General features: G+C 72.7%; 42 protein-coding genes and 3 pseudogenes (1 of these 45 cut by a window edge). 10 read left to right on the top strand and 35 right to left on the bottom strand.

The window, feature by feature from the left end:
* Together ABZT47_RS31865 and ABZT47_RS31860 are read left to right on the top strand one after the other, a co-directional pair.
* Nucleotides 1-114 carry an RICIN domain-containing protein gene (locus ABZT47_RS31865; protein ID WP_354850390.1) on the top strand — a complete coding sequence of 38 codons (114 nt, stop codon included), beginning with the start codon at nucleotides 1-3 and terminating at the stop codon, nucleotides 112-114.
* A 221-nt stretch (nucleotides 115-335) separates the two neighbouring features.
* Complete coding sequence (locus ABZT47_RS31860; RefSeq protein ID WP_354850365.1) at nucleotides 336-1034, top strand: MBL fold metallo-hydrolase; 699 nt, start codon at nucleotides 336-338, stop codon at nucleotides 1032-1034.
* A gap of 50 nt (nucleotides 1035-1084) precedes the next feature.
* Here the strand turns inward: ABZT47_RS31860 and dnaE are convergent, their stop codons facing one another.
* Nucleotides 1085-4606, bottom strand: a complete 3522-nt coding sequence (gene dnaE / locus ABZT47_RS31855) for a DNA polymerase III subunit alpha (RefSeq protein ID WP_354850362.1) — start codon at nucleotides 4604-4606, stop codon at nucleotides 1085-1087.
* Nucleotides 4607-4921: 315 nt separating this feature from the next.
* Nucleotides 4922-5215 (bottom strand): annotated as a pseudogene (locus ABZT47_RS31850) (chorismate mutase); the annotation flags it as partial.
* 930 nt (nucleotides 5216-6145) lie between these two features.
* Between ABZT47_RS31850 and ABZT47_RS31845 the strand changes: the two are divergent.
* The 3 genes from ABZT47_RS31845 (at nucleotide 6146) to ABZT47_RS31835 (ending at nucleotide 12234) form a co-directional block, all read left to right on the top strand.
* Entirely contained in the window at nucleotides 6146-8761 is a 2616-nt protein-coding gene (locus ABZT47_RS31845) for a protein kinase (RefSeq protein WP_354850359.1), read from the top strand.
* A 235-nt stretch (nucleotides 8762-8996) separates the two neighbouring features.
* A complete protein-coding gene (locus ABZT47_RS31840) occupies nucleotides 8997-10679 on the top strand; it encodes a protein kinase (RefSeq protein WP_354850356.1) in 1683 nt (560 codons plus the stop codon).
* A gap of 43 nt (nucleotides 10680-10722) precedes the next feature.
* Nucleotides 10723-12234 (top strand): serine/threonine-protein kinase, encoded by a 1512-nt coding sequence (locus ABZT47_RS31835; RefSeq protein ID WP_354850353.1) that lies wholly within the window; start codon nucleotides 10723-10725, stop codon nucleotides 12232-12234.
* A 114-nt stretch (nucleotides 12235-12348) separates the two neighbouring features.
* Here ABZT47_RS31835 and ABZT47_RS31830 read toward each other — a convergent pair whose 3' ends face one another.
* The 4 genes from ABZT47_RS31830 to ABZT47_RS31815 all read right to left on the bottom strand — a co-directional run bounded on the left by ABZT47_RS31830 (nucleotide 12349) and on the right by ABZT47_RS31815 (nucleotide 14707).
* Complete coding sequence (locus ABZT47_RS31830; RefSeq protein ID WP_354850350.1) at nucleotides 12349-13278, bottom strand: RluA family pseudouridine synthase; 930 nt, start codon at nucleotides 13276-13278, stop codon at nucleotides 12349-12351.
* The gene (gene lspA, locus ABZT47_RS31825) at nucleotides 13271-13978 is read right to left on the bottom strand and encodes a signal peptidase II (protein ID WP_354850348.1); all 708 of its coding nucleotides are present in this window, start codon (nucleotides 13976-13978) and stop codon (nucleotides 13271-13273) included. Before lspA ends, ABZT47_RS31830 begins: the two co-directional genes overlap by 8 nt.
* The gene (locus tag ABZT47_RS31820; RefSeq protein WP_354850388.1) at nucleotides 13942-14352 is read right to left on the bottom strand and encodes a TraR/DksA C4-type zinc finger protein; all 411 of its coding nucleotides are present in this window, start codon (nucleotides 14350-14352) and stop codon (nucleotides 13942-13944) included. Before ABZT47_RS31820 ends, lspA begins: the two co-directional genes overlap by 37 nt.
* Nucleotides 14353-14437: 85 nt before the next feature.
* Complete coding sequence (locus tag ABZT47_RS31815; protein WP_354850345.1) at nucleotides 14438-14707, bottom strand: DUF167 domain-containing protein; 270 nt, start codon at nucleotides 14705-14707, stop codon at nucleotides 14438-14440.
* A gap of 344 nt (nucleotides 14708-15051) precedes the next feature.
* Between ABZT47_RS31815 and ileS the strand changes: the two genes are divergently transcribed.
* Nucleotides 15052-18210, top strand: a complete 3159-nt coding sequence (gene ileS, locus ABZT47_RS31810) for an isoleucine--tRNA ligase (protein WP_354850343.1) — start codon at nucleotides 15052-15054, stop codon at nucleotides 18208-18210.
* Between the two features lie 149 nt (nucleotides 18211-18359).
* Here ileS and ABZT47_RS31805 read toward each other — a convergent pair whose 3' ends face one another.
* The 6 genes and pseudogenes from ABZT47_RS31805 to ABZT47_RS31780 form a co-directional block, all read right to left on the bottom strand.
* Nucleotides 18360-19586, bottom strand: a complete 1227-nt coding sequence (locus tag ABZT47_RS31805; protein WP_354850340.1) for a sigma-70 family RNA polymerase sigma factor — start codon at nucleotides 19584-19586, stop codon at nucleotides 18360-18362.
* Nucleotides 19586-20001, bottom strand: a pseudogene (locus ABZT47_RS31800) (YciI family protein). Before ABZT47_RS31800 ends, ABZT47_RS31805 begins: the two are co-directional and overlap by 1 nt.
* Nucleotides 20002-20228: 227 nt before the next feature.
* On the bottom strand, nucleotides 20229-20687 hold the full coding sequence (locus ABZT47_RS31795; protein ID WP_354850337.1) for an Imm26 family immunity protein: 459 nt from the start codon (nucleotides 20685-20687) through the stop codon (nucleotides 20229-20231).
* A 33-nt stretch (nucleotides 20688-20720) separates the two neighbouring features.
* Nucleotides 20721-21017 carry a hypothetical protein gene (locus ABZT47_RS31790; RefSeq protein ID WP_354850334.1) on the bottom strand — a complete coding sequence of 99 codons (297 nt, stop codon included), beginning with the start codon at nucleotides 21015-21017 and terminating at the stop codon, nucleotides 20721-20723.
* A gap of 262 nt (nucleotides 21018-21279) precedes the next feature.
* Nucleotides 21280-22578, bottom strand: coding sequence for a beta-ketoacyl-[acyl-carrier-protein] synthase family protein (locus ABZT47_RS31785; protein WP_354850331.1), 1299 nt, complete (start codon nucleotides 22576-22578; stop codon nucleotides 21280-21282).
* 282 nt (nucleotides 22579-22860) lie between these two features.
* A complete protein-coding gene (locus ABZT47_RS31780; protein WP_354850328.1) occupies nucleotides 22861-24471 on the bottom strand; it encodes an alpha/beta fold hydrolase in 1611 nt (536 codons plus the stop codon).
* 269 nt (nucleotides 24472-24740) lie between these two features.
* Between ABZT47_RS31780 and ABZT47_RS31775 the strand changes: the two genes are divergently transcribed.
* On the top strand, nucleotides 24741-25544 hold the full coding sequence (locus ABZT47_RS31775; protein WP_354850326.1) for an SAM-dependent methyltransferase: 804 nt from the start codon (nucleotides 24741-24743) through the stop codon (nucleotides 25542-25544).
* A 117-nt stretch (nucleotides 25545-25661) separates the two neighbouring features.
* Here ABZT47_RS31775 and ABZT47_RS31770 read toward each other — a convergent pair whose 3' ends face one another.
* The 23 genes and pseudogenes from ABZT47_RS31770 to mraZ all read right to left on the bottom strand — a co-directional run bounded on the left by ABZT47_RS31770 (nucleotide 25662) and on the right by mraZ (nucleotide 49809).
* Complete coding sequence (locus ABZT47_RS31770; RefSeq protein WP_354850323.1) at nucleotides 25662-26105, bottom strand: hypothetical protein; 444 nt, start codon at nucleotides 26103-26105, stop codon at nucleotides 25662-25664.
* 106 nt (nucleotides 26106-26211) lie between these two features.
* Complete coding sequence (locus tag ABZT47_RS31765; RefSeq protein WP_354850321.1) at nucleotides 26212-26709, bottom strand: hypothetical protein; 498 nt, start codon at nucleotides 26707-26709, stop codon at nucleotides 26212-26214.
* A gap of 2 nt (nucleotides 26710-26711) precedes the next feature.
* Nucleotides 26712-26900 (bottom strand): hypothetical protein, encoded by a 189-nt coding sequence (locus ABZT47_RS31760; RefSeq protein WP_354850319.1) that lies wholly within the window; start codon nucleotides 26898-26900, stop codon nucleotides 26712-26714.
* Nucleotides 26901-26969, bottom strand: a pseudogene (locus tag ABZT47_RS31755) (hypothetical protein); the annotation flags it as partial.
* Between the two features lie 142 nt (nucleotides 26970-27111).
* Nucleotides 27112-28032 carry an NADP-dependent oxidoreductase gene (locus ABZT47_RS31750; RefSeq protein ID WP_354850316.1) on the bottom strand — a complete coding sequence of 307 codons (921 nt, stop codon included), beginning with the start codon at nucleotides 28030-28032 and terminating at the stop codon, nucleotides 27112-27114.
* An 84-nt stretch (nucleotides 28033-28116) separates the two neighbouring features.
* Nucleotides 28117-30435, bottom strand: a complete 2319-nt coding sequence (locus tag ABZT47_RS31745) for a hypothetical protein (protein ID WP_354850314.1) — start codon at nucleotides 30433-30435, stop codon at nucleotides 28117-28119.
* 44 nt (nucleotides 30436-30479) lie between these two features.
* Nucleotides 30480-31349 carry a DivIVA domain-containing protein gene (locus ABZT47_RS31740; protein ID WP_354850311.1) on the bottom strand — a complete coding sequence of 290 codons (870 nt, stop codon included), beginning with the start codon at nucleotides 31347-31349 and terminating at the stop codon, nucleotides 30480-30482.
* A gap of 48 nt (nucleotides 31350-31397) precedes the next feature.
* Complete coding sequence (locus tag ABZT47_RS31735) at nucleotides 31398-31688, bottom strand: YggT family protein (protein ID WP_354850308.1); 291 nt, start codon at nucleotides 31686-31688, stop codon at nucleotides 31398-31400.
* An 85-nt stretch (nucleotides 31689-31773) separates the two neighbouring features.
* Nucleotides 31774-32283: a cell division protein SepF gene (gene sepF, locus ABZT47_RS31730; protein WP_354850305.1), complete on the bottom strand. Its 510-nt coding sequence runs from the start codon at nucleotides 32281-32283 to the stop codon at nucleotides 31774-31776.
* Nucleotides 32284-32389: 106 nt separating this feature from the next.
* Nucleotides 32390-33100 (bottom strand): YggS family pyridoxal phosphate-dependent enzyme, encoded by a 711-nt coding sequence (locus ABZT47_RS31725; protein WP_354850302.1) that lies wholly within the window; start codon nucleotides 33098-33100, stop codon nucleotides 32390-32392.
* Between the two features lie 205 nt (nucleotides 33101-33305).
* The gene (gene ftsZ / locus ABZT47_RS31720; protein WP_354850299.1) at nucleotides 33306-34733 is read right to left on the bottom strand and encodes a cell division protein FtsZ; all 1428 of its coding nucleotides are present in this window, start codon (nucleotides 34731-34733) and stop codon (nucleotides 33306-33308) included.
* Between the two features lie 236 nt (nucleotides 34734-34969).
* On the bottom strand, nucleotides 34970-35641 hold the full coding sequence (locus ABZT47_RS31715; RefSeq protein WP_354850297.1) for an FtsQ-type POTRA domain-containing protein: 672 nt from the start codon (nucleotides 35639-35641) through the stop codon (nucleotides 34970-34972).
* Nucleotides 35638-37047: a UDP-N-acetylmuramate--L-alanine ligase gene (gene murC / locus ABZT47_RS31710; RefSeq protein WP_354850295.1), complete on the bottom strand. Its 1410-nt coding sequence runs from the start codon at nucleotides 37045-37047 to the stop codon at nucleotides 35638-35640. Before murC ends, ABZT47_RS31715 begins: the two co-directional genes overlap by 4 nt.
* Entirely contained in the window at nucleotides 37044-38135 is a 1092-nt protein-coding gene (gene murG, locus ABZT47_RS31705) for an undecaprenyldiphospho-muramoylpentapeptide beta-N-acetylglucosaminyltransferase (protein ID WP_354850292.1), read from the bottom strand. The genes murC and murG overlap by 4 nt, the downstream gene beginning before the upstream one ends.
* Nucleotides 38132-39490 (bottom strand): putative lipid II flippase FtsW, encoded by a 1359-nt coding sequence (ftsW, locus tag ABZT47_RS31700; protein ID WP_354850289.1) that lies wholly within the window; start codon nucleotides 39488-39490, stop codon nucleotides 38132-38134. Before ftsW ends, murG begins: the two co-directional genes overlap by 4 nt.
* Nucleotides 39487-40887 (bottom strand): UDP-N-acetylmuramoyl-L-alanine--D-glutamate ligase, encoded by a 1401-nt coding sequence (gene murD / locus ABZT47_RS31695; protein WP_354850286.1) that lies wholly within the window; start codon nucleotides 40885-40887, stop codon nucleotides 39487-39489. Before murD ends, ftsW begins: the two co-directional genes overlap by 4 nt.
* Nucleotides 40884-41942: a phospho-N-acetylmuramoyl-pentapeptide-transferase gene (gene mraY / locus ABZT47_RS31690; RefSeq protein WP_354850283.1), complete on the bottom strand. Its 1059-nt coding sequence runs from the start codon at nucleotides 41940-41942 to the stop codon at nucleotides 40884-40886. Before mraY ends, murD begins: the two co-directional genes overlap by 4 nt.
* Nucleotides 41939-43312 carry a UDP-N-acetylmuramoyl-tripeptide--D-alanyl-D-alanine ligase gene (gene murF, locus ABZT47_RS31685; RefSeq protein WP_354850280.1) on the bottom strand — a complete coding sequence of 458 codons (1374 nt, stop codon included), beginning with the start codon at nucleotides 43310-43312 and terminating at the stop codon, nucleotides 41939-41941. The genes mraY and murF overlap by 4 nt, the downstream gene beginning before the upstream one ends.
* A gap of 109 nt (nucleotides 43313-43421) precedes the next feature.
* On the bottom strand, nucleotides 43422-44939 hold the full coding sequence (locus ABZT47_RS31680) for a UDP-N-acetylmuramoyl-L-alanyl-D-glutamate--2,6-diaminopimelate ligase (RefSeq protein WP_354850385.1): 1518 nt from the start codon (nucleotides 44937-44939) through the stop codon (nucleotides 43422-43424).
* Between the two features lie 41 nt (nucleotides 44940-44980).
* Nucleotides 44981-46774 carry a penicillin-binding protein 2 gene (locus ABZT47_RS31675; protein WP_354850278.1) on the bottom strand — a complete coding sequence of 598 codons (1794 nt, stop codon included), beginning with the start codon at nucleotides 46772-46774 and terminating at the stop codon, nucleotides 44981-44983.
* Between the two features lie 755 nt (nucleotides 46775-47529).
* Nucleotides 47530-48117, bottom strand: coding sequence for a hypothetical protein (locus ABZT47_RS31670; protein WP_354850275.1), 588 nt, complete (start codon nucleotides 48115-48117; stop codon nucleotides 47530-47532).
* Nucleotides 48114-49085, bottom strand: coding sequence for a 16S rRNA (cytosine(1402)-N(4))-methyltransferase RsmH (gene rsmH / locus ABZT47_RS31665; RefSeq protein ID WP_354850272.1), 972 nt, complete (start codon nucleotides 49083-49085; stop codon nucleotides 48114-48116). Before rsmH ends, ABZT47_RS31670 begins: the two co-directional genes overlap by 4 nt.
* Nucleotides 49086-49377: 292 nt before the next feature.
* Nucleotides 49378-49809: a division/cell wall cluster transcriptional repressor MraZ gene (gene mraZ / locus ABZT47_RS31660; protein ID WP_248965511.1), complete on the bottom strand. Its 432-nt coding sequence runs from the start codon at nucleotides 49807-49809 to the stop codon at nucleotides 49378-49380.
* A gap of 691 nt (nucleotides 49810-50500) precedes the next feature.
* On the opposite strand from mraZ, the gene ABZT47_RS31655 reads away from it, so the two are divergent.
* The 3 genes in view from ABZT47_RS31655 to ABZT47_RS31645 are tightly spaced (each overlapping or abutting the next) and all read left to right on the top strand, a layout consistent with a single transcriptional unit that may run on beyond the window.
* Nucleotides 50501-51505 carry a MoxR family ATPase gene (locus ABZT47_RS31655; protein ID WP_354850268.1) on the top strand — a complete coding sequence of 335 codons (1005 nt, stop codon included), beginning with the start codon at nucleotides 50501-50503 and terminating at the stop codon, nucleotides 51503-51505.
* A complete protein-coding gene (locus ABZT47_RS31650) occupies nucleotides 51505-52785 on the top strand; it encodes a DUF58 domain-containing protein (protein WP_354850266.1) in 1281 nt (426 codons plus the stop codon). Before ABZT47_RS31655 ends, ABZT47_RS31650 begins: the two co-directional genes overlap by 1 nt.
* Nucleotides 52782-53543, top strand: partial view of a DUF3488 and transglutaminase-like domain-containing protein gene (locus tag ABZT47_RS31645; protein WP_354850263.1) — the beginning only. The gene runs 1791 nt beyond the window's last position; the window shows 762 of its 2553 coding nt (coding positions 1-762); the start codon lies at nucleotides 52782-52784; its stop codon lies off the right edge, out of view. The genes ABZT47_RS31650 and ABZT47_RS31645 overlap by 4 nt, the downstream gene beginning before the upstream one ends.

Here is a 53543-nt window from a genome sequence, read left to right as displayed (position 1 = left end):
GTGCAGTCCGGACTGTGCCTGGACGCCACCGGACAGGGCACCGCCAACGGCACCACCATCCAGCTCTACACCTGCCACGGCGGCACCAACCAGAAATGGACCTGGACCCGCTGAACCCCCCCACGATCACCGGGCCGGCCGTCCCCCCGGGGGCCGGATCGCCCTCGCGCCGGGTGTACCCCTCGTCGCCGGCCATGGTGATCAGGTCGTAGGGGCCGATCGACGCGCCATGCCGCACCCCGGCGATCTTTCCGCTATGAGTGGATTCGCCGTTGGTGGGTGCGCCATGAGCGGATCCGCGACCGTCTCGGACGCGCGCGGCCTACGGTACGGGCATGCCGATCATCCAGCTTCGCCCTGAGCTGCACATGCTCGTCCTGCCGTTCGGACAGGCGTACCTGTGGCGTGACGCCGGCTCGGTGACCCTCGTCGACACGGGGATCGCCGGAAGCGGCTCGCACATCGCGGAGGCGCTCGGGACGCTCGGCCTGCGTGAGAGCGACATCGACCGCGTCGTCCTGACGCACGGCCACAACGACCACTACGGCGCGGCGGCCGAGGTCAGGGCGTGGAACGGTGCCATCGTCATGGCGCACCGCGACGACGCGCCCATCGTGCGCGGCGAGGTCCCGCGGCCGTCGCCCGACCTGACCGGCTGGGAGCGCGACCTGTGGGAACGCCTCGGCGTCGACGACCTGCCTGCCGCCCCGCCCTGCCCGGTGGACCGCGAACTCGTGGACGGCGACGTCCTCGACTTCGGCGGCGGCGCGCGGGTCATCGCGATACCTGGGCACACGGACGGCAGCATCGCCCTCCACCTGCCCGGGCCCGGAGTCCTGTTCACCGGCGACACCGTGGCGAACGTCGGAACCGTGATGCCCGGCGTCTTCAACACCGACCGCGAGCGGGCGATGGAGTCCTTCCGCGCCCTCGCCGGGCTGGAGGCGACCCTCGCCTGCGTCGGTCACGGCGACCCCATCACCGGCGACGTCGGCGCCGCCCTGCGCGCCGCCGCGTCGGCCGCACCCGCCTGACCGGGCCGTCATCCCGGCCTTGATGGGGTCGCGGGGCCACGGGAGAGGGGTCAGACGCCGAGGCAGGCGGGGCCGAGGAGTTGCTTGAGGTCGCCCATCAGGGCGGGCGAGGTGGCCACCCTCAGGCGGTCGTCCAGGCGCATCACGGTGGTCTTGGAGCCGCTGTGCAGTTGCAGGTGGACCTCGGTGGTGCCGCGGTGGGTGGACAGGACCTCCTTGAGGCGGCCGATCACCGGAGGCGTGCACCGGGTCACCGGCATGCTGACGACCAGCGGGCCGCCGGCCTCCTGCGACAGGTCGGGGGCGGTGACCTCCATCGCCACGATCTTGGCGACGTCCTCCCGCTTGTCGAGCCGGCCCTTGACGAAGACGATGGCGTCCTCGGCCAGCACGGTGGCGCACAGCTGGTAGGCCGAGGGGAAGATCATGACCTCGATGGCGCCCTCGAGGTCCTCCAGGGTGGTGAGCACCCAGGTGTCGCCCTTCTTGGTGACCTTGCGCTGCAGGCCGGTGAGGATGCCGCCCACCGTGATGACCTGCCCGTCAGGACGGTCGTCGGACTGCAGCGCCGCCACCGAGCAGTCGGCGCCGGAGGACAGGATGTGCTCGACGCCGAACAGCGGATGGTCGGAGACGTACAGGCCGAGCATCTCGCGCTCGAACACCAGCAGCGTGGACTTGTCCCACTCCCCCGCCGGGATCTGCACGTCGAAGGTCTGGTCCTCGGCCCCGTCGATCGCCCCGAACAGGCTGTCCTGGCCGATGGCCTCGTTCTTCTTGATGTCGATGATGGCGTCGACGGCCTGCTCGTGCACCATGACCAGGCCCTTGCGCACGTGGCCGAGCGAGTCGAACGCCCCCGCCTTGATCAGCGACTCGATGACCCGCTTGTTGCAGACCAGCGCCGGCACCTTGCGCAGGAAGTCCTTGAAGTCGCCGAAGCGGCCCTTCTCCTTGCGCGCGCCGATGATGCCGTCGACGACGTTGCCGCCGACGTTGCGGATGGCCGACAGGCCGAAGCGGATGTCGGTGCCGCGCGGGGTGAAGTCGAAGTCGGAGTCGTTGACGTCCGGCGGCAGCACCTTGATGCCCATGCGGCGGCACTCGTTGAGGTAGAGCGCCGACTTGTCCTTGTCGTCCTTGACCGAGGTGAGCAGCCCGGCCATGTACTCGGCCGGATAGTTCGCCTTGAGGTAGGCGGTCCAGTAGGACACCAGCCCGTAGGCGGCGCTGTGGGCCTTGTTGAAGGCGTAGTCGGAGAAGGGGACCAGGATGTCCCACAGGGTCTTGATGGCCGCGGCGGAGTAGCCGTTGTCCTTCATGCCCTGCTCGAAGGACGCGAACTGCTTGTCCAGCTCGGCCTTCTTCTTCTTGCCCATCGCGCGGCGCAGCAGGTCGGCCTTGCCGAGCGAGAACCCGGCGACCTTCTGCGCGATGGCCATGACCTGCTCCTGGTACACGATCAGGCCGTGGGTCGTGCCGAGGATCTCCGCCAGCGACTCGCGGAACTCCTCGTGGATGGGGGTGATCTCCTGCTGGCCGTTCTTGCGCAGCGCGTAGTTGGTGTGGGAGTTGGCGCCCATCGGCCCCGGCCGGTAGAGCGCGCCGACGGCGGAGATGTCCTCGAAGTTGTCGGGCTTCATCAGCCGCAGCAGTGAGCGCATGCCGCCGCCGTCGAGCTGGAACACCCCGAGGGTGTCGCCCCGGCCGAGCAGTTCGTAGGTCCTGGGATCGTCCAGCGGCAGCTTCAGCAGGTCGATCATGTTGCCGGTGTTGGCCTCGATCATCTTCAGGCAGTCGTCGATGATCGTGAGGTTGCGCAGGCCCAGGAAGTCCATCTTGAGCAGGCCGAGCGTCTCGCAGGTCGGGTAGTCGAACTGCGTGATGATCACGCCGTCGGAGTCGCGGCGCATGATCGGGATGTAGTCGGTGAGCACGTCCGAGGACATGATGACGCCCGCGGCGTGCACGCCGGTCTGCCGGATCAGCCCCTCCAGGCCCCGGCCGAGGTCCATCGCCGCCTTGACGTCGACGTCCTCCTCGTACAGCTTGCGCAGCTCGCCGGCCTCGTTGTAACGCGGGTGATCTTTGTCGAAGATGCCCGACAGCGGGATGTCCTTGCCCATCACCGCGGGCGGGAACGCCTTGGAGACCTTGTCGCCGAGCGCGTAGGGGTAGCCGAGGACGCGGGCGGCGTCCTTGATGGCCGCTTTCGCCTTGATGGTGCCGAAGGTGGCGATCATCGCGACCTTGTCGGCGCCGTACTTCTCGGTGACGTACCGGATGACGTCGGCCCGCCGGCGTTCGTCGAAGTCGATGTCGACGTCGGGCATGGACACGCGGTCGGGGTTGAGGAACCGCTCGAAGATCAGGCCGTGCGGCAGCGGGTCGAGGTCGGTGATGCCGAGCGCGTACGCCGCCAGCGACCCGGCGGCCGAGCCTCGGCCGGGGCCGACCCGGATGCCGTTGTTCTTGGCCCACATGATGAAGTCGGCGACGACGAGGAAGTAGGAGGGGAACCCCATCTGCAGGATGACGCTCATCTCGAACTCGATCTGCCGCTGGTGCTCCTCGTCCACCCCCTCGGGGAACCGGCGCCGCATGCCGCGCTCGATCTCCTCGCGGAACCAGCTCTCCTCGGTGTGGCCTTCGGGGATGGGGAAGGTCGGCATGAGGTTCTTGAAGGTGAACATGCCGGCCGGGTCGACCTTCTCGGCGACCAGCAGCGTGTTGCGGCAGCCCTCGGCCCACAGGTCGGAGGAGTCGACCGCGCGCATCTCGTCGGCGGTCTTGATGTAGTAGCCGCTGCCGTCGAAGCGGAACCGGTCGGGGTCGGACAGCTGCTTGCCGGTCTGGATGCACAGCAGCGCGTCGTGGGAGGTGGAGTCGGACTCGTAGGTGTAGTGGGAGTCGTTGGTCACCAGCGGCGGGATGCCCAGCTCGGCGGAGATCCTGGTGAGCCCGTCGCGGACCCGGCGCTCGATGTCGAGGCCGTGGTCCATGATCTCCAGGTAGTAGTTGTCCTTGCCGAACAGCTCCTGGTAGCGGGCGGCGGCCGCGAGCGCCTCGTCGTACTGGCCCAGGCGCAGGCGGGTCTGCACCTCGCCCGAGGGGCAGCCGGTGGTGGCCATCAGGCCGTCGGCGTGCTCGGCGAGCAGCTCGGCGTCCATGCGGGCCCACTTGCGCACGAAGCCCTCGGTGTAGGCGCGCGAGGAGAGCTTCATCAGGTTGCCCAGGCCCGTGGCGTTGCGCGCCCAGATCGTCATGTGGGTGTAGTAGCCGCCCGCCGACACGTCGTCGCGCTTCTGGTGCGGCTCGCCCCACAGCACGGGCTTCTTCTGGTGGCGGGAGGCGGGGGCGACGTAGGCCTCGATGCCGATGATGGGCTTGATGCCGGCCCCGGTCGCCTGCTTGTAGAAGTCGTAGGCGCCGTGCATGTTGCCGTGGTCGGTGATCGCGATGGCGGGCATCTCGAGATCGCCGACCTGTTTGAACATCTGCTTCAACCGCGCCGCTCCGTCGAGCATGGAGTACTCGGTGTGAACGTGCAGATGCACAAACGATTCAGCCATGCGGGCCGTCCCTCTCCCCTCGATCCGGTGCGGCGGATGAGAGCCTACGCCGTGCCGGGCGCCTCTCGTGGCACACGGGGCCCGCCGGTCTCAATCGTGATCCGGCACCGGAGCGGCCAGGGCCCGCACGGCCGCGCGATCACGCAGGTCGCCCTGGTCGGAGGCGCCTTGGGAGCCGCCCTGGACGCCGTCGGGCGCGTGTTCGCCTCCATTCTCCCGCGTGTCGCCGCCCGGCGCCCCGCCCGTCCGGACCGTCGCCGGCGGCCCTCCGCCCGTCGCGGCCGGCGCCGCGTCCCCGGCGGGCCGAGCCGTCTCGGCCCGCTCTCGCTCGGCCAGGTGCAGCCCGGCCTCGATGACGGCGTTCATGACCGGCGCGAGCAGTTCCTCGCCGAGCCGCGGGGCGCGGCGGGCCATCGCGGCGACCAGGCGGCGCTCGCGGTCCATGTCGCGCCCGGCGAAGCCGCCGACCGGCTTGAGCCGCTGGATGGTGCCCGCCAGGCCGGCGCGGCGCTCCAGCAGGACGGCGAGGGCCGCGTCCACCCGGTCGATGGCCTCGCGCGCCGCCGCCACCGTGGCGGGGTTCTCGTCGCGTACCAGAGCGCCGACCACGGTCACCGCCTCGCGCGCCGCCGCCACCACCGCCGCCGGGGCCTGCGGCCCGAGCCACAGTCCGTCCGCCCCCGCGGCCACGACCGCCGCCGCGAGGCCCGCGTCGCCACCGGGAGCGGCGATCACGGGCAGGCCCGAGCGCTCACCGGCCACGAGCGCCGCGGCCAGGTCGGCGGCGAGGCCGTCGCCGGGGTCGCCGTCCTCGCACAGCACCACGCCGCGCGCCCCCGCCCCGGCGCACCGGCCGGCGGCCTCCAGCCACTCCTCCAGCGGAGTGCCCGCGGTGCGGGTCAGCACGACGGGCAGGGCGAGCGCGCACACGGCCTGGGCGAAGCCGGGGTCGCGCGACCACGACGGAGCGGCGAGCACCGCCCCGTCGGCGTGCGCGGCGAGGGCGGGAAGGTCGTCATGGGACGCCGGCTCGGCGAGCAGCGGCCCGTCCCAGTCGGATCTGGCCCGCGCCAGCGCCTCGGCGGCGCGCCCGGCGCCGGGTCGCACCCAGCGCCCGTCGGCGCCCGTCCCGGAGGCGGGGTCGCCGCCCAGCACCACGGCCGGCCCCGCGCCCACGGTGAGGCTCCCGATCTGTACGGCCTGCGGACCCGGTCGCCCGGTCGATGACATGTCGGCTCCCTGTGGTGGGCGCCGGCCGCGTCACCCGCGAGCCGGCGGGGTCGTTGAATGACGAAAGGACGAAGACCGCTCGTCTCCGCCTCTGCCGGCTCCGGTTGTCGCTAGATCGTGACGGCGACCGGCCCTCCCGGAGCCGGGCCGAAGACCACGAAATAGCAAGTCACGGCCTCAAGGGTAACAGAGATGCGCCATTTGCTGGACGCCGCGTCTCACATGGCGGACTGATCGAGCGGCGCCGCGTTTGCACGTGCGCACCTCTATGGGACGATTCATTCGCCTGAAAGGGGGTAGCGGCGGGTGATGTCGGAAGCACGGCCGGGCGAACGGCGACAGGGACGCCGCGTGGCCGACCGCTACCAGCTACTGGAGCCGATCGGCCGTGGCGGCATGGGCATCGTATGGCGGGCGCACGACGAGCTGCTCGACCGGGCCGTCGCCGTCAAGGAGGTCCGCTATCCCGGTGACCCTCAGGACGACGAGGTCGCCGAGCTCAACCGCCGCACGCTGAGAGAGGCGCGGGCCGCGGGCCGGCTCGCGCATCCGAACGTCGTGGTGGTCCACGACGTCATCGAGGAGAACGGCCGCCCCTGGATCGTCATGCAGCTGGTCGACTCGCGCTCGCTCGGCCAGGTGCTGCGCGACGACGGGCCGCTGCCGGTGCGCATGGTCGCCGAGATCGGCCTGCAGGTGCTGGAGGCGCTGCGCAGCGCGCACGCGGCCGGCGTGCTGCACCGCGACGTCAAGCCCGAGAACGTGCTGCTCACCGACGACGGCCGGGTGGTGCTCACCGACTTCGGCATCGCGCGCATGGAGACCGACACGACGATGACCCGCACGGGTCTGGTCGGCACGCCCGCGTTCATCGCCCCCGAACGCCTGCGCGGCTACCCCGCCCAGCGCGAGTCCGACCTGTGGTCGCTCGGCGCGACGCTGTACGCGGCGGTCGAGGGCCGCCCGCCGCACGACAAGGGCATGGCGATGGCCACGATGCACGCCGTGCTCAACGACGAGCCCGAGCCCGCGCTGCGCGCCGGCCGCCTCGGCGCCGTCCTGTCCGGGCTGCTGGAGAAGGACCCCGACAGCCGCCTGAGCGTCGACCAGGCCGAACGCATGCTGCGCAGCATCGCCGAGGACCGCTCCAGCGTCCCCACCACCTCCCAGCGGACGCTGCCGGCGACGCCGCTGCCCACTCCCCCCACCAGCCCGCCGCGCAAGCAGCCCAAGCCGGCCCGCCGCCCCGCGGGACAGCCCGAGCAGGCCGCGCCGCGGACGGGCGCGGAAGCCGGGTCCGGCGACCGGGCCGGGGCGCTGGAGAAGGTCCAGTCGCTCAAGCAGGCCCCCTCCGCCGAGCCTTCCCCCGGTGAGGCCCCCGGAGGGGCCGAGGCGCCGGCCGCGGGCAAGGCGGCCGGGAAGGCCGCCGCGGCGGCCGGGCTCGCGGCGGCGGGCGCCGCGGGAAAGACCGCACAACCGCGTACGACCGGAGAGCCTCGGACGCCTCGGACGGCCGGAGAGGGCGCGCAGGCCGCGCCGGACGCCGGGTCCGCGGGGGCCGGCGACCAGGAGGCCGGTGTCCCCGCGTCCACGCGGACCGCCGGCACCCCTTCGACCGGCGACGCGGAGCGGGACCGGAGCCTCACGGACGACGACGAGGCCCGGCGACGGGACCTCGAAAGCGGCGAGAACGAAGCCGAGCGTGAAGACCGCCTCGCGGACGCTGGCAGGAGCGCGGCGGAGCGGGAACAGGCCGCCGGGTCCGCGGAGGCCGACCTCCCCGGGCCGGCCGGCCCGCGGTCCACGGCCCCGTCCCGCCCGGAGGGCAGAACCGCCGGGCGGCCGGTCAACGCGCCCGTCCAGCCGGTCAGGCCCGCAAGTCCCGTGGAGCGGTCCGCCGAGCCCGCGGCCTCCGCCGGGGCCGGTGAGCCGCAGCGTCCGACGAACGTCCCGAGACGACCAGGCGCGCGCGGCACCGACGCGCACACCCGGCCCGAGACGCGCAAACGCCCCTACGGCGGCTCGTCCGCCTCCCCCGCCGCGGCCTCCTCCGAGGCCTTGGCCGCCTCCTACGAGGGCCCGGCCCCGTCGGCCTATGACGACATGACCGGCCACGGCGCCACCTCGATCGCCCCGCCGGTGGTCCCCATGGCGCCGGACGAGGACGGCTCCGGCGGCCCCCGGCGGCCGGTGCCGCTCCTGCGCGTCGTCCTGGTCGCCATCCCGGCCCTGCTCATCGTGGCCGGCGTGGCCATGTGGCTGGGCGCGCGCGAGGCCTCCGACCCCCCTTCGGACGGCGCGGCGGCGTCCGGCGGGCACTCCTCGGCCGCTTCGAGCGACCCCACGGGCGCCGGAGGGACGGCCCCGCCGTCCTCCGGGGCGTCCCCGGCGCCGTCCGGGGACGCGTCCTCCTCGCCGTCGTCCTCGCCGAGCGAGACGGCCGAGCCGACGTCCTCCCCCAAACCGACCTCCTCCAGTCCGGCGGGCGTCCCCAAGGGGTGGCACAAGTACAAGCACTCCAGCGGGTTCTCCCTCGCCATCCCCAAGGGGTGGCACGTGGACGGCCGGGGCAACGGGGAGGTGCGTTTCCGCGGGGACTCCCACACCTACCTGGAGGTCCACCACACCGGGAGCCCCGAGTCCGACGCCCTGAAGGTCTGGCGGCGCGACGTGCCGGGCATGAGCCGCAACTTCCCCGGCTACCGGCTGGTCGCCATCAGGGAGGTCAAGGGCTACTGGAAGACCGCGGCCGACTGGGAGTTCACCTTCGGCGACAGCCGCTTCCGGTCACGCGTGATCGACCGCGGCTTCGTCACCGACAAGCACAACGGCTACGCGCTGCTGTTCAAGACCGAGGACAAGGACTGGAAGGCGAAGAAGAAGCTCTTCGACACCCTCGCCGCCACCTTCAAGCCCGCCAAGTAGCCCACCCGAGACACCATCGGGTGGCAGCGGCTCCCCCGCCCGCGGGTCGCCGCTCCGGTGCCCGCCGGACGTCCGGCGGTGGTCGGCCGTCGGCGCCGGGAGAGTGGTCGGCGCCGGGACGGTCGTCGGCCGCCGACCGGGAGCGGTGGTTCGACGTCCGCCGGGCGGCGGTCCGGTGCCCGCACGCGTCCGGTTATGGGACGATGCGGTGGCCGGGAAGGGAGGGCGGGGCGAGGTGACCGCTGAGACGCAACGCCGGGTCGCCGGCAGATACCGTCTGCTGGAGCCGATCGGGCGCGGCGGCATGGGCGTGGTGTGGCGGGCCCACGACGAGCTGCTCGACCGCCCGGTCGCGGTCAAGGAGGTCCTCTACCGCGCGATGAGCGAGGAGGACCGCGCCGCCTTCAACCGGCGCACGATCCGCGAGGCGCGGGCGGCCGGCCGGCTGGACCACCCGTCGGTGGTCGTCGTCCACGACGTCATCGAGGAGGACGGCCGTCCCTGGATCGTCATGCAGCTCGTGCGGTCGCGCTCGCTGGGCGAGGTGCTCAGGTCCGCGGGCCCGCTGGAGCCGCGGACGGTGGCCGACATCGGCGGGCAGGTGCTCGACGCGCTGCGCGCCGCGCACGCCGCAGGGGTGCTCCACCGGGACGTCAAGCCCGAGAACGTCCTGCTCACCGAGGGCGGCAGGGTGGTGCTGACCGACTTCGGCATCGCCACCATGCCCGAGGAGACCGCGCTGACCACGACCGGCGGCCTGTCGGGCACCCCCGCGTTCATCCCGCCCGAGCGGCTGCAGGGCCGGCCCGCCGTGCCCGAGTCCGACCTGTGGTCCCTGGGTGCGACGCTGTACGCCGCCGTGGAGGGCCGCCCGCCGTTCGACCGTGGGGCGCCTGTGCCGACGATGGCGGCGGTGCTGAACGACGAGCCTGAGCCGCCCCGGCTGGCCGGGCCGCTGGTCCCGGTGATCGCCGGGCTGCTCCGCAAGGAGCCGGGCGCGCGCCTGTCCGCCGCCGAGGCCGCCGAAGCCCTGCGCCGCGTCGCCGCCGGACAGGGTGCCGCGTGGCGGGCGGGGCAGGGTCCCGGGTGGCAGACCGGACAGGGTCCCGGGTGGCAGACCGGGCACGGTCCTGGACCGGGGGCCGTGCCGCCGTTCCAGGGCGGGACGATGCCCGGCGCCGCCCATGCCCAGTGGTCCACCTTCGAGGGGCCGGCGGCCGGGACCGGCGGGCCCTCCCGCCGGCCGAGGTCCCGGGCAGCCGTGCTCGTGGGCGTCCCGGTGCTGGCCGTCGCCGTCGGCCTGGGCGGCTGGTACGGCTACCGGCAGGTCGCGGGCTCGGCGGCCGCCTCCTCCCCCACACCGGCGCGGACGTCCTCGGCGGCGGCGCCCTCGTCCTCCCCGTCAAGCCCGAGCGCGACCCCGAGCGCGAGCCCGTCGCGCCCGAGCCCGAGCCCCTCGGAAGCGGGCATCGTCCTGCCGGAGGGCTGGCGTCCGCACACCGACGCGCTGGGCTTCAGCGTCGCCCTCCCCGAGCGCTGGTCGGAGTTCGGCCGGGACAAGACCCGCGTGCACTTCCGCATGCCCGGCTCGCGCGGCTTCCTGCTGGTCGACACGACCCCGTGGACGGCCGCCGACCCGCTGACGGCGCTGCGGGAGGTGGAGGAGCAGGCCGTGGCCAGGAACCGCCTGCCCGGCTACCGCCTGCTGTCGCTGCGCGCCCTGACCTACCGGGGCCGGCCGGCCGCCGACTGGGAGTTCACCTGGACGATGTCGTCCGGGCGGGCGCACGTGCTCGACCGCGCCTTCGCCACGGCGGACGGCCGGCAGTACACGATCTACTGGCACACGACCGACGCGACCTGGAAGAGAGATCGTCCCCTTTTCGAGATGTTCGTGAAAAGTTTCCGGCCGTCCTGACTACGAGTGCATGTGACCGAAATTTTGGGGTAGCCAGCCCAACATGCCGGATTCCTCCCAGGTCACAGACCGAGTCGTGGCAGGCCGATACCGTCTGCTGGAACCCATCGGCCGAGGTGGAATGGGCACCGTCTGGCGGGCCCATGACGAGATTCTCGGCCGCGAAACAGCCGTCAAGGAGCTGATCGCGCCACCGGAGCTCACCGGTCCTGAACGCGAGATCTTCGCGACGAGAACCTTCCGGGAGGCGCGCGCCGCCGGACGGGTCAGCCACCCCGGCGTCGCCACCGTCTACGACGTGTTCGAGGAGAACGGCCACCCCTGGATCGTGCTCCAGCTCGTGGACTCCGACACGCTCGGCGCCGTCGTCCGCGACCAGGGACCGCTCCACCCGGTGCGCGTGGCCGAGATCGGCCTGGAGGTGCTGGCCGCGCTGCGCGCCGCCCACCACGCCGGGGTGCTGCACCGGGACGTCAAGCCCGACAACGTCCTGCTGGCCAAGCACGGCGGCCGGGCAGTGCTCACCGACTTCGGCATCGCGACCCTGGAGGACGACTCCCCGGTCACCCGGACCGGCACGCTCATCGGCACCCCGGCGTTTATCGCGCCCGAACGGGCCGCGGGCGGCCAGGCGACCCGGTCCTCGGACCTGTGGTCCCTCGGCGTCACGCTGTACGTCGCTGTGGAGGGGCGTTCGCCGTTCCAGCGCGGCAATCCGCTGGCCACGCTCGGCGCGGTCATGCACGACCCGCCCGAGCCGATGCGGCTGGCCGGCCCGCTCGGCCCCGTGCTGAACGGCCTGCTGCGCAAGGACCCGGCAGAGCGGCTCACCGCCGCCGAGGCCGAGCACTACCTGCGGATGGTCGCCGCCGGCATCCAGCCCGAGCCGACCACGCCGGCCCTGCCCGTGCAGCCGCCGGCCCCGGTGCCGGCCCAGGCGTCGAGCCCGACCAGGGAACGACTGGCCGCCGCCCCGATCACCGACCCGGCGTCGGTGCCGCCGCAGGCCAGGCCGGGAGGCGGGCGCGGCATCGCGCTCGCCGGGCTCACCTCGCTGATCCTGTCGGTCGGCCTGGTGGCCGGCGGGCTGGCCTGGGTGACCGCCCGCTCGGCGGGCACCTCGACGCCGGAGGTCTCCCCGACCGTGCGGGTCACGGTGTCGGTCACCCCGACCGCCGAGCCGGTCACCCGGCGCTCGGGCCAGGACGGCTACACGCCCTCGCGCGGCGGGCGGCCCAGCGTCCACGCGCCGGTCTCCTCGGCGGCCCGCACCGGCCAGGGGCGGCCGACGCCGGACCGGACCAAGGGCGGCGAGGACAAGCCGACGCCCAAGCCCAAGCCCTCCGCCAAGCCGACCCCGAAGCCCAAGCCCACCAAGACCCAGAGCGACAAGGGCGAGAACGACCCCGTGCCGCCCGGTGAGGGCGGCGACGAACCGCGCGGCGACGGCCAGGACGGCGGGGGCGGCGGCGAGGGCGACGTCACCAACGACCAGGGCCAGACCAGCGGCGACGACGCCTCCTACGTCGACGGAGGCCCCCTGTCGGGCAGGTGAGCCCGGACGGCGGCCCGGCGGCCTGACCGTGATCACCCGGCGGACCGGACGGCGCCCGGCGGCCCGGCCGTGATCACCCGGCGGACCGGACGATGCCCGATGGCCCGGCCGTGGTCAGGACTCGGCGCGGACGGCGTCCAGCGCGCGGGACAGCTCTTCGGGATAGCCGCTGGTGAAGGTCACCCGCTCGCCGCCCGTCGGGTGGTCGAACGACAGCGAGACGGCGTGCAGCCACTGGCGGGTGACGCCCAGCCGCGCCGCCAGCGTGGGATCGGCGCCGTAGGCGAGATCGCCCACGCACGGGTGGCGGGTGGCCGACATGTGCACCCTGATCTGGTGGGTGCGGCCGGTCTCCAGCTTGATGTCGAGCAGCGACGCCGCCCGGAACGCCTCGATCGTGTCGTAGTGGGTGATCGACGGCTTGCCACCGGCGACGACGGCGAACCGGCCGTCCCCGGCCGGGTGCCGGTCGATGGGGGCGTCGATGGTGCCGCGCAGCGGGTCGGGGTGGCCCTGCACCAGCGCGTGGTAGTGCTTCTCGACCGTGCGCTCCTTGAAGGCGCGCTTGAGCCGGGAGTAGGCCACCTCGCTCTTGGCCACCACCATGACGCCGGTGGTGTTGGCGTCCAGGCGGTGGACGATGCCCTGGCGCTCGGCCGCGCCGCTGGTGGCCACCCGGTGCCCGGCGCCGAGCAGGCCGCCGAGGACGGTCGGGCCGGTCCAGCCGACCGTCGGGTGCGCCGCCACCCCGATCGGCTTGTCGATCACCACGATGTCGTCGTCCTCGTACAGGATGCCCATGCCCGGGACGGGCTCGGCCACCGGCACCGGCTGGCCGGGCGGCGGCGGGATCACGACCTCCAGCCACGCGCCGGCGTGCACGCGGTCGGACTTGGCCGCGGCGGCGCCGTCGACCTGCACGTCGCCCGCGGCGATCAGCTCGGCGGCGCGGGTGCGGGAGAAACCGAACAGCCGGGCGAGAGCGGCGTCCAGGCGCTCGCCCTCCAGGCCGTCGGGGACGGGGAGACTGCGCTGCTCACCCACGGGCGCCGCCCTCCGCGTCGCCGCCACCGCCGGCAGTGCCGTCAGCGCCGCCACCGCCGCCGGACGGGGCGGGGCGCTCGTCACCGGCGCGCGATCCGTCGATCTGGTAGCCCCGCCAGGCGAGGAACACCGCCAGGATGCCGCCGCACACGATCGCCGAGTCGGCGATGTTGAACACGGGGAAGCGGGTGACCGGGAAGACCTCGATCCAGTCGACGACGTGCCCCTGGAAGGGCGCGGGGTAGCGGAAGAGGCGGTCGGTGAGGTTGCCCAGGGCCCCGCCGAGCAGCAGGCCCAGGGTGATCGCCCACGGGACGCTGCGCAGTTGCCGGGCCGTGCGCAGGATCGCGACGACGACGACGGCCGCGATGACCGTGAAGATGATCGTCATGCCGGTGCCGATGCTGAAGGCGGCGCCGGAGTTGCGGATCACCCGCAGCTGCAGCACCCCGGCGATCACGCGGACCGGCTCACGACCCTCCAGCACGTCGACCACGATGGTCTTGCTGAGCAGGTCCAGAACGTAGACCAGCACCGCGAGGGCCGCCAGCGCGCCGATGCGCCGCCCGCGCGGCGCATCGCGCCCCTCGGCGCGCTCTGAAGGCTCGGGGGCCTCGGGGGGCTCGGGGGCCTCGGGCGAGGGGGGCACGTCCGGCGAGGCGTTCAGCGGCGTTCCTCCCGCTGCTTGCACGACACGCACAGCGTCGCCCTCGGGAACGCCTGCAGCCGCTCCTTGCCGATCGGCTTGTGGCACGATTCGCACACTCCGTATGTTCCTGCGTCGATGCGGACGATCGCCCGCTCGTTCTGCGCGATTAGATCGCGCGCATTCAGGGTAAGGGCGATCTCGCGTTCCCGCTCATAGGTCTTGGCCCCCGCATCGGCCTGGTCGTCTCCGGCGCTGTCGCTGATGTCGCCCGAGGCGATCTGCGACTCCGACCTCGCCACCTCCGCGTTCAGCTCGTCGATCTCTCCGAGCAGGCGCCCTCGGACCTCGGAGAGTTCCCCCTCGGTCCAGCCGGCCGCCCCGCTCGTCTCCGTGGCGGTCTTCTCCGCCCGCGTCACACCGGCCATCGAGGCCTCCTCGCCGATCCACCTGTTGAGCAGTGCGGGAAGCATAGGTCGGCCATATCCGAAGAACAAACGACGCGCCGACCGTTTACGCCATCCGTAACGCCGCAGCCCTTTCGGTCAATTCCTGGTCGTTACCGGTTATCTCCACGACCTTGTCCCTGCTTGTCGCTCCGGTTACGAGACGTACCTCCGCCCGCCGCACGCCGAAGGCGTCCGCGACCGCGCGCAGCGCCGCCTCGGTGGCCCTGCCGTCCACCGCCTGGGCGTTGACCTTGACCACGACCGCCTCCTCGCCGTAGGCGCCGCCGACGGACTCGCGGGCGGCGCCCGGCCGCACCCTGATGGCCAGCCTCATAAACGTGTCGGCTCCTTCCCCAACGTGGGATATCGTTTCAGTTTGCAAGGCATTGATGGGGACGAGTACCTCCGAGCCCCCTCGCACGAGCGACCCGGGGACGGTGCGAGCCCGGGGCGAGGCCCGGAGGGAAGATCACCCCGGAGCCGCCGGAAGAACGGCCGCGCCCGTACGACGGTCACGGCCCAGTAGACCCGGCAGCGGTGAACAAAGAGAGGGCCTCTTTTCGGCAGATCTTCTTTTGGGAGATCCGCGGGGGAGGTCAAGGAGGGTGGTACCGCGGGGCCCGGCGCCTCGTCCCTCCACGCCATGGAGAAACGCACGCGTGGAGGTCTGGCCCTACGATGTCCGCACCCTACTTCCGCCCGCTCGCCGCCCAGGTGGACCTGCCCGCCCTCGAGGCCGAGGTGCTCGACCGCTGGCGCGACGGCAAGGTCTTCGAGCGCTCGCTCGAGCAGAACGCAGACGGCCCTGCCTGGGTGTTCTACGAGGGCCCGCCCACCGCCAACGGCATGCCCGGCGTCCACCACGTCGAGGCGCGCGTCTTCAAGGACGTCTTCCCCCGCTACAAGTCGATGCGCGGCTACAACGTGGCCCGCCGGGCCGGCTGGGACTGCCACGGCCTGCCGGTCGAGGTCGCGGTGGAGAAGGAGCTCGGGCTGTCCGGCAAGCCCGAGATCGAGGCGTACGGCATCGCCGAGTTCAACGAGCGCTGCCGCGAGTCGGTGCAGCGCCACGTCGACGCCTTCGAAGACATGACCGAGCGCATGGGCTACTGGGTCGACATGTCCCAGGCTTACCTCACCATGGCCCCCTCCTACGTCGAGTCCGTCTGGTGGTCGCTGAAGGTCATCTGGGAGAAGGACCTGCTGTTCCGCGACTTCCGCATCACGCCGTACTGCCCGCGCTGCGGCACCGGCCTGTCCGACCACGAGCTCGGGCAGCCGGGCGGGTACGAGAACGTCACCAGCCCGTCGGTGTACGTCCGCATGCCGGTCACCTCCGGGCGGTTCGTGGGCACCGACCTGCTCATCTGGACCACCACCCCGTGGACGCTGGTGTCCAACACCGCCGTCGCCGTGCACCCCGACGTGACCTACGTGGTCGCCTCCAAGGAGGGCGAGCGGCCGGTCATCGTGGCCGAGCCGCTGCTCGAGGGCGCCCTCGGCGAGGGCTGGACGGCCGGCGACCGCTTCCCGGGCACCGAGCTGGAGCACACCCCCTACTCGCGGCCGTTCGACCTGGTCGACATCCCCGGCGCCCACTTCGTCGTGCTGGGCGACTACGTCACCGTCGAGGACGGCACCGGACTGGTCCACCAGGCCCCGGCGTTCGGCGCCGACGACATGACGGTCTGCAAGCGCTACGGCCTGCCCGTGGTCAACCCGATCGGCCCGGACGGGCGGTTCCTGCCCGACGTGCCGCAGGTCGGCGGGATGTTCTTCAAGGACGCCGACGAGGGCCTGACCGACGACCTGCGGGCCCGCGGCCTGCTGTTCCGCGGCGACCACTTCGAGCACGCCTATCCGCACTGCTGGCGCTGCCACACCCCGCTGCTGTACTACGCGCTCCCGTCCTGGTACATCCGCACCACGCGCATCAAGGACCGCCTGCTCGCCGAGAACGAGCGCACCGCCTGGTACCCCCCCACCATCAAGGAGGGCCGCTACGGCGAGTGGCTGCGCAACAACGTCGACTGGGCCCTGTCCCGGTCGCGTTACTGGGGCACGCCGCTGCCGCTGTGGGTGTGCACGACCGACGAGTCGCACGTCACCTGCGTCGGCTCGCTGAAGGAGCTCGGCGACCTCGCCGGGCGCGACCTGTCGGCGCTGGACCCGCACCGGCCCTACGTCGACGACGTCGCCTTCCCCTGCCCGGTGTGCGGCGACGAGGCCCGGCGCGTTCCCGACGTCATCGACGCCTGGTACGACTCCGGCTCGATGCCGTTCGCCCAGTGGGGCGCCCCGCACCTCAACAAGGAGGCCTTCGAGGCGGCCTACCCCGGCCAGTTCATCTGCGAGGCGCTGGACCAGACGCGCGGCTGGTTCTACTCCATGATGGCCGTCGGCACCCTGGTGTTCGACCGGTCCTCCTACGAGAACGTGCTGTGTCTCGGCCTGATCCTCGCCGAGGACGGCCGCAAGATGAGCAAGCACCTGGGCAACGTGCTGCAGCCGATCCCGCTGATGAACCAGCACGGCGCCGACGCGCTGCGCTGGTTCATGGCGACCTCCGGGTCCCCGTGGTCACCGCGCCGGGTCGGGCACGCCGCGCTGGAGGAGATCGTCCGCAAGGTCCTGCTGACGTACTGGAACACCACCTCCTTCTTCACGCTGTACGCCAACGCCGAGTCCTGGTCGCCGTCCCGGCTGGCCGAGGCCCCGCCGCACGCCGAGCGGCCGCTCATCGACCGCTGGGCGCTCGCCGAACTGCACCGCACGGTGGCCGAGGTCACCGACGCGCTCGAGGCGTTCGACACCACCCGCGCCGGGCGGCGGCTCACCGAGTTCCTCGACGACCTGTCCAACTGGTACGTCCGCAGGTCGCGCCGCCGCTTCTGGTCGGGCGAGGAGTCGGCGTTCGCGACGCTGTACGAGTGCCTGGAGACCGTCACCCGGCTGCTGGCGCCGCTCGTGCCGTTCATCACCGACCACGTGTGGGACGTGCTGCGCGCGCCCGACGCGCCCGCGTCGGTGCACCTGACCACCTGGCCGCAGGTGCGCGAGGACCTGCTGGACGCCGGGTTGTCTGAGCAGATGGCGCTGGTGCGCCGCCTGGTCGAGCTGGGCAGGTCGGCGCGCGCGTCCAGCGGGGTCAAGACCCGCCAGCCGCTCGGGCGCGCGCTCGTCGGCAGCCCGCGCTGGTCGTCGCTGCCCGGCTCGCTGCGCGAGCTGATCGCCGACGAGCTGAACGTGCAGGCCCTTGAGGACCTGTCGGCGTACTCGGCCGACCTGGTGTCCTTCACCGTCAAGCCGAACTTCCGCGCGCTCGGCAAGCGGTTCGGCAGCGACACCAAGGACATCGCCGCCGCCCTCACCGCGACCGACCCCGCCGAGCTGGCCGCGGGCATCCGCGGCGGCGGGACGGCGACGGTGGTCGTGCACGGCGAGCCGGTCGACCTCGGCCCGGACGAGGTGATCATCACCGAGCAGCCGCGGGCCGGCTGGGCGGTGGAGAGCGGCGCGGTGGGCACCGGCACCGGCGAGACCGTGGCGCTGGACCTCGCGGTCACCCCGGAGCTGATGCGCGCGGGCCTGGTCCGCGAGGTCATCCGCCTGGTGCAGGACACCCGCAAGTCCAGCGGCCTGTCCATCACCGACCGCATCGACCTGTGGTGGACCGCCTCCGGCGACCTCGCCGAGGCCCTGCGCACCGGCGGCGCCAAACTCGCCGAGGAGGTCCTGGCCACCTCCCTGACCGAAGGCACTCCCCCGCAGGACCTCCCCGCCCACCACGACCCCGACCTCGGCCTCACCTTCCACCTCACCCGCACCAGCGCCTGACCCGCACCGTATCGAGGGCCCCGGAACACACGTTCCGGGGCCCTTTACGATGTAGATCATTCTTGACCACGCGCCGGACATGCTCACTTCGGCCGAATCGGTGAGGGCGCCGGCACATCTGACCATGGTCGCCGGCCGAGCCGGAGAGGTCAGCTCAGTGTGGCCGCCTTGCGCAGCAGCACTGAGCGTTCGCGCTGGTTGGCGCACAGCCGGGCCGCCAGTTCGAGCTCGGCGCGCGCTTCCGGTCGCCGTCCGAGCCGGGCCAGCAGCTCACCGCGCACTGTCGGGACCAGATGCGAACCGGGGAGCCGGTCCGAGGCGACCAGCTCGTCCACGATGGCCAGGGCTCGCGCCGGGCCCGAGGCCATGGCGACGGCGACGGCCCGGTTGAGCTCGACCACCGGCGAGGGTGCGACCCGGCCGAGTGCCTCGTAGAGCAGCACGATCCGGTCCCAGTCGGTCGCCTCGACCGAGGGCGCCGACGCGTGGGTGGCGGCGATCGCGGCCTGCAGGCCGTAGGGGCCGAGGCCGCGAGTGGACGCCTTGGCCAGCGCGGCCAGCCCGCGGCGGATCGCCGAGAAGTCCCACCGCCGCCGGTCCTGCTCGCCGAGCAGGACCGGCGAACCGTCCGGGCCGGTCCGGGCCGGGAAACGCGCGGCCGTCAGCTCGCACAACGCCAGCAGACCGTGCACCTCCGGCTCGTCCGGCTGCAGCGCGGCCAGCGTGCGGGCCAGCCGGATCGCCTCGTACGCGACGTCGGGGCGCAGCAGCCGGTCGCCCGACGTGGCCGTCGACCCCTCGGTGAAGATCACGTAGAGGACGCTGAGCACGCCGCCCAGCCGCTCCCGGCGCTCGGCCGCCGGCGGGAGTTCGAACGGCACCCCGGCCGCCGCGATCGTCTTCTTGCCCCGGGTGATGCGGGCCTGCACGGTCGGCACGGGTACCAGGAACGCGCGGGCGATCTCCTCGCTGGACAGGCCGCCGACCACGCGCAGGGTCAGCGCCACCCGGGCCTCGGGGGAGAGCACCGGGTGGCAGCTGACGAACATCAGCGCCAGCACGTCGTCATCGATCTCGTCAGGATCGATCTCTTCGTCGACCGCCGAGTCGGCCGTCACGTCGGCGGCCAGCAGGGCGTATCGGTCCTGGAGGGCGGCCCGGCGGCGGATCGCGTCGATCGCCCGCCGCCGGGCCGTGGCCATCAGCCAGCCGGCCGGATTCGCCGGAGAGGCGAGCGGCCACGACACCAGCGCCTCGGCCACCGCCTCCTGGGCCGCGTCCTCGGCCAGCCCGAAATCGCCGGTGAACCGGGTCAGCGCGGCGACGATCCGCGCCGACTCGATCCGCCAGACGGCCTCGACATCGGCCGTGCTCATCAGATCCGGCCGTCGCTCTCGCGCCCGGCCCGGTCCCCGGTGATCACTGGTCGACCTGCGGGACCTCGTCGCTCCCGGGCACCCGCCGGACCTCGATCTTGGACCCGCGGGCCGCCGGGACCCGCTTGGCCCACTCGACCGCCTCCTGTTTCGAGGCGACGTCGAGCAGGAAGAAGCCGCCGAACAGTTCCTTGGTCTCGCCGTACGGCCCGTCCGTGACCACCGGGGCCTCGCCGCTGAAGTCGACCACGACGCCCTGGCCCGGATCGTCCAGCCCTTCGGCCGCGAGGAGAACGCCGGCCTTGACCATCTCCTCGATGAACCGGCGGGTCGTGGCCATCATCTCGTCAATGTCGGCCATCATGGCCGCGTTCGACTCGTCGGTGCCCCGCATGATCAGCAGGTACTTCGACATCGCGTTCTCCTCCTCCGCCGGGGCCGCCTCTCGGCCCTCGCACCCACAGGTCGAACGAGCGGCCCGCAAATCGACACGACCCCGGAGGAATCTATCGCCGCGCCGCATCGACGACCGTCCCTCATGGAAGCTCACCGCTCTGTTGCCCGCTCGAGTCCGACCACTACTTCGGCACCCGGGCTAGGAAGGCACCAGCGGCCCCATGGGCGAAGGTGGCGCGCCGATGGTCATGGAGAGCTCGTGATCCCCAGTGCCTTGCTCACCTCGACGTCGATCCCGCCGTAGGCGCGAATACCCCATACACCACAGGGCTCGTATCTTTCCTTGAGTTTATTGCCCCATTCGTCATAATAGCTGTCCCAGGTGATGGAATAGAAACAGTGGCGCGGCAGGAGATCGACCTCGGTCGGTTCGGCATGTCCGATCGTCTCAAAATATCCCAGCCGCCATGGCATGCTGTTGATGAAGAAGGGAGGTATCAACAGCTCATCTTTTTTCATATCGCCGGCGTCTACGAACCTCTCGGGCGAACGCAAAGAGTAGATATAGCAAAGAAGCGCCTCGGAGGTGTGCGGATGCTCCTCGGGCAGCCCAGCCAACATTACTCGTCCGAATACATGCCCGACGTTCTCGACGTCGAGCGCGAAGACATCACCCGTGCGCGGACGCACACGCGACTTGCGCATCTTTCGAAGATTACCCACTAGGGTACCCTACCATCAGAGGTTCGGCTTGTTCATGCGCAACCACCACTCCCCCCACTGCAGCATCCTTCGATAATAAGGGTGTTTAGGATTTATGCTGTGGATTCTATTCCTCAGTTCGCTCACACCGCTGAGCTTGTTCCGCATGTACACCGTTTCCTCGATCGCCCTGGCCTGGCCCCGCGTCAGACCTCGCGTCACGATCTCGAAAGTATGATTGTTGAAGCGTTTACCATGTTGATAGGCTCGCTTTTTCGCGTTATTGGTTATTCCGACATATTCGACTCGACCTGTCGTATCGTTGCGGAGCACGTACACAACGTAGTTCTTGGCGCCCTTCGCGAGCTTACCGGTCGCTAGCAATAGGGTAAGCAGCCTCTTAGCGGCGCTCGATTGCGGGGAGCCCATCTCCTTTAGTTCCGGTATGGCCTCATCCGCCCAGTTATCGCCACACCAGGTTGGGTTTCTTCCGCAAACGAAGAAATGTAGCATGTTCTGCGCTTCCGGGGAGTCCCAGTTCTTGGTGCAGTAAATCCGCGTCCTACAGAGATGCGCCTTACCCGCTTTCAGCTCCTTAGCGTAGTCTTCGGCCGAGGTGGGAAGGATGAGGTCCCCGTACAGCGTGAAAGCCGGAGGTGGCGTCACCCAGCTCCGGTGTGGTGAAGAGCAGGCAGGCGTTGTGGCCGCCGAAGCCGAAGGCGTTGGTGAGGGCGGCGGTCCAGTGGCCGTGGCGGGGGCGGCCGGTGACCACGTCGAGCTTGACCCGGGGGTCGAGGTCGTGCAGGTTGCGGGTGGCCGGGACGACGCCCTCGCGCAGGGCGAGCACGGTGGTGATCGCGCCGAGCGCCCCGGCCGCACCGCACAGGTGGCCGGTCATCGACTTGACGGCCGTGACCGCCGGGTGGACGCCGACCGCCTCGGCGATCGACTCGGCCTCGGTCACGTCGCCGAGCGGGGTCGAGGTGGCGTGCGCGCTGACGTGGCCGATGTCGGCCCCGGTCAGGCCGGCCGAGGACAGGGCCAGCCGGATGGCGCGTGCCTGCCCGGCGGAGTCGGCCGCGGTGATGTGGCGGGCGTCGGAGGTGACCCCCGCCCCGGCCAGCGTCGCGTGCGCCCGGGCGCCGCGCGCGGCGGCGAAGCCGGCGCGCTCCAGGACCACCAGCGCCGCCCCTTCCGCGAGGACGAACCCGTCCCGGGCGGCGTCGAAGGGACGGGACGCCTCGGCGGGCGCGTCGTTGCGCTGCGACAGCGCCTTGGCCTGGGCGAATCCGGCGAAGGTCAGCGGATGCAGGCACGCCTCGGCGCCGCCCGCCACGACCACGTCGGCGCGGCCGAGCCGGATCAGGTCCAGTCCCATGGCGATCGCCTCGGCTCCGGAGGCGCAGGCGCTCACCGGGGTGTGGGCGCCCGCGCGGGCGCCCAGTTCCATGCTCACCACGGCCGCCGGGCCGTTCGGCATCATCATCGGGACGGTGTACGGCGAGATCCTGCCGGCCCCGGACGCCTCCAGCAGGTCATCCTGGCCCAGCGTGGTCAGCATGCCCCCGACTCCCGTGCCGATGACCACCGCCAGGCGTTCCGGCTCGACCGCGGGTGTTCCGGCGTCCGCCCACGCCTCCCGGGCGGCGACGAGCGCGGCCTGCTGGCAGCGGTCCAGGCGGCGCGCCGCCACCCGTCCCAGCACGCCCGCGGGGTCGGCCGCCATCCGTCCGGCGATGCGAACCGGCAGGCCCTCGGCCCACTCGTCCTCGATCGGCACAATGCCGGACCGTCCTCCAAGCATCGCCTCCCACGTGCCCGGCACGTCACCGCCGAGCGGCGTCGTGGCGCCGAGCCCCGTGACCGATACGCCCGCCTTCGCACTGACCTGCACTCCGTGGCCCCTTCCGTCGCCGGGGAGGCCGCGCCGGCATGGCGCACATCCCCGCCTCTCACGCTGCCAGCGACGGCGGCACGACACGGATGGGGATGATCGACGAAAAATGCCCGCCCGAATTGTCCGCACCACCGCTTTGCCCGCCCGGGACCGGAGGGAGGACCGGGAGCAGAGGGCGGACCGCGGGCTCAGCGGTCCGCGGCGCGAGGCGGTGGATCCGGCCGGCAGGCGACGGGGCAGGTCCGCATTCGGCCGGTCGGGCGGCGGATCAGGTCCAGGTCAGGTCAGGGTGTGGTTCACCGAGTCGACCGGGACGGGTGGGATGTGGCGCAGGCAGGCGGGGTCGGCGATGTGCCGGTGGCGGATGAAGCGCGTCTCCAGGGACACCACGCACGCCCCGGCCCTGCGGTCGTTCTCGGCGACATGCCCGGCGCTCGGCACCTCGATCACCTCGGCGCGGCGGTACTGGTCGGCCGCCTGCAGCGCCTCCTCGGTCGGCGTGCCGGTGTCCAGCTCGCCGGTCAGCACCAGCACGGGCACGTCCGGCGCCCGGCCGAGCCGCACCCGCGCCCGCTCCCGGTGATCGGGCCAGCCGACGCACAGGTCGCCGAGGTCGGCGATGCCGTGGACCCAGGCTGCCGGCCTGAACGGCCGGTAGTCCCGGGCCTCCAGGTGGTGCAGCAGCGCCCCGAACTGCCGGGCCCGCGCGTGGACCGGGGCGCGCCGGTCCCACAGCACCGGATAGTCGTTGCAGGCGATGGTGACGTACATCGGCATGCTGAAGCGGCCGCCGCCGGATGACCCGCTGATCGGCCGCACCTGCCCCGCCAGTTCCTCAAGCGGGCCGAGGTCCCCGTGGACGCCCGCGCGCAGCGCGGACGGCAGCCGGCCGAGCCGGTCCACATGGCCGGAGGTCAGCTTGTAGACCGTGCTCGCCAGCGCGGTCTCGTCCAGGACGGCGCCCGCGCCGTACCGCGCGGGATGCTCGTCCAGCCGCGCCGCCATGGTCGACAGGTCCCCCAGCACCTCTCCCCCGTCGCACGCGCCGCCCGAGCGGTGGCACAGCAGGCGCAGGGCTCTGCGCATGGCGTGCGCCGACGGCCGGCCCAGCATGTCGAAGCGCAGCGGGTAGGCCCCGGACAGCACGATGGAACGGACATGGCGCGGGTGCCGGCGCGCGTACACCGTCATCAGGTACGTCCCGTAGGACTGGCCGAGCAGGTCGAGCCGGTCGATGCCCAGGTGCGCGCGGACGGCGTCGATGTCGTCGGCGGCGGCGGCCGTCGTGTAGTGCCGCAGGGTGGGGCCGAGCTCACGGCCGCACGCCCTGGCGGCGGCGACCGCCGCCGCGTGCGTGCCGCGCAGACCGTTCCATCCGGCCGACCGGCAGGTCAGCGGATCGGACCTGCCGACGCCACGCGGATCGACGAGCAACAGGTCGTGGTCCTCCAGCAGGTCCCGATATCGTCCGGTGTAGTCGCGGTGCCCGATGACCGCCATGCCCGGTCCGCCGGGGTTGGGGAGGATCGTCCCCTCGGCCGCGCGAGACCTGTCCCGCCGGTACACCAGCCGGTAGGCCACGGCCGTGGTGCCGGCCGCCGGATCCTCCTGGTCCAGGGGCACGCGCAGAGTCCCGCAGAGGGCGTCGGCCGGACAGTCCTCCGGCGTGTCCGCCACGCCTCCTCGAACGGGACCCGGCAGAGACGGCGACGTGGCCGCGACGCCGTACGGCCGTCCGCTCACGCGAGCGGGAACGGGCGCGGACGACGGCTCCCCTGCGCGGGCACGGATGTACGACGACCCGCTCGCGCGAGCGGGGACGGCGGTGCACAACGGCAGGGTCACGGTCCCGGCCAGCAGTGCCGCCAGGACGGCTCTCACTTGGCGCATGCCCCGATCATGCGACGCCGGGGCCCACTCCCCCCGTCCGACGCCCTGGTCCCTACGGCATGATCGGCAAATCAACGGCTCGTCCTTACGTCCCGCGTCCGCGCCGGGCGGGTGAGAGCCTCACCGGCCGCGCGGAAACAGGCCTCGTCAAGATCGGACAGGTCCTAAGGTATGAACCAACCCATTTCGAGGAAGCGGATGCCCTCCTGACAGGGCGTGACGGCCCCGCCGCACACCCCGGCCTCCGCACGACACCGACGGAGACCGCCTTGGCCGACCTGGACCCCTCCATCCCCGCGGACATCGACACCACGCGGCCCAGTGTCGCCCGGATGTACGACTACTACCTCGGCGGCAAGGACAACTACGCGGTGGACCGGGCCGCCGTGGACCGCGTGGAGCAGGCCATGCCCGAGATCCGCCTGCTCGCCCAGGAGAACCGCGCCTTCCTGCGCCGGGCCGTGCGGCACATGGCCCGCCAGGGCATCCGCCAGTTCATCGACATCGGCTCCGGTCTGCCCACCGCCGGCAACACCCACGAGATCGCCCAGTCGGTCATCCCCGACGCGCGCGTCGTCTACGTCGACCGCGACCCCATCGTCCTCGCCCACGGCCGCGCGCTGCTGGCCACCGACGGCAACACCCGGGTCGCCGGCGCCGACATGCGCAACCCCGAGGGCGTCCTCGGCCACCCCGACACCCGCGAGCTCATCGACTTCGACGCCCCCGTAGGCGTCCTGCTCATCGCGATGACGCACTTCCTCACCATGGAGGAGCGGGAGGGCATCATGGGCACCCTGTACGACGCCCTGGCCCCCGGCAGCCACATCGCGGCCACGCACGTCACCCGCGACGGCCACTCCCGCGAGGCGGTCGAGAAGATCGAGTCGGTCTACGCCGCCACCCCCACGCCGATCTACTTCCGCGAGCACGCCGAGGTCGCCCGCTTCTTCGACCGCTTCGACCTGGTCGAGCCCGGCCTGGTCACCATCGACGCCTGGCACCCCGACCCCGACGACCCCGCCCCCGCCGCCACCAAATGGCTCTACGGCGCCGTCGCCCGCAAAGGCTGACCTCTCGCCGGTCCCGTCGCCCTTCCTCCGGCCGCGGCCCACAGGCTCCCCATCAGAGGCCCGCGGCGAACCGCGCCTCCGCTCGACCACACGGCGGGCGGATCGGCGCCGCACACGTCACTTGTACTTCCCCGTGATCGTCCACCAGCAGTACTCAAGCCCCCAGCGCACCCGGCGGACCGTCGCCCGGACCCACAACCATGCCGGTAGCCGCATGTGCGGGACGAAGATCCAGACATCTCCGGCGACCCTGCGGGCATGCTCCCTGACGTCCGTATCGGGGCTGTGCAGCAACGTGTGAAGCACTTCCAGCGCCTCCCGGCCGACCTCACCGGTCAATCGCACCTTGTGGCTCAGAGCCGTCAGCCCCTGCAGGCGGACCTCCCTGCTGCCGGAGCGCATGGCACGCACCACCAGCGGCTCGACGCCATGCGCGTCCGGTACGCACAGGGACAACCCCATGACCGCGACCCCGACCAACGGCTCACCCCGCTCGAACGCGGCCTCGACCTCCGCCGGATCGTCACACCCCATGAGATCGGCGCTGTTCTCCCAGTCCAATCGCCTCTTCTCCCAGGTCCGCGAGCCGGCCGATCCTCATGTCGTCATGGCTGTACGGCGCCGTGGCGCGCAAGGTACGAGAGCGGGCTCACAGTTCGAAGGGTCGCTAGTGCCGGCCGTACGGGCTCCTGAAGTCGGGTTCCACGAAGAGTCCGGAGGCGCGGACCTCCTGGATGGCACGGCCGCAGTCGCACGCGCTCTCTATGTACATGTAGTAGTCGTATCCGAAGTGCACCCGAAACCGATCGTCATCCTCTAGTTTGCACCAGAAATGCTCGCGCAACACGTGCTGCGCCACGTCGATGGACTCGTCTAGCGACAGCCGGGCGCCCGACCTGACGTGGTCGGGACCTTTTCCATCCTGCCCGGGTTCGAATTCCCGGACCCGGAGTTCCCGCACGGACGAGTCGCGCGCGAAGAGCCTGATCGCCTCAAGGTACGCCGCCTCCGTCTCCGTGTAGCCCTCCATTCTCAGGACGGCACCGCCGAAACTCCTGCCCACGTCCGAGCTCGATGTCCACTCATCGCCGAGGAACCGTCCCCGATCATCACGAAGCCGCGGATCATACTTTGTGACCCTGAACCCATACACGGTCCATCCCATTGCTACCAGTGCACCCAGGTCTTTCCCTCGTCGTCGTACGTGCCCAAGAGCGTGACCATTCCGCCCGGGTCACGGCGCAGACGGCACTCACCGTCGGCACCGTAGACCATGGAGGTGCCTTGGCCGTTGACAGTGGCTCTGGCGAGTTCCCCGAGTTCGTTCCACTCGAAGGTGGCCGCTTCGCCTGCCACCGTGCGCGTCCTCAGTTGCCCGGCGTTGTCGTAGGTATAGGTGTCGGTACGACCACCGGGCCGTTCAATGGAGGTGACGGCGTCGGGGCGGACCGCCGTGGCGCCGGAAGCGAGGTAACGATAGACGGCCGCAGCCCACCGGCTCCGTATCAGCGGTCCACAGCGAACCGCGCTTCCGCTCGGCCATGCGGCGGGCGAGGCAGGGGGGCGGTCAGAGGGTGAGGACGATCTTGCCGCGGGTCCTGCCGGACTCGTTCAGCCGCCACGCCTCGGCCGCCTGCTCCAGCGGGAGCGTGTGCTCCACGTGGGTGGTGACCTTGCCGGCGTCGGCCAGTTCGGCAAGCTCGGCCAGGCCTGCGGAGTCTGGGCGCACCCACAGCAGGTGGCCGCCGTGCTTCTCGGCCTCGCCGCTCGCGATGGACACGATGCGCTCGGGCCGCCGCACCAGGGGCAGAGACGTCTCCACCGCGTCACCTCCCACGAAGTCGAGGACCGCGTCGACGCCGTCCGGGGCCAGGCCGCGTACCCGGTCGGCCAGCCCCTCCCCGTAGGTGACGGGTTCGGCCCCCAGGGAGCGCAGGAAGTCGTGGTTGCGCTCGCTCGCGGTGCCGATGACGCGGGCGCCGAGCGCCACGGCGATCTGCACCCCGAACGCGCCGACGCCTCCGGCGGCGGCATGGACGAGCACGGTGTCGCCGGGTCCGACGCCGACGCGCCTGAGCGACTGGTAGGCGGTGAGCCCGGCGAGCGGCACCCCGGCCGCCTGCTCCCAGCTCAGGGAGGCGGGCTTCGCGGCCAGCATCCGCACGTTCGCCGCGACGAGTTCGGCGTAGGCGCCGTTCTGCGCCCAGTCTTCGCGGATGTAACCGTAGACCTCGTCGCCCACCGTGAACTCCCCGGCGTCCATGCCGACCGCTTCGACGACCCCCGCGACGTCCCAGCCCGAGATCAGGGGGAAGCGGACCTCCATGACCGGGTCGAGGTAGCCTGCCGCGAGCTTCCAGTCGACGGGGTTGACGCCCGCGGCCTTCACCCGGACCAGCACCTCAGCGGGGCCGACCTTGGGCTCGGGCATCTCGACGACCTGGAGGTCATCGGCCGACCCGTACTTGTCCAGCGTGATCGCTTTCATGATCGTCAGGATACAAGTACGGCCCGTGACGCTCCCGCGGGCCCTCCGGGGTGGTCCCGGCCTGTGCCCGCACTTTTACGGTGGTCAGTAGTGTTCGCACACCGAGCAGTGGGTGAGGCCGGTTGCCTCGGCGTCGTCACGCGACATCGTCTCGAGCGTCGCGGGGTCGGAGCCCTTGATCAGCGGGCAGGCGGCGCTGTGGTAGCGCCGGGTGCCCGGGATGACCTTGACGATGCCCGGCCGGGGACGCTCCCCGCTCTTGCCTGACGTGCCTGATGTACCGCCCGCCTTCGACGTGCCGGAGGCGCCGCCCGCCTTGGACGTCCCAGAGGTACCGCCCGTTTTGGACGTCCCGGCCTGCGCCCCGCCCGCGCCGCCCGAGTCGCCGCGCTCGTCCGCCGCGGCCGAGGCGCCGGCGGGCTTGCCCGAGGTCGTGACCGAGGGACCGGCCGGCTTGCCCGAGGTACCGGCCGGCCTGCCGGAGGTGGCCGTTGAAGCGCCGCCACGTTCACCGGAGCCGTCGTCCGTCGCGGCCGGCCCGCGCCCCTCGCCGGAGGCGTCGCCGGCCGGGCGCGCGGCGGCCTTGGCCTGCTGCCGCTCGGCCTCGGCGGAGCCGATGGCGGGGAACATCGCGGTGTCGGCTCCGTCGTCGTCGGACGGGTCGTCGTCCCTGGCCGGGGCGCCGCTCCTGGCGCCCGCCGGGGAGCCGGTGGACGGCTTGGCCGCGGACTGGGCGGCCGGCTCGGGAGCCTCGCGGTCCGCGGGCCGCTCGCCCGCCGCCGGCTTCACCTCGCCCGCCGCCTTCGTCCCGGACGTCGCCTTCGCCCCGGACGTCGACGCGCCGGCCGCGTCGCCGGGCCGCCGCTCCTTATCGTCCTTCGCCGGGGCGCCGCTCTCTCGCATCTTCGCGGGGACGCCTGTGCCGCCGGTCCCGCCGGTGCGCGACGGCGAGCCGACCACGACCACGGACCCGTCGTCGCCGCCGGATCGGCCGGAAGAGGCGGCCGAGGAGGCGGGCGCGGTGGAGGCTCCGGAGCCGCCCGAGGAGGCGGGCGCACCGGAGCCGCCGGACGTGCGGCTCTTGTCGTTGTCGTCCTTCGTGCCCTTGTCGTCCTGGTCCTTGCCGTCCCGGGTGGTGCCGGAGCCGGACGCGGAGGCGGCCGACGGCTTGGCGGGCGGCGCGCCCGGGGACGTGGAGGGCTCGCTCGTGGATGTGGACGGCCCGCTCACCGGCTTGGCGGAATCGGGACGCCTGAACGCCTGGAACGGCGTCGAGGCCTCCGGGACCACCGGCGGCACCGGCAGGGGCACCGAGGGCCGGGAGGAGGCGGTGGACGGGCGTGCGGCGGCGGAGTCGGAGGCCCCGGGCCGGGTGGGAGCCCCGGCGGGCCCGGGGGACTGGTCGTCCCGGTCCTTCTGCTCGCCGCGGAGATGGGACACCGGCCGCGTCTCGTCCGAACGGTAGCCCGGCGCGGACCGCGTGGACTCCCCCGCCGCGGACCCACGACCGGCCCCCGGCCCGCCGGAGAGGCTGCCCGGCTCGGGTCTCGAAGAGGACGGACGGCCGGGCTCGGCGCGGGAGGAGGTCGCGGCGGCGGCCGCCTCCTCGGAAGCGGAGGCGTCGGACGGTCCGGGGCCGTCGAACGGCTCGGAAGCGTCGGACGGCTCGGGAGCGTCGGACGGCTCAGAAGCGTCGGACGGCTCAGAAGCGTCGGACGGCTCAGAAGCGTCGGACGGTTCTGAGGGCGAGGCGGAGGGGCGGCTGGAGGCCGTCGTGGTGAGGCGGCCGGAGGTGGGGGGTGCGGGGGGCTTGTAGCCGTCGGGGAGGCAGGTGGTGCAGGCGGTGAAGCCTTCCTCGCGCGCCTCCTCGTAGGTGAGCTCCTCGGTGTCGCGCCCGGCGAGCTGGCGGCAGCCGGGCAGGTGGAACCGCTTGCGCCCCGGCACGACCAGGACGATCGCCTCGGGGGACGGCCCGCCTCGCGCGCCCGCGGCGGCCGGCCCCCGGGGCGGCCCCGGCATGGGGAAACCCCTCGGCGGAGCCATGGTGGTCGTCTGGCGCGCCATGTGCGGCGCGGCCATGGGGGTGGCGAGGGGCGAGGAAGGCCCGCGCAGCGGGCTCCCGGGCATCGCTCCGGGACGGTCGGAGACCACCGTCGCGGTGCGCCCCATCACGCCACCGCCGACGCCAACGCCCACCGGAGGCATCGGCGGAACCAGGTCCGCCGGCCTGCCGCCGGATGGGAACAGCTCGTGGCGCCGCAGCAGCGCCCCGATCATCAGGAAGAGCGCGGACAGCACGCTGACCACGATCGACCACATGACCAGAACCGCTGTTCCGGTCACCACGCCCGCGACCAGAAGGCCGAAGGCGAGGACGACCAGAATGGCGCTGACGTAGATCACAGGTGCTCCCAGACGCGGGTCGGTGACTGCCCTGACCCGTTACCCTAACGGCGGTCGTTGTGCGGGCCGTCAACTCCCTGGAAGGCGCCGGAGTGCTGCGCGGGCTCGGGGGCGAAGGGGTTGCCAGGGTTGCCCTGCAGCTGCTGCGGGCCCCCCTGCTGGACCGCGTGGGACATGGCCGGAGCCCCGCCCATCTGCGCGCCCACGACGGGGAAGGCGCCGCTGCCCTCGGCGGAGACGTTGAGCTCGGCGAGCTGGTTCTCGAGGTAGAGCTTGAGCCTGCTGCGGTACTCGCGCTCGAAGCTGCGCAGCTCCTCCACCTTGCGCTCGAGCTCGTCGCGGGTCTGCACCAGCGAGCCCATCGCCTGGCGGTGGCGCTCCTGAGCGTCGCGCTCGAGCGTCTCGGCGCGGGCGCGCGCGTCACCGATGATCTGCTCGGCCTGGCGGCGGGCCTTGCCGAGGACCTCGTCGGCCTCGCGGCGGGCGCGGGTCACCGTCTCGTCGGCCTCGCGGCGGGCGTCGGCGATCGCCTGGTCGGCGGTCTGCTGCGCAAGGGCGAGCACGCGGGCGGCGGTGTCCATGTTGTCCTCGGCCGGGGGCATGCCCATGGCCACGGGCACCGGCTCGGGCCTCATCGGCTCCGGCGGCTTCATCGGCTCCGGCTGGGGCATCATCATCTCGGGCTTGGGCTCGGCGACCGGGGCCGGCGCCATGCTCATGCCCATGCCACCCGGCACCTTGCCACGCAAGCACTCGGTGAGCTTCGCCCGGAGCTCCTCGTTCTCCTGGATGAGGCGGTCGAGCTCGGCCTCGACCTCGTCCAGGAAGGCGTCAACCTCTTCCTCGTCGTACCCCGGCCTGAGCCGGGTCGTACTGAACTGCTTGTTCCGCACATCAGCGGGCGTCAGCGGCATTTCGGTCTCCTTGGCGCGCTCGGAGTCTGTCCGGGGGACGGTACCCGATCAAAAAGGAAGCGCGGACACGATTTGGATCATGACCAAGACCACAATGAACAGCACTGTGAAGCTTAGGTCAAAGGCCACCGTACCCAACCGGAGGGGCGGAATGAAACGGCGGAGGAACTTGAGAGGTGGATCCGTCGCCGTGTACGTGGCCTCCGCCAGCACCAGGACTACCCCCCGGGGGTGCCAGGAGCGGGCGAACGCCTGCACCGCATCAAAGATCATTCTGCCGATCAGCAGGACCAGGTAGATGGACAGGACGGTGACCAAGATGTCGCTAACGATCCCCACGGTCGCGCCCTGCCTCCTCCATCCCGATCTGCCGATCTCGGTCCGGGTGGGCCATGTATGGCCGTTCACTGCTCATGGTGGAACTCTAGCTCTGGTTGAAGAACCCTCGTTCCGCGATTCGGGCCTTGTCCTCGGCGGTCACCTCGACATTGGCAGGGGACAACAGGAACACCTTGTTGGTAACACGTTCAATGCTGCCATGTAGGCCAAAGACCAGACCTGCCGCGAAATCAACAAGACGCTTCGCGTCGCTGTCGACCATTTCAGTCAGATTCATGATGACAGGTGTGCCCTCGCGGAAGTGCTCTCCGATGGTGCGCGCCTCGTTATAGGTGCGGGGGTGCAGGGTCGTGATGCGCGCCAGATCGGTCGTACGGCGCTCCACGACCGCCGCCCCCGCACGAGGGGCCGGAACAGGGCTTTCAACCTCTTCCTGGCCCTCTTGGGGCGTTCCAAGCACCCGCTCGTCGCCGCGACGCCGCTCGACGTAGTCGTCGGTGTAGTCGTCGTCATCGGGGTAACTGCCGTAATCCGGGTAGCGGTCGTCCTCCACGAGACCGAGGTAGACCGCCATCTTGCGCATCGCGCCGGCCATCGCTACGTCGTCCTCCTGCTCATGGTCGCCGCACCCAGGGCAACCTAAGGCACCGCTGTCGACCTCTGCTCGGATCTGTGGACATCATGGTCCACTCGGGGGGACATTACCTGACGAAGGGCTTGCGGCGACCGAGCAACGCCGTACCGACACGCACGAGTGTCGAACCATGGGCTATCGCGTGGTCCAGATCTCCGCTCATGCCCGCCGAGATCACCGTCGCTTCGGGGTGGTCCGTCCGCAGATCGGCTGAGATCTCCGCGAGCCGGGCGAACGCCCGGCCGGGATCGCCGCCGAGGGGGGCGACGGCCATCACGCCGCCGAGGACCAACCCCTCGGACGCCGCGACCGCCTCGGCGAGCGCCGCGACCCCCGAGGGGAAGACGCCTCCCCGGCCCGGGTCGTCGTCCAGCGCGACCTGCAGCAGGCAGGTGACCCGACGCCCGGCCCCGGCGGCGGCGCGGCTCAGCGCCTCGGCCAGCCGCGGACGGTCGACCGAGTGGACCACGTCGGCGTAGGACACCACCGACCTGGCCTTGTTGGTCTGGATCTGGCCGACGAAGTGCCAGGTCAGCGGCAGGCCGGCGCACTCGCGGGCCTTGGGCGCCGCCTCCTGGTCGCGGTTCTCGCCGACGTGCGCGACGCCCAGTGCGGAAAGGAGGCGCACGTCGGAGGCAGGATAGGTCTTGGTCACCGCGACGAGGGTGACCTCCTGGCGGGCGCGGCCGGCCGCCGCGCAGGCGGCGGCGATGCGGCGCTCGACCTCGGTCAGGCCCGCCGCGATCTCGTCGCGGCGCGTGGTGTCGGGGTTGTTCACGAGGGGGTTCGATCGTTTCGCGGTGTCGGGGCGCGCGGAGGGCCGCACGCCGGCGGAGGTCCGGCGGGGCGCGGAGCGCTCACCGCGGCCGCACGGGACGGGGCCGCACGGGACGGGGCCCCACGGGAGAGGGCGGCCACCGGGCCGGGCCGGCGAGCGGCACGCGCCACCACTCCCCCACAGGGACGGACGGCGCGCGCCGGGCTCACTTCAGGAAGTCGGGGACGTCCAGTTCCTCTTCCGGCTCCTCGAAGACCACCGGGCGGCGCCGGGCGGGCTCGGAGACGCGGGAGGTGATCGGCGTCGGCGGCTCGGGAGCCGGCCGCGGGATCGAGACCGGCCCCTGGGGCTGCTGCTCGGCCTGCGCGACCGGAGCGGCCTGCGAACCCTGAGTCTCGGCCGCGGCGGGCTCGCGGGTGAACGGCGTGGCGGCCGGCACGGAGGAGGAGACCGCCGCGTCGGCGGCGGGCGCCGGGTCGGGCACCGCGGCCGGCTGCGCCGAGGGCAGCGGGCGCACCGGGGCGGGGCGCTGCTCGGCCCGCGGCGGCTCGTTCTTGGGCGCGCTGAAGGCCGAGGCGGCCGGTCGTGCGGGCGGTGCGGGCGGTGCGGGCGCCGCCGGGGCGGGCGTGGGGCGCGAGGCCTGCTGGGGGCGCGCGGCCGGCTGGGGCGCGGGCTTCTCCGACGGCGCGACCTCGTCGAACCCGGCGGCGATCACCGTGACGCGCACCTCGTCGCCGAGGGCGTCGTCGATGACCGTGCCGAAGATGATGTTGGCGTCGATGGCGGCGGCGTTGGACACCAGCTGGGCCGCCTCGTTGATCTCGAACAGGCCGAGGTCGGAGCCGCCGGCGATCGACAGCAGCACGCCGTGGGCGCCGTCGATGCTGGCCTCCAGCAGCGGGCTGGACACCGCCATCTCGGCGGCCGCCACCGACCGGTCGTCGCCGCGCGCGTGCCCGATGCCCATGAGCGCCGAGCCAGCGCCGGACATGACCGACTTCACATCGGCGAAGTCCAGGTTGATCAGGCCGGGCGTGGTGATGAGGTCGGTGATGCCCTGCACACCGGACAGCAGCACCTGGTCGGCCGCCTTGAAGGCGTCCAGGACGCTGACCTGGCGGTCGGAGATCGACAGCAGGCGGTCGTTGGGGATCACGATGAGGGTGTCCACCTCGTCGCGCAGGGTCTCGATGCCGGCCTCGGCCTGCATCGCCCGGCGCCGGCCCTCGAAGCTGAACGGCCGGGTCACGACGCCGATGGTCAGCGCGCCCAGCGAGCGGGCGATGTTGGCCACCACGGGCGCGCCGCCGGTGCCGGTGCCGCCGCCCTCTCCGGCCGTGACGAAGACCATGTCGGCGCCCTTGAGGACCTCTTCGATCTCCTCGCGGTGGTCCTCCGCGGCCTTGCGCCCGACCTCGGGATTGGCTCCCGCGCCGAGGCCGCGCGTGAGCTCGCGGCCCACGTCCAGCTTGACGTCGGCGTCACTCATCAGCAGCGCCTGGGCGTCGGTGTTGATGGCGATGAACTCGACGCCCTTGAGTCCCTCCTCGATCATCCGGTTCACGGCGTTCACTCCGCCGCCGCCGATGCCGACGACCTTGATGACCGCGAGGTAGTTCTGCGGTGCTGCCACGACGAGGGGCCTTTCCGCTCGTTTACTTGCATTACGTGAAGCCCGAAACGGTGCCGGACCTTCTTGTTTAACTCTCACCCTCAAGTTGAGATTTAGAGTTATGTCAACCTGAGGAATGATACGGACAGTAGGGTTGCCCCTCCCCCAGGGTCAACTCACCGCGCCGCAAGCTCGTCCGGCGTGTCGCGGCCTGTCCCTTTTCGCTCCTGCCGGAGCCCGTCGGGCGGCGGGGCCCGTCACTGGACCGTCACGACATCGGGCGAGCTGACGTCATAGGCGTCCGCGGGGCGTCGCAGCAGCGTGAGGGCCACCCGGGCCTTGTCCTTCGTGCGCTCGGCACCACCCCACATGATCGTACGGCCGTCGCCCAGACGCAACGACACGTCCTGTGTCGTCGTCGCGCGGATGGTCTGCACCTGGCGGCGCAGGTCGGGCGGGAGCCCGGCCGCGACCGCCAGAGCGGCCCTGGTAGCGGGGTCGCCGGGGACGAAGCGGTCGACGTGCAGCGAGGGCAGCCCCGCCGGCGCGGCATCCCCGGTCTCGATGACGACGCCGTGCCGGTCGACCACCTCGGCCCGGCCCGCCACGGTCACCACGGCCACCGGCCGGCGCTGGACGACGCGGACCTTCAGCGTGCCCGGCCAGGCGCGCTCGACGCTCACCGACTCGATCTGCCGCAGCCCGGCGACGCGGCGGCGGACCTGCTCGAGATCGACGGTGGCCAGCGGCTGGCGGTCGGGGACCGCCGCCGCCCGCCGCACCTGGTCGGCCGCGGTCCCCGTGGCGCCCGACACCGCGACGCGCTGGACGCCGAGGACGGGCGAGAAGAACACCAGCCAGGCCGCCGCACCCACCACCGCGAAGGACAGCAGGACGACGAAGGCCGTTCGCCACGCCGGATGGCTCACCGCGAGGCGAGCTCGGCGACGATGTGCGGGCCGAGCTCGGTGACGTCGCCGGCGCCCATGGTGAGGACGATGTCGCCGGGACGCGCCCGCTCGGCCACCAGGGCGGCGACCGCGCCGCGGTCGGGCGCGTAGGCCACGCGCCCGGCCGGCAGCGGCACCTTGCCCGCCACCAGCGCCCCGGAGACGCCCGGCTCGGGGTCCTCCCGCGCGCCGTAGACGTCGAGCACGATGGCCTCGTCGGCCAGCCCGAGCGCGGCGCCGAACTCCTCGGCGAAGAAGCGGGTGCGGGAGTACAGGTGGGGCTGGAAGACCGCGATCACCCGGCCGGACGGCCCGGAGAAGGTCGCCACGACGTCGCGCGCGGCGCGCAGGTCGGCGGCCAGCTCGGTCGGGTGGTGGGCGTAGCTGTCGAAGACGGCGACCCCCGCGGCCTCGCCCTTGGCCTCGAAGCGGCGCTTGGCGCCGGTGAAGGCGGCCAGCCCGTCGCGGAACTCGTCGAACGGGACGCCGAGCTCCTCGGCGACGGCCAGGGCCGCGGTGGCGTTCAGCGCGTTGTGGCGGCCCGGGACGACCAGCCGCACCTCGCCCCTGCCCTCGACGGTGCACACGACGCCGAACCCGTCGGGGGCGATGCCGGTGACCCGGAAGTCGGCACCCTCGGACTCGCCGTAGGTGCGCACGCGCAGGTCGCGGGCACGGGCGAGCGGGATCAGCGCCGCGGCGCCCGGGTCGTCGGCGCACACCACCAGGACCGAGCCGATGCGCTCGACGAAGCGGGCGAAGCTGTCGTACACGGCCTGCGGGTCGCCGTAGTTGTCCAGGTGGTCGGCCTCGACGTTGGTGACCACGGCCACCTGCGGGGCCAGCATGAGGAAGGAGCCGTCGCTCTCGTCGGCCTCGGCCACGAAGACCTCGCCCGCGCCCTCGTCGGCGCCGAGCCCGGTGGTGACGAGCTGGCCGCCCACGCAGTAGGACGGGTCGCGCCCGCACTTCTGCAGGGCGACGGTGAGCATCGAGGTGGTGGTCGTCTTGCCGTGGGTGCCGGCGACGGCGATGCCCGTGCGCCCGACCATGACGGCGGCCAGCGCCGCCGCCCGGGGGATGACGCGCAGCCCCTGGCGCAGCGCCTCGCCGAGCTCGGGGTTGGAGTCGCGGATGGCCGTGGAGACCACGACGGTGTCGACGTTCTTGATGTGGGAGGCGGCGTGGCCGACGTGGACGATGGCGCCCAGCTCGCGCAGCTCGGTGACGAGCTGGGAGCTGCGCGCGTCGCTGCCGGACACCGCGACGCCGCGCTTGAGCAGGATGCGGGCGATGCCGGACATGCCGGCGCCGCCGATGCCGATGAAGTGCACCCGGCCGAGCTCGGTGGCGGCGACCGGCTCGATCAGCTTGACCAGGCTCATCGGCGGCCTCCGGCCGAGATGACCTGCATCACCTTGCGGGCCAGCACCGTGTCGGCGTCCTTTCGTCCCATGCGTGAGGCGGCCTCGGACATGCGCACCACGCGTTCGGGGTCGCGCAGGACGGGCAGCACGTGCTGGAGGATCCAGTCGGCGGTCAGGTCGGCGTTGTCGACCATCATCCCTCCCCCGGCCTCGACGATGGGGGCGGCGTTGAGCCTCTGCTCGCCGTTGCCGTGCGGCAGCGGCACGTAGGCGGCCGGCAGCCCGACGGCGGTGAGCTCGGCGCAGGTCATCGCGCCGCTGCGGCACAGCACGAAATCGGCCGCGGCGTAGGCCAGGTCCATGCGGTCGACGTAGGGCAGCACCACGTACTGCGGGTCGCCGGGCGGCGGCTCGACCTCGATGGTGTTCTTCGGGCCGATGACGTGCAGCACCTGGACGCCCGCCTGGCGCAGCACGGGCGCGCTGGCGAGTGCCGCCTCGTTGACGGCCCGCGCCCCCTGGGACCCGCCGAAGACCAGCAGCGTCGGCCGGTCGTTCTCCAGCCCGAAGTACGACCTGGCCTTGTCGCCGGTGGAGAGCCGGTCGAGCGCGACGATCTCGCGGCGCAGCGGGATGCCGACGTACTCGGCGTGCGGCAGCGAGGCGTCGGGGTGGCCGGTGAACACGTGCTCGGTGAGCCGGGCCCCGAGCCTGTTGGCCAGGCCCGGGCGCGGGTTGGCCTCGTGCACCACGATGGGCAGCCCGCGCCTCCTGGCGCCGAGGTAGGCCGGCGTGGCGACGTAGCCGCCGAAGCCGACCAGCACGTCGGCCTGGACGCGGTCCATGATGCCGGCGGCCGCGTTGATCGCCCCGGCCAGCCTGCCCGGGACCGTGAGCAACTGCGGCGTGATGGCGCGCGGCAGCGGGACCGCGGGCACCAGCGCCAGCTCATAGCCTCGCGCGGGCACCAGCCTGGTCTCCAGCCCGCGCTCGGTGCCGAGGCAGGTGATCCCGATGCCCGGGTCCAGCCTGCGCAGCGCGTCGGCCAGCGCCAAGGCGGGTTCGATGTGACCGGCCGTGCCGCCACCTGCGAGGACCACCCTCATGTCGGTCCTTTCAAATCCGCGTGCCTCGATGTCGGCCTGCGCCGCTCGGGACGACGGACCCCCGCCGGTGGGCGACCCAGGCCAAGCCAGCTTAGAGCCCTCGCCAGGGGCCCGGGTCCACGAGCGGCCAGCGCGTCCGCCGCGCCGGGCTCGCGTTTGGCGAACGACAGCAGCATGCCGAGCGCCGCGAGCGTGGGCAACAGCGCCGAACCGCCGTAGGAGACCAGGGGCAGCGGGATGCCGGTGACCGGCAGCGCGCCGATCACCGCGCCGATGTTCACGATGGCCTGACCTGCGATCCAGGCCACGGCGGCCGAGGCCGCCAGCCGGATGAAGGGGTCTTTGACGCGGGAGGCGACGCGCAGGCCGGCGTACCCGAGGAGGCCGAACAGGGCGATCACCACCAGGGTGCCCATCAGGCCGAGCTCCTCGCCCAGGATGGAGAAGATGAAGTCGCTCTCGGCGTGCGGCACCCGGCCCCACTTCTGCCTGCTGCTGCCCAGGCCCAGCCCGAACCAGCCGCCCGAGCCCATGGCGATCTGCCCCATGGCCGCCTGGTAGCCGGCGCCCGAGGCGGTGCCCCAGACGTCCAGCCAGCCCTCGATGCGCTCGGAACGGTAGCCCTCGACGCTGATCATGATGACCGTGGCCATGGTGAGCAGGGCCAGGACGCCGCCGAACAGCCGCAGCGGCGCCCCCACCACCCACAGCAGCGCCAGGAAGATGAGCATGAGCACGACGGTGGTGCCGAGGTCGCGTCCCACCATGACGAGGATGGCGATGATCGCGGTGCCGGGCATGAGCGGCAGCAGGAGCTGGCGCCACTCGATCATGCCGCCCTTGGCCCGGCGCGCGAGCAGGTCGGCGCCCCACAGCATCAGGCCGAGCTTGGCGGGCTCGGACGCCTGCAGGGAGAACCCGCCGATGTCGAGCCACCGCTGGGCGCCCAGCTCGGTGCGGCCGAGGAAGATCGTCATGATCAGCGCGATGATCGAGATGGCCATCAGCGGGTAGCCGGCGAGCCGGAAGAACCGCGGCGGCAGGCGCGAGCAGACCCACATGAGCGGCAGCCCGATGCCGACCGACATCGACTGCTTCAGAAACCAGTAGAACGGGTCGCCTTTGACCTGCAGCCCCTTGATGCTGGATGCCGACAGCACCATCATCAGGCCGAGCGCGAGCAGCAGCGCGCTGCACCCGAGCAGCAGGTAGTAGGAGGTCAGCGGCCGGTCGAGCAGCCTGCCGAGCGCGGCGAGCCGCTCGTGCCCCCACCCCCGGCCCTCATCGCCCGCGCCGGGAGCGGACCCGGCGGGAAGGCCCTTGGCGCCGCCGGGGGCGATCGTGGTGTCGCTCATCGCACGCCCGAGGTCGCCAGGCGGTGGACGGCTCGCGCGAACGCCTCCCCACGGGCCCCGTAGTCGGCGAACATGTCCAGCGAGGCGCCGGCGGGGGCGAGCAGCACGGTGTCCCCGGGGGAGGCGAGCCGGGCGGCTTCGGTGACGACACGGTCCATGACCCCAGTGTCTTGCCCTTCGACCTCCACGACCGGAACATTCGCCGCGTGTCGCGCCAGTGCCTCACGAATTCGTGCCCGGTCGGCGCCCAGGAGCACCGCTCCGCGCAGCCGGCCCGCCGCGCGGCGCACCAGTTCGCCGACGTCGGCGCCCTTCAGAAGGCCGCCGGCGACCCACACGATGGAGGGGTAGGAGGCCAGCGACGCCGCGGCGGCGTGCGGGTTGGTGGCCTTGGAGTCGTCGACGTAGTCGACCTCGCCCACCCGCGCCACGTGGGCGATGCGGTGCGGGTCGGGCACGTAGTCGAGCAGGCCCTGCCGTACGGCGGCGGCGGGGACGCCGTGCGCGCGGGCCAGCGCCGCCGCGGCCAGCGCGTTGGCCACGTTGTGCGGCGCGAACGGCCGGACGTCGGCCAGGGTCGCGAGCTCCTCGGCGGCGTGCAGCGGGTCCTCGACGAAGGCGCGGTCGACCAGGAGGTCCTCCACGACGCCGATCTGCCCGCGGCCGGGCACCCCGAGCGTGAACCCGGCCGTGCGCGGCCCGCCGCCCACCGGCCCGTCCGCCGCCGCGGCGTAGGGGGCGGCCAGGCGGGTGGACCAGGCGTCGTCGGCGTTGTGGACCACCACTCCGGCGCGCTGGTAGATGCGGCCCTTGACCCGGGCGTACTCCTCCATCGAGCCGTGCCAGTCGAGGTGGTCGTCGGCGACGTTGAGTACGGCCGCGGCGCTCGGCGCCACGGTGGAGGACCAGTGGAGCTGGAAGCTGGACAGCTCCACCGCCAGCACGTCGTAGGGCTGCGCGACGGCCTCGATGATAGGGGTGCCGACGTTGCCGACCGCCGCGGCGGCGTGCCCGGCCGCCCTGAGCATGGTGGTGAGCATGCGCACGGCCGTGGTCTTGCCGTTGGTGCCGGTGAGCGCCAGCCAGGGCGCCGCGCCGGCGGGGCGGCGCCGCCAGGCCAGCTCGACCTCGCCGATCACCTCGACTCCGCGGGCCGCGGCCTCCACCAGCAGCGGCTGGTCGGGCCGCCAGCCGGGCGAGGTGACCACCAGGGTGGTGCCGGCGGGCAGCTCGCCGCCGAAGCGGACCTCGGCCCCGAGGGCGGCCAGCTCGGCCGCCGCCGCCCGCTGGCGCTCGCCGTCGCGGGTCTCGACCACCACGACGCGTTCGCCCGCCTGGAGCAGGCTGCGCGCCGCCGCCGCTCCCGAGACCCCGAGACCCGTGACGCAGATGGTCATGCCTTGGGCATCCACTCGACGTAGAACAGGCCGAGCCCTGCGGCGGCGCACAGGCCGGCGATCAGCCAGAACCGGACCACGATGGTGGTCTCGGCCCAGCCCTTGAGCTCGAAGTGGTGCTGGAGCGGGGCCATGCGGAACACCCGTTTACCCGTCATCTTGAAGAACCCGACCTGGATGATCACCGAGGCGGTGATGACGACGCACAGGCCCGCCAGGATGAACAGCAGGAACTGCGTGCGCGTGGTGATCGCCAGGCCGGCCAGCACCCCGCCGAGGGCCAGGGAGCCGGTGTCGCCCATGAAGATCTTGGCCGGGGGCGCGTTCCACCACAGGAAGCCGACGAGCGCGCCGAGGACGGCGGCGGCGACCACGGCCAGGTCGAGCGGGTCGCGCACCCAGTAGCAGTTGGGGCCGAGCTGGTTCAGGCAGCTGTTGCGCAGCTGCCAGTTGCCGATCAGCACGTAGGCGGTCAGGACGGCGCCGGTGGCGCCGCTGGCCAGGCCGTCGAGGCCGTCGGTGAGGTTCACCGCGTTGGAGAAGCCCACGATCATGATCAGCACCCAGATCGTGAACACGACGATGCCGATGGAGGGCCCGAAGTCGCGCAGGAACGACAGGCGCGTCTCGGCGGGCGTGATCGAGTAGTTGTTCTTGAACTGGACGACCAGCACCGCGAAGATCGCGCCGACGATGAGCTGGCCGAGGGCCTTGGCGCCGCTGCGCAGGCCCAGGCTGCGCTGCTTGTAGATCTTGATGAAGTCGTCCAGGAACCCGACCGTGCCGAGGCCGGCCATCAGGAACAGCACCAGCACGGCCGAGGCCGTCGGCGGGGTGAGCGTGGCCAGGTGGGAGCAGGCGAACCCGATGAGCGCGGCGATCACGATGACCGTGCCGCCCATGGTGGGGGTGCCGCGCTTGTCGTGGTGGCCCGAGGGCCCTTCCTCGCGGATGTTCTGGCCATAGCCCCGGCGGCTGAACAGCCGGATGGCCAGGGGGGTGCCGAGCATCGACAGCAGCAGCGCCACCGCGGCGGCGACGAGGATGTCCCTCATCGGGCCTCACCGCCGAGCAGGACCTGCGCGACCTTCTCCAGGCCCGCGGCGCGCGGGCCCTTGATGAGCACCGCGTCGCCGGGCGCGAGCCTGGCCGCGAGCTCCGCGGCGGCGGCGGCCGCGTCGGGCACGTGGACGGCCGGCGCCCCCTTCGCGCCCGCCAGGACCGGCCAGGGAGCCTCTCCGACCACCCACAGCCCTTCCAGGCCCGCCCGCGCGGCGACCCGGCCGACCTCCTCGTTCAGCTCGTCGCTCTCGTCGCCCAGCTCGCGCAGGGAGGCGATCACGGCGTACTTGCGGCGGTCCTTGCCGAGCACGCCGAGGGTGTCGAAGGCGGCACGCATGGAGTCGGGGTTGGCGTTGTAGGCGTCGTTGATCACGGTGACCCCGTCGGGGCGGTCGGTGACCTCCATGCGCCAGCGGCTGCGCGGCTCGGCGGCCGACAGCTCCTCGGCGATGGTGGCCACCGGCAGGCCCAGCTCGTAGGCGGCCGCGGCGGCGGCCAGCGCGTTCTCCACGGCGTGCGCCCCGTACAGGCGCAGCCGCACCTCGGCGGTGCCGGAGGGGGTGCGCAGGGTGAACGCGGCCCGGCCGCGCTCGTCCAGCCGCTCCTCCTCGGCCCGCACGCCGGCCTCGGCCGAGCGCCCGAACCAGGTGACGCGGGCCTGGGTGCGGTCGGCCATCGCGCGCACGAACGGGTCGTCGGCGTTCAGCACGGCCACCCCGTCGGCGGGCAGCGACTCGGGCAGTTCGCCCTTGGCCTTGGCGATCTGCTCGCGCCCGCCGAACACGCCGAGGTGGGCGGTGCCGACGTTGAGCACCACGCCGATCTTGGGCGGGGCGATGCGCGCCAGATAGGCGATGTGGCCCTCCTCGCGGGCACTGAGCTCCAGGACCAGGAACCTGGTGCCGGAGTCGGCGCGCAGCACGGTGAGGGGGTGGCCGATCTCGTTGTTGTAGTTGCCGGCCGGGGCGATGGTGGGACCCATGCGGCCGGTGAGCCGGGCCAGCAGGTCCTTGGTGGTGGTCTTGCCCGCCGACCCGGTGACGCCGACGACGGTCGCGTGCGGCAACTCGGCCACCGTCGCCGACGCCAGGTCGGCGAGCGCCGTCACGACGTCGGCCACGACCACGCAGGGCACGTCCAGCGGCCTGCTCGCCAGCACGGCGACCGCGCCGGCCTCACAGGCCTGGGCCGCGAACTCGTGACCGTCGGCCCGCTCTCCCCTGATCGCCACGAACAGCGAACCCGGCTCGGCCGCGCGCGAGTCGATCAGGACGGGCCCTCGGACCACGGCGCGGGGATCGGCCTTGCCCGCCAGGGCCCCCGAGGTCACCTCGGCGATCCTCGCCAGCGGCAACGGGATCATTCGTCTTCCCTACTCTCCATACAAGCTGTCCGTGCGTGTCGGGATGGACCGGCGCCTCGCACGGGGCGCCCGGCCCGGCTTTCACATCAGCCTCGCACAAGCACAACGATCACATGCGGTCCCGTCTGCGGATGGCCTCCGCGACCACCTGCCTGTCGTCGAACGGCAGCACTTCATCGTCGACGTACTGACCCTGCTCGTGCCCCTTGCCCGCGACGACCACCACGTCGCCGGGACCGGCCCGGCCGACGGCCAGGCCGATGGCGGCGGCCCGGTCGGGCTCGACGATGACGTGCGCGCGCTCGCGGCGCGGCACCCGCAGGACGCCCTCGAACATCGCGGAAATGATGCGGAGAGGATCCTCCGAGCGGGGATTGTCGCTGGTCAGCACGGCGACGTCCGCCAGGCGTGCCGCGGCCTCGCCCATCATGGGGCGCTTGCCCCGGTCGCGGTCGCCGCCGCAGCCGAGGACGACGATCAGGCTGCCCGAGGTGACCTCGCGCAGCGCCCGCAGCACCGACTCCACGGCGCCCGGTTTGTGGGAGTAGTCGACGATGGCCTGGAAGCCGTCCGCGCCCGGCACGCGCTCCATGCGGCCGGGGACGCCGGTGACCGTGCCCACGCCGTTCACGGCGGTCTGCAGCGGCACCCCGGCCTCGACGAGGGTGACGAGCGCGCCCAGGGTGTTGGCGACGTTGAACGGGCCCGGCAGGGCCACCGACACGTCGGCCTCGACGCCGCCCGGGCCGATCACCCGGAAGGTGCTGCCGTCGGAGCCCAGGCGCACGTCCTGGGCCCGCCAGTCGGCCTCGGCGGCCCCGGCGGCCGAGAAGGTGGTGACCGGCACCTTGGCGATGCCCACCAGCTCCCTGCCGTGCTCGTCGTCGATGTTGACGACGCCCGCCCGGCACAGCTCGGGGGTGAACAACCGCGCCTTGGTCAGGAAGTAGTCCTCCAGGTCGCGGTGGAAGTCCAGGTGGTCCTGGGAGAGGTTGGTGAACAGCGCCACGTCGTAGGAGGCCCCGTCGACCCGGCCCAGGGCCAGGGCGTGGCTGGAGACCTCCATGGCGGCGGCGGTGACGCCGTCCTCGCGCATGAGGGCGAGCAGCCCCTGCAGGTCGGTCGCCTCTGGGGTGGTGAGGGTGGGCGGGAAGGTCGTGGCGCCGACGTGGATCTCGACGCCGCCGATGAGGCCGGTGCTGTGCCCGGCCGCCCGCAGGCCCGCCTCCAGCAGGAACGTGGTGGTCGACTTGCCGCTGGTGCCCGTCACGCCCAGCAGCAGCAGGCCGGAGGAGGGCTGCCCGTACACCCAGGCGGCGACCCGGCCCAGCACCGAGCGGGGGTCGGGCACCACCAGCACCGGCACGCCGGTCGCGACCGCGGCCTCGCGGCCGGTGGGGTCGGTGAGGATCGCCACGGCGCCGGCGGCGACGGCGGCGGCGGAGAAGGCCGCGCCGTGCGCCGTGGAGCCGGGCAGGGCGACGTACAGATCGCCGCGCTGGACCTGGCGGGAGTCGATGGTGACGCCGGTCACCGCGGCGAGCGGCGCTCGGGGGCCGCCGGAGGGCGCGCCGAGCATGGCCGCCAGGCCGGACAGCGGGCGGACCGGGCAGGACCTTGGACGCATGGACGACGGGGGACGCACGGGCGAGAGCGTACCTTCCCCCGTCACCCGTCGGTGCTCATGCGCACCGATGGAGCGGTCGTGCCGGTCGGCGGGATCTTGCGGCTCTTCAACGCGAACGTCATGACATCCTTGAACACGGGTGCGGCGATCTCCCCACCGAAGTGGCCGTTCTCCGGAGCCTGGAGCACGGCCAGCGCCACCAGCCGGGGCGCGTCGGCGGGAGTGAACCCCACAAAAGTAGCGGTATATCCGCAATACCCTCGGCAGCTTTCGTCGTATCGCATGGCGGTTCCGGTTTTACCCGCCACGCGGTATCCCTTGATGGCGGCCAGCGAGCCGGTGCTCCCCTCGGCGCTCACCGCCGCCTCCAGCATGCGCGTGATGTCCTTGGCCGTGCGCGCGGTGATCACGCGGGTCTGCCTGGCCGGCTTGGCCGGGACGAACCTGCGGTGCTGGTCGACCGTGCCGGCGACGATCTGCGGGGTGACGCGCACGCCGCCGTTCGCGATGGTCTGGTAGACGCTGGCCATCTGCAGGGCCGTCACCGAGACGCCCTGGCCGAAGGCGATGGTGCACCGCTGGCTGCCCGACCAGGTCTCCCTCTTGGGCAGCAGCCCGGCCTCCTCGCCGTAGAGGCCGGCGCCCGTCTTGGCGCCGAAGCCGAAGGCCCTGAGCATGTTGTACAGCGGCTGGTCGCCGACCCTGTCGGCCGCCATGATCGTGCCGACGTTGCTGGACTCGGCGATGATGCCGGTGAAGGTCAGGTTCTCGGGCGGGTGCGGGTGGGCGTCGCTGAGCACCCGGTCGGCGCAGCGGTACTTGTCGGCGACCTCGAACACGGTCTCGGGCCTGACCGCCCCGGCCTCCAGGGCCGCCGCGGCCGTGATGACCTTGTTGGTGCTGCCCGGCTCGAAGACCTCCGACACCGCGCGGTTGCCCAGGCTCGGCGTGCGCTCCCAGTCGTTGAGGTCGACCTCGGGGGCGTTGGCCATGGCCACCACCTGGCCGGTGCGCACGTCCATGACGATGACGCTGCCGCTGCGGGCGCCGGTGGCCTGGACCTGCTTGGCGATGGCCGTCTGCGCCGCCCACTGGATGTCGCGGTCGATGGTCAGCCGGAGGCCGCGCCCGGCGACCGGCTCCTGCTTGGTGCTGCGGGTCATGGGGATGCGCTGGCCGGTGCCGCCGGTCTCGACGGTCTGCTTGCCGTCCTGCCCGGCCAGCAGCTTGTCGTAGACCTGCTCGAAGCCCACCAGGCCGTGGCCCTCGTCGCCGACGTACCCGATGACCCCGCCGGCGAGGTTCCCGCCCGGGTACAGGCGCTCGTAGTGGGGCGTCGCGGCCAGCCCGTCGATCTTCAGGTCGAGCACCTTGGCGGCGGTCGCCGTGGGGACGTTGCCCGCCAGCAGCGTGTAGCGCGTCTTCGGCTGCGCCAGCTTGGCGGCGATGACGCCCTTGTCGACGCCCAGCAGCGCGGCCAGGGACCCGGCGACCTGGTCGCGCTTGGCCGGGAGCACCTTGGTGGGGTCGGCGGAGATCTCGCGGGCCTCGACGGTGAGGGCCAGCTCGTGGCCGTTGACGTCGGTGATGGATCCCCGGCGCGCGGTCAGCGTCTCCTCCTGGACCCGCAGCCGCTCGGCCCTGGCCTCGAAGACCTTGGAGTCCAGGCCCTGGAGCTGCACCAGGCGCCCGGCGAACAGCGACAGCACGACGGCCATCCCCATCAGGCCGATGTTGATGCGGCGCGAGGGGTTGCCCAGGCGCAGCGGCACCGGCGGGCGGGGATTCCAGGTGATGCGCAGCCCGGGACGGCGCTCGGGGTCGTCGGGGCCCATCGGCGGGCGGCCTCGCGGCGGCACCCTTCGCGGGCCGGGGCCGAACGGGCGCCAGGGACCCTCGCCCCGGGGGCCGACCGGCCGGGGGGGACGCCCGGAGCCCTCGCCGCCCTCGGATCTGAGGGCGCGCCCGGGTCCGTCGGGCCGTCCCTTCGCTCCCCGGGGACGCCCGGCGCCCCCTTCGGGACGCCCGGGACCGCCCGCACGCCTGCCCGGCCCGTCGGAACGACCAGAAGCACGCCCACCGGGCCCGTCGGAACGACCGGAACCGCCCGCGCGTCCGCCGGGCGCGTCGGAACGACCCGCGGCCCCGCCGCGTGCCCCTGGCGCGTCGGGACGGCCGGAACCACCCGCACGACCTCCGGGCGCCTCAGAACGGCCGGAACCACCAGCACGCCCACCCGGCGCGTCGGAACGACCGGAACCGCCGGCACGCCCGCCGGGGCCGTCGGAACGGCCGGAACCGCCCGCGCGCCCGCCGGGCGCGTCGGGACGGCCGGACGCGCCCGGACGGCCGCCGGGGGCGTCGTCGGGGCGCCCGGCGCCGCCGTCCGCGCCGCCGGGGCGGCCCGAACCGTCGCGGCGGCCGGAGCCGCCGGAACGACCGCCCGGCGGGTCGGGGCGCCCGGGACCGTCGGGGCGGCCCTGGCGGCCGCCCGAACCCGAGCCTCGTCTGGGCCCTCCGGGGCCGCCGCGCCCGCCCGAGCCGCCGCCCGGGCCGTTGCGACCGGGCCCGGAGGGACGGCCGCCTTCCCTCACCGGCCCGCGACCTCCGTCTGCCGGTCGGCGGCGCCCTCAGGGACCCGGCCCTGGCTCGCCGTGCGGCCGACCTCGCGCCCCTGCCCGTCGAGGAACCGCGGCTCCTGTGTGCCGGGCTTCTCGCCGAGTTGCTCGACGCGGTCGGCCAGCCTCTGCGGCTGGGAGTCCAGCAGCAGCTTGGTGCGCTTGTCCTGGGCCTCCTGGCGCAGGCGCTGGGTGGTCTTCTGCAGGTCGGTCGCCCGGAAGGAGTCTTTGGCCAGGACGGTGTTGAGCAGCAGCAGACTGACCAGCCCGCCGCACAGCAGCCCCACCACGAGCAGCACGAAGGGAGTGCGGGGCGCGCCGCGCCCTGCGGGCGCCCGCCGCGCCGCCGCCGCGGCCGCGACTCCGGCGGCTCCGGGCCGCTCGGGCATGGGCACGGCCTCGCGCTTCGGGCCGCGGGGCGGCGCCGCGCGCCGGACGGTGCGGTCGGGCCGGGCCGGCGCGGGGGCCACACGGGCGCCGCGCGCCGCGCGCACGGGGCGTTCGCCGACGGCGGTCGCCGTGCCGCCGTCGGTCTGCGTTGTCTCCTTGTCGATGCTCATTCCGGCTCCCGGATCCTCTCTGCCGCCCGCAACCTCGCCGAGGCGGCGCGCGGGTTGCGCGCCACCTCCTCCTCGTCAGGGAGCTCGGCTCCCCTCGTCACCAGACGGAACCGCGGCTGGTGGGCCAGCAGCGGGACGGGCAGCCCCGGAGGGCTGGTGTCCCTGGTTCGCGCCGTGAGGACCTGCTTGCACAGCCGGTCCTCCAGTGAGTGGTAGGAGAGCACGACCACGCGCCCTCCGACCTTCAGTGCGTCGAGTGCCGCGGGGAGCGCTCCTTCGAGAGCGGACAACTCCCCGTTCACCTCGATGCGTAACGCCTGGAACGTTCTTTTAGCGGGGTTTCCGCCGGTACGGCGGGTGGCGGCGGGGATCGCCTCGCGGACGATCTCCGCCAGCCGCTTGGTGGAGGTGATCGGCTCGGCCTCCCGCTCGCGGACGATGAACCGCGCGACGCGGGCGGCGAAACGCTCTTCGCCGTAGTCGCGGAGGATGCGCGTCAACTCCCCCTCGGAGTAGGTGTTGACCACGCCGTCGGCGGTGAGCGCCTGCTCGGGGTCCATGCGCATGTCCAGCGGGGCGTCATAGGAGTAGGCGAACCCGCGGCCGGCCTCGTCGAGCTGCGGGGAGGACACCCCGAGGTCGAACAGAGCGCCGTCGACGTGGGGATGGCCGGCGCGCGCAAGCACCTCGGGAAGCTCGTCGGAGACGGCCCGCACCAGGGTGGTGCGCGCGGCGTACGGCGCGAGGCGCGCGGTGGAGCGCTCGATGGCGGTCGGATCGCGGTCGATGCCGATCAGGTGCAAACCCGGGTGCGCGGCGAGCAGCGCCTCGGCGTGCCCGCCCAGCCCGAGGTTGGCGTCCACCACCACGGGGCTCGGACCTTCGAGCGCCGGCGCGAGCAGTTCGAGGACGCGCTGAAGCATCACCGGGACGTGACCGCCCGGCTCGGCGTGATCGTGGACATGCATGGTCTAACCCCCTTTTGCCGCCTCGGTCGTGTCCATGGCCCCCGGACACGTCCTGCTCGCGGATTCGCGGCCTTGCTTTCGGTCACCTCGCCGGAGGGCCACGCCCCCGCGCCACTGAACGGCTCGCCCGGCCAGGTCCCCATCCGCGTCCCCTCTTCGCGCCCCGCCACCTGACACCGGGGAAGGTGCATCAGCTGGCGGCGGCGCTGCGGTGACCGGGAACCTTCCCGGCACCATGGGAGCGGGTGGAGACCTCGCCGAACGACGTTTTCACCGACGAGTCGACCTAGTGTCAAAGAACTCCTGGCAGCACCTCCTCCGACAGCTCGGAGAACGCCTGCTCTTGGTCGGCCAGATAGGTGTCCCAGGCCGTCGCGTCCCAGATCTCCAGCCGGGTGTTGGCCCCGATGACCACACAGTCTCGGCGGAGGCCCGCGTACTCGCGCAGGCTCTGGGGAATGGTGATCCGCCCCTGTTTGTCGGGCGTCTCGTCGGAAGCACTGGCGAAGAAGACACGACTGTAATCGCGGACGGCCTTGGCTGTCACGGGCGCGGTACGCAGCGCCTCGGTGATGCGCTGGAACTCCTCTACGGGAAAGACGTAGAGGCACCGCTCCTGGCCCTTGGTGATCACAAGACCCTCCGCCAGCTCCTCACGGTACTTCGCCGGCAGGAACAGTCGTCCTTTCTCGTCCAGACGCGGTTGATGGGTGCCGAGGAACATCGGCCCCACCTCCCGTGCCACGTGGAAAGACTGGTCGCTACTACCCCAGCCCCTCCACTGCGCACCACCATACTCCACTTCTCCCCACCGTCAACTGATCCAGACCGCGCCGCGCCGATATACGCCCGGCGTTTGCGCAGGTCAGCAGCGGTGGAGCGAAGTGGAGCGCCTCACGTCGCCGCACAGGCCCCGGGCGTGTCGCACCGCCTTCTTGACACCACTCGAACCGGCCTGCGCCCGCCTCCTTTCCGGGCCGGGGAGGACGGGGCCGCGGTGCGCACGGCGGCGGGGAAAGGCGGAGCGCCCGACACCGGCGGCGCGGGTGGGGAAAAGTGGGGCCGCCGGCACCCGGCGCCGGTGGAGGAAAGTGGAGCGCCCCCGGCGAGGCGGGTGGGGAATAGTGGAGCGCCCCAGGCGAGGCGGGTCGGCGGGAAGCGCGGCTGCCGGCCGGCCGCCGCGCGGGGCGGGGAAAGCAAGGCCCCGGACGCGGCGCAGTGTCACGGGATTCGCACATCGGCGGCACCTGAACGCGACCGCGGAGAAGAACACTAGGGCTGTTCATCCCGAATATGACGGATAGTCGCCCCGGAACGCACGGCACCGTAGTGTCGGTACGCACAATGGAAAAGGAAAGCAAAGCCCCCCGCGAAACGATCCAGGCGTGGGGCTGCCACACCCTCATGGAGGCCCGGTGGGAATAACCCACGATGTCGGACAGGAGCTGGAAGGTCTGGTCGCCACGGCGCACCGGATCCGTGAGGCGATCGAATCGGTCATCGAGGGCAAGGACGACGTCGTCCGGCTCACCCTCACGGTGCTCCTCGCCGAAGGGCACCTGCTCATCGAGGACGTGCCGGGCGTCGGCAAGACCATGCTGGCCAAGGCGCTGGCCCGCTCGATCGCCTGCCCCGTGCGCCGCGTCCAGTTCACCCCCGACCTGCTTCCCAGCGACATCACGGGCGTCAGCGCCTTCAACCAGCAGTCCCGCGAGTTCGAGTTCAAGCCCGGCCCGGTCTTCGCCAACATCGTCGTCGGCGACGAGATCAACCGCGCCTCCCCCAAGACCCAGTCGGCGCTGCTGGAATGCATGGAGGAGCACCAGGTCACCGTCGACGGCGTCACCTACCACCTCGAGGCGCCGTTCATGGTCATCGCGACCCAGAACCCGATCGAGATGGAGGGCACCTACCCCCTCCCCGAGGCGCAGCGCGACCGCTTCACCGCCCGCATCGCGATGGGCTACCCCGAGGCCGCCGCCGAGCTGAAGATGCTCGACTCCCACGGCGCCTCCTCGCCGCTGGACAAGCTGGAGCCGGTCGCCACGACCGCGGAGGTGCAGGCCCTCATCGACGCCGTGCGCGCCGTCTACGTCTCCCAGCCGATCAAGAAGTACGCCATCGACCTGGTGTCCGCCACCCGCCAGTCCCCCGACCTGCGGCTCGGCGCCTCGCCGCGCGCGACCCTCCACCTGGTGCGCGCCGCCCGCGCCCACGCCGCGCTCGCCGGGCGCGACTACGTCATCCCCGACGACCTGCAGGAGCTGGCCGTCCCGGTGCTGGCCCACCGCCTGCTCCCGAGCCTGGAGGCCCAGGGCCGGCGCCGCCGTCCCGAGCACGTCCTGGCCGAGCTGGTCCACCGCGTCCCGGTGCCGGACAGCCGGGAGAGGGGGTACGGCGGGGAGGGGCCGGAACGGTGATGGCGGGGCTCCGGGCGCTCACCTCGCGCGGCCGCTCGTTCCTGGCCTCGGGCGCCGCGGCCCTGCTGTGCGCCTTCTTCCTCGGCGAGCACGACCTGCTGCGGGTGAGCGTGCTCATCATCGCGTTGCCGCTGATCGCCGCCCTGGTCGTGGCCCGCACCCGCTACCGCCTGAGCTGCGCGCGGCGGCTGGACCCCGCGAGGGTCGAGGTCGGCTCCGACAGCACGGTCACCGTGCGGCTGGAGAACGTCACGCGGCTGCCCACGGGGCTGCTGCTGATCGAGGACACCGTCCCCTACGCCGTCGGCACCCGTCCCCGGTTCGTCCTCGACCGGGTGGAGTCGCAGGGCGTCCGGGAGATCGACTACAAGGTCCGCTCCGACCTTCGCGGCCGGTTCCCCATCGGGCCCCTGTCGGTGCGCATCGCCGACCCGTTCGGCCTGGTCGAGCTGACCCGCGCGTTCACGGCCACCGACACCCTGATGGTCATCCCCGAGGTCGTGCCGCTCCCCCACGTGCGCCTGTCGGGCGAGCTGACCGGCGGCGGCGACAGCCGCAGCACCAGCGTGGCGGCGGCCGGCGACGACGACATCGGCCCGCGCGAGTACCGCCAGGGCGACGACCTGCGCCGGGTGCACTGGCGCTCGACCGCGCGGTACGGCGAGCTGATGGTCCGCCGCGAGGAGCAGCAGTGGCAGAGCCGTGGCGCGCTGCTGCTGGACACCCGCAGGCACGCCCACCGCGGCGAGGGCCCGCGCTCGTCCTTCGAGGTGGGCGTCTCGGCCGCCGCCTCGATCGGGATGCAGCTGGCCCGTGAGGGCCTCGGCCTGCGGCTGGTCACCGACCAGGGCGCCCAGCACCTGCCCGACTCCGGGGGCGGCCACGCCCTGCTGGACGCGCTCGCCGTCGTGCGGCAGAGCACCGCCCGCTCGCTGGAGTCCGGTGTCACCGCGCTGCGCCAGGGCGGCGGTGACGGCCTCATCGTCGCCGTCCTCGGCGACCTGGACGCCGAGGAGGCCCAGGCGCTCGCCCGGCTGCGCACCGGCGGCGTCACCGGCGTCGCGGTCATGCTCGACGTGCGCGGCTGGCAGCAGACCCCCGCCCACCATCCGCAGGTGGACGAGTCGTTCGAGACCGCGCGGGCCGTGCTGGCCGGGTCGGGCTGGCGCGTCGTGCGGCTGCCCGCGGGCACCTCCCTGGCGGCCGTCTGGCAGGAGGCCGGCCAGAGCGGCCGGTACGCCGGCCCGCCGGAACCGATGACGGCAGGAGACGCCGCATGAGACTTCCGATCGCGGCGGGCCTGGCCACGGCCGCGGCATCCCTCACCCTCTACCCGCTGTTCCGCGGGGGCACCTGGTTCTGGGCGGGCATGGGCGCGATCATCGTGATCGTCGCCGCCTCCGTGCTCACCGCGCGCCACACCACGCCGCGATGGCTCGGCCCCCCGGCCGAGCTTCTCGTGCTCGGGGTCTACCTCACGGTGGTGTTCACCCGCGACGACAACTGGGCCTGGATCCTCCCCACCAAGGACTCCGCCCTCTCCCTGGCCGGGCTGCTCGGGCAGGGGCTGTCGGACATCCAGCACTACGCGGCGCCCGTGCCCGACCAACCGCCGATCGCGCTGCTCGCGGTGGGCGGCATCGGCCTGATCGCCGTGCTGGTCGACCTGACGGCCGTGCGACTGCGCCGGGCGGCGCTGGCCGGGCTGCCGCTGCTGGCCCTGTTCACCGTCCCGGCGGCGGTGCTGACCGACCCGATCGGCTGGCCGGCGTTCATCATCGGGGCCCTCGGGTACGTGGGGTTGCTCACCGCCGACGGGCGCGAGCGCCTCAGTCACTGGGGCCGCGCCGTCCTGGTGCGCCGCTCGCGCGGCACCGGCGCCCGCGCGCAGGTGGACACCGCCCCGCTGTCGGTGACCGGCAAGCGCATCGGCTTCGCGGCGATCGCCCTGGCCATCCTGCTGCCCGCGCTGCTGCCGACGCTGGAGCCGAGCCCGCTGTTCGGCTTCGGCGTGGGGTCGGGCGACGGCAGGGGCGGC

It is taken from the genome of Sphaerisporangium sp. NPDC005289 (assembly GCF_040607455.1).
GTDB lineage: Bacteria > Actinomycetota > Actinomycetes > Streptosporangiales > Streptosporangiaceae > Sphaerisporangium > Sphaerisporangium rhizosphaerae.
This window is presented reverse-complemented; position numbering and strand designations above follow the sequence as displayed.

Excerpts from the sequence above, each read along its gene's own strand:
- ABZT47_RS31845 (WP_354850359.1), top strand. The coding sequence starts at position 6,146 with ATGTCGGAAGCACGGCCGGGCGAACGGCGACAGGGACGCCGCGTGGCC.
- mraY (WP_354850283.1), bottom strand. The coding sequence starts at position 41,942 with ATGAGGGACATCCTCGTCGCCGCCGCGGTGGCGCTGCTGCTGTCGATG.
- ileS (WP_354850343.1), top strand. The coding sequence starts at position 15,052 with ATGTCCGCACCCTACTTCCGCCCGCTCGCCGCCCAGGTGGACCTGCCC.
- ABZT47_RS31670 (WP_354850275.1), bottom strand. The coding sequence starts at position 48,117 with ATGAGCATCGACAAGGAGACAACGCAGACCGACGGCGGCACGGCGACC.
- ABZT47_RS31765 (WP_354850321.1), bottom strand. The coding sequence starts at position 26,709 with ATGGGATGGACCGTGTATGGGTTCAGGGTCACAAAGTATGATCCGCGG.
- dnaE (WP_354850362.1), bottom strand. The coding sequence starts at position 4,606 with ATGGCTGAATCGTTTGTGCATCTGCACGTTCACACCGAGTACTCCATG.
- ABZT47_RS31815 (WP_354850345.1), bottom strand. The coding sequence starts at position 14,707 with ATGAGGCTGGCCATCAGGGTGCGGCCGGGCGCCGCCCGCGAGTCCGTC.
- murD (WP_354850286.1), bottom strand. The coding sequence starts at position 40,887 with ATGACCATCTGCGTCACGGGTCTCGGGGTCTCGGGAGCGGCGGCGGCG.
- murG (WP_354850292.1), bottom strand. The coding sequence starts at position 38,135 with ATGAGGGTGGTCCTCGCAGGTGGCGGCACGGCCGGTCACATCGAACCC.
- ABZT47_RS31750 (WP_354850316.1), bottom strand. The coding sequence starts at position 28,032 with ATGAAAGCGATCACGCTGGACAAGTACGGGTCGGCCGATGACCTCCAG.
- ABZT47_RS31780 (WP_354850328.1), bottom strand. The coding sequence starts at position 24,471 with ATGCGCCAAGTGAGAGCCGTCCTGGCGGCACTGCTGGCCGGGACCGTG.
- ftsW (WP_354850289.1), bottom strand. The coding sequence starts at position 39,490 with ATGAGCGACACCACGATCGCCCCCGGCGGCGCCAAGGGCCTTCCCGCC.
- ABZT47_RS31680 (WP_354850385.1), bottom strand. The coding sequence starts at position 44,939 with ATGCGTCCAAGGTCCTGCCCGGTCCGCCCGCTGTCCGGCCTGGCGGCC.
- ABZT47_RS31820 (WP_354850388.1), bottom strand. The coding sequence starts at position 14,352 with ATGGCCGGTGTGACGCGGGCGGAGAAGACCGCCACGGAGACGAGCGGG.
- ABZT47_RS31740 (WP_354850311.1), bottom strand. The coding sequence starts at position 31,349 with ATGCCGCTGACGCCCGCTGATGTGCGGAACAAGCAGTTCAGTACGACC.
- sepF (WP_354850305.1), bottom strand. The coding sequence starts at position 32,283 with ATGGCCGGCGCGATGCGCAAGATGGCGGTCTACCTCGGTCTCGTGGAG.
- ABZT47_RS31675 (WP_354850278.1), bottom strand. The coding sequence starts at position 46,774 with ATGGGCCCCGACGACCCCGAGCGCCGTCCCGGGCTGCGCATCACCTGG.
- rsmH (WP_354850272.1), bottom strand. The coding sequence starts at position 49,085 with ATGCATGTCCACGATCACGCCGAGCCGGGCGGTCACGTCCCGGTGATG.
- murF (WP_354850280.1), bottom strand. The coding sequence starts at position 43,312 with ATGATCCCGTTGCCGCTGGCGAGGATCGCCGAGGTGACCTCGGGGGCC.
- ABZT47_RS31650 (WP_354850266.1), top strand. The coding sequence starts at position 51,505 with ATGGCGGGGCTCCGGGCGCTCACCTCGCGCGGCCGCTCGTTCCTGGCC.
- ABZT47_RS31795 (WP_354850337.1), bottom strand. The coding sequence starts at position 20,687 with ATGCGCAAGTCGCGTGTGCGTCCGCGCACGGGTGATGTCTTCGCGCTC.
- murC (WP_354850295.1), bottom strand. The coding sequence starts at position 37,047 with ATGAGCCTGGTCAAGCTGATCGAGCCGGTCGCCGCCACCGAGCTCGGC.
- ABZT47_RS31835 (WP_354850353.1), top strand. The coding sequence starts at position 10,723 with ATGCCGGATTCCTCCCAGGTCACAGACCGAGTCGTGGCAGGCCGATAC.
- ABZT47_RS31860 (WP_354850365.1), top strand. The coding sequence starts at position 336 with ATGCCGATCATCCAGCTTCGCCCTGAGCTGCACATGCTCGTCCTGCCG.
- mraZ (WP_248965511.1), bottom strand. The coding sequence starts at position 49,809 with ATGTTCCTCGGCACCCATCAACCGCGTCTGGACGAGAAAGGACGACTG.
- ABZT47_RS31805 (WP_354850340.1), bottom strand. The coding sequence starts at position 19,586 with ATGAGCACGGCCGATGTCGAGGCCGTCTGGCGGATCGAGTCGGCGCGG.